This window comes from Sulfitobacter sp. AS92, from assembly GCF_038900015.1.
In the GTDB taxonomy this organism is placed as follows: Bacteria; Pseudomonadota; Alphaproteobacteria; order Rhodobacterales; family Rhodobacteraceae; genus Sulfitobacter.
This window is the reverse complement of record NZ_JBBMQL010000007.1, coordinates 173,015-215,534: the sequence shown is the minus strand read 5'-3', so window position 1 is coordinate 215,534 and position 42,520 is coordinate 173,015. Positions and strand designations below refer to the sequence as shown.

Genomic DNA, 42,520 nt, shown 5'->3' with positions numbered 1-42,520 from the left:
GAAGCAAGACTTCAACTTATCAATCAAAAGCATACACATACAATCAGTTGTACATGACTTGGAACACGCTTTGCGCACCCGCGCAAAGCGCGTGAGGAATTTATTTGGTTTGGTGATCATAGCGCGAGCAAAACACCTGGTCCCATCCCGAACCCAGCCGTTAAGTGCCGTAGCGCCGATGGTACTGCGTCTTAAGACGTGGGAGAGTAGGTCATCGCCAAACCTAATAAGTTCCTCACATCAGTATCTCTCAACGATGACACAAATACAAAACCGCCGCTGCAGAACATGCAGCGGCGGTTTTGCGTTTCAGGCGGTGGCTTTACCTCAAAAATTTCGCATTGCGAAAGTTAAAGGCACAGGGAAAAATCTCAAGAAAAAACTGAATTTTCTGCACGAATGCCCTTGCAGCCAATCTGCGATAAGGTTAAACGGAGGGCATTGGCGCGGGATGGAGCAGCCCGGTAGCTCGTCAGGCTCATAACCTGAAGGTCGTAGGTTCAAATCCTACTCCCGCAACCAAAAACAAAAGCGCCGCACCTGAATGGGTTTGCGGCGCTTTTTGTTTTGCCGGATGCGGTCTCTGCGTCGGCCGCAACTTAGACCTTTTCGCCTCACTTTACTACGATACGCTGGCGCTCAATGCGCCGCTCAGTCCACTGTGAAGGCAAGGCAACTACCGTTTGATTAGACCTTATTGGAAGCAAACTCTTGACTTCCCGACCGTCAAACGGTGTACCTGCGCGAAACCTGAATTAGCCCTAGGAAGGGACCATCATGCACGCCTATCGTAGTCACACCTGTGCCGATCTGAGCCTTGAGAACAAGGGTGATAATGTGCGCCTGTCCGGCTGGGTACACCGGGTGCGGGATCACGGCGGTGTGCTGTTCCTCGACCTGCGCGACCACTATGGCATCACCCAGGTGATCTGCGACCCCGACAGCCCTGCTTTCGCCGAAATGGAGAAGGTTCGCGCAGAATGGTGCGTGCGTATCGATGGCACCGTAAAGGCGCGGGATGAAAGCTTGGTTAACCCCAAGCTGCCCACAGGCGCGATCGAAGTCTACGCGCGTGAAATCGAAGTGCTGGGTTCTGCCGCCGAACTGCCACTGCAGGTTTTTGGCGATCAAGAATACCCCGAAGAAACGCGTCTGCGGTATCGTTACCTCGACCTGCGCCGCGAGAAGATGCAGAAGAACATGACTCTGCGGTCTGATGTGGTGACATCCATCCGCAAACGTATGTGGGATCAGAACTTCCGCGAGTTCCAGACACCGATCATCACGGCATCCTCCCCCGAAGGCGCGCGCGACTTCCTCGTGCCGTCGCGTCTGCATCCAGGCAAGTTTTATGCGCTGCCGCAGGCGCCGCAGCAGTTCAAACAGCTTCTGATGGTCTCGGGGTTCGACAAATACTTCCAGATCGCGCCTTGCTTCCGCGACGAAGACCCGCGCGCTGACCGTTCGCCCACCGATTTCTACCAGCTCGACATGGAGATGTCCTTTGTCACCCAGCAGGACGTCTTTGACACGATCCAGCCGGTGATTGCGGGCATCTTCGAAGAGTTCGGCGGCGGCAAGAAGGTCGATGAGACGTGGGAGCAGATCTCCTACAAGGACGCCGCTCTGTGGTATGGTTCTGACAAGCCTGACTTGCGGAACCCAATTAAAATGCAGGTGGTGTCCGAGCATTTCCGCGATTCCGGGTTCGCGATTTTTGCGAAACTTTTGGAGCAGGATGGCACCGAAATCCGCGCGATCCCCGCGCCCAAAGGTGGCAGCCGCAAGTTCTGTGACCGCATGAACGCCTTTGCGCAAAAAGAAGGTCTGCCCGGCATGGGCTATATCTTCTGGCGCGATCAGGGCAACGGGATGGAAGCGGCCGGACCACTGGCCAAAAATATCGGTCCCGAGCGCACCGAAGCGATCCGTCAGCAATTGGGGCTCGATGTTGGCGACGCGGCCTTCTTCCTTGGCGGCAAGCCGAAGTCGTTTGAAGCAGTCGCGGGGCGTGCCCGCAACGTCATCGGCGAAGAGCTGAACCTCACCGACGAAAACCGTTTTGCCTTTGCGTGGATCGTCGATTTTCCGATCTACGAAAAGGATGAAGAGACCGGCAAGATCGACTTTGAGCACAACCCATTCTCCATGCCGCAAGGCGGGATGGACGCGCTGCTGGATGATCCGCTCAAGGTGCTGGGGTATCAGTATGACCTTGCGTGCAACGGTTACGAGTTGGTGTCGGGTGCTATCCGAAACCACAAGCCTGAGATCATGTTCAAAGCGTTTGAGATCGCTGGCTATGGCGAAGATGAGGTGCGCAAGCGTTTTGGCGGCATGGTTAACGCCTTCCAATACGGCGCGCCGCCCCACGGTGGCTGTGCTGCGGGCATTGACCGGATCGTCATGCTGTTGGCCGAAGAGGCGAACATCCGCGAGGTCATCCTCTTTCCGATGAACCAGCGCGCAGAAGACCTGATGATGAATGCGCCTAGCGAGCCCACAAGCGATCAGCTGATGGAATTGGGCCTGCGGGTTATCCCGCAGGAGTGATCCTGTCTAAATGAAACGCCACCCCCGGGTTACTCGGGGGTGATATTGCCCGGTAGGATGCCCAGCACCAGAACCGGGCAGCCGCCACTGCGACCGGCGGCAATGCGACTGATGAGTTTATGGGTGCCAGTGGTGCTGGCCCCAAACTTCGCGCTCACAGTCTTGTCGGTCTCATTCCCGAACTTATCGAGACAATTGCCGAGAGATTTGAAGAAATCGTTCGACAATTCGCGTGTCACGATCACACCCACATCGATTACACCAGCCTCGAAAAAACTGCGAAAGGCATAGAGATCGCGGTCGTAGGTCTGGTCTTTGCTGTTCCATTCATAGTCAAAGGCCACGCGCGCGCGCCAGAAATCGACCATGTGGTTGTGAATGAAATCCTCGCGGATGATGCGATCGACCTCGGGTGCGTTGTCGCCTTTTCCGGCGGTCAGTTGCACCAGTAGGTCGGCCTTGATCCGCACTTCCTCGTGAAAATTCTCTGCCGCGGCATACTCCGCGAAGCGGGTCGTCGCTGACATGCGGTTGCCACCGGGCGCGCGGATTTCGCTGCGGCTGATGGTGAACTGACGCAGCACGCGGATGATCGCGGCCAGTTCTTCCGGCGCGCGCTGTTGCAGTACGGCGGCGGCGCTGCGGTAACTGGTGACGGAATAGCGGTCGCGCAGATCGGCAGGCAGCAGATCTTCGACGAGCCTCTCATTGTCGAATACTGCATCGTCGATGCGCCGCGCCAGATTACTCAGCCGCGACACTGGAATTGTAGCTGTAGGTCTTCCAATCGGGCTTGTAGTCCGCCTCGGCCTGATTGCCCCAAACGGTCCAACCATCGCGCACACCGCGCCCGAACAGTTCGAGGTAGGGGCCCCAAGAGCAGCTTTCGATCAGATCATATTGCTCATCCGGTTTGCGCGAATGTTCACGTTTGCGGGTTTGCATCATGTTCACTTGGCGACGTCCTGCATCCAATGTACGCACGTTCTTTCCGCGCACGCCAAAAAGCAGAATCTCGGTCACGTTGCGGAAATAAAACCCCACACCACGCCCATCACTGCCGCCATCTTTGCGGATTTTGTGCCAAATGATGTTGGATTTATACTCAAACCCCCACGCCTTAAGCACCTGCAACCCTTCGGGCAGCAGCGCGTTGGGCACCCACATGTAGCAATGCGCGCGGTCTTCAAGGTGGTCGGCAACCGGCAGGGCGCAGATGTCATCCACCGTCATCGTGGGATAACGGGCCAAGCGCTTATGCTCGGGGGCGACCTTGCCGGTGCGGTTGGTGAAGCGCCACGGCGGGTCCGCCATGACGCAGCCAAACCGGTCTTTGCCCAGGAAGTCGCGTAGGTCTTGTGATGGATTATCGCTCATATCCAATATATTGCGTTTCCCTGCGCTTTCTTGCAACCGCAACCTGCCCATAGGGGCTGGATATCCACAAGAACGTTAAGGGAACACATCTAGCAGGCGCGACCGGCTTGGGTCAATCCTCAAGACTGTCTTCGCGCTTTTCTTCGATGAGCTTGGCTTCCTTTTCCTTCCGCATCAGGAACTTGTCGCCAAATTCGTCGTTTTGCTCCTCGCCGATTACCTTCTTGGCGCGGGTGAAAAGCTCGTCTTCTTCCTCGTCCATGTGATGTTCGTAATCATGCTTAAGCTTTTTGAAGCGAGTCAGCCAAGCAGAAGACGACATGTCAGTTTCGCGCAGCTCTTCCATTAGGTCATCAAGTTGCTGGTGCTCATGGACCGAGTGGCGCGCGTGATCTTGGCCCCAAGTTTCCGACATCAGCTTGGAATAGAAGGTCTCTTCCTCTGCCGCAGCATGGGATTTTACATCGTGATAAAAACGATCCCAAGCATCCCGTCGCTCGGCGCTGTCGCCTTCGGTATCGGCAATGGTGTTGAGCAGCGTACGGTGTTCATCGTGATCTTCTTTGATCGCATCATAAATGGAGGGCATGGGGAACTCCTTTGGTGTTACCTGTGGGTAACGCCGCAGGGACGGGCGGGTTCCCGGCTTAAAAGACTGTGCCTGTGGCCGCTTGGCTGGCGACTTGTTGAAACAGCCCACCGGCTTGGGCGTTAAACGCCGCAAAAATGACGATTACCAACCCAAGAACATTTGCGCCCACGACAATCCAGTCGACTGGCGTTTCTACCCCTGCGATGTCTTTGGCTTGGTTCCGGCTCATCTCACCCTCCCGGGGCACGGTTTGGTCTTAGCATGATGCTGAAGGTTGAATGTGGCATGAATGTGTAGCTCGAATGCCGAGACTGGGATCAATGGCGATTAAATTAAGGATATTCATCTTGCGGGCCGCGGGGGGCGGTGCATAACTTTGCCTATGAGCAACAGATCAGCCGAACGCCCTGTTGGGCCCGCTATTAAGAATTGGGCGCAGCCCCCACGGCCCGACGGTGAGGTTTTCGCGGGGCGCTATGTGACGTTGGAGCCGCTCTCAGCGGAGCGCCACGCAGCATTGCTCTACCGTGCCTATGTAGGCGAAGATCATGTTTGGGACTATTTGCCCTATGGGCCATTCTCGTCGGCATCGCAGTATCACCGCTGGGTGCGTGACAGTGAGGGGAAAGCCGATCCCTATTTTCTTGCGGTCAAAGACCTTGCACAGGATCAATGGGTGGGCGTCGCAAGCTTTCTGCGGATCAAGCCCGAGGCGGGCAGTATCGAGGTCGGCCATATCAACTTCAGTCCCGCCCTACAGCGCACCCCAGCGGCGACAGAGGCGATATTTCTGATGATGAAATGGGCCTTTGAAGTAGGCTACCGGCGGTTTGAATGGAAGTGTGATGCGCTGAACCACCCTTCGCGCCGCGCGGCGCAGCGGTTGGGGTTGAGCTATGAGGGGGTCTTTCGGCAGGCCACGATCGTAAAGGGGCGCAACCGCGACACCGCTTGGTTCGCCGCGATTGATGCAGAGTGGCCTGCGTTGAAAGAGGCGTTTGAGGCGTGGCTTGCCCCCAGTAATTTTGACGAGCAGGGACAACAGAAGGAACGGCTTGGTGATCTCACCCGCCTCGTCCGCGTGGCAAATGACCCGACCCTTTAGGTGCCCTGTTTAGGGGGCCAGTCTGCTGGCCCCGTTAAATCGCAATCTTTTCAGAGAGCCGGATCTGAATCATTCCGGCAATGGTTGCGGCCTCTGGACCCGCCGGTTTACCCAATGCGCGTTTATGCGCTAAAGCCCTCGCCGCTTCCTCTAGCCGCAGGTCATTCGCCGAACGGGCAACACCGCAGAGAAATTGCGCGACATAATCGAGCGTGAGTTCATCCGGCTCTCCGCCGAGTACGCCGGCGATATGGGCGATGTCATCTTGAAACCCTATTTGGTCCGGGGTGACATCTTCATCCGGGAGGACGCGCAGCCCCACGGGGCGGCGTTCTTCGGGGAGGGTCTTGAGAATGGCCTGCTGAAAGGATGACAGCGACGTAATCGGTTTCGCGATAAATCCATCGACTCCGGCAGCGCGGGCATCAGGCTCCATATGGCTGTCGCCCGAGATGGCGATGATCGTTTCAACCCGCGGTGTGCTTTGGGTAAGCTCGGCGATCAGGTCCAGCCCGCTGCCGTCCGGCAGGCCAAGGTCTACCAGTGCCACGGAGGGGCGGTAGACCTGCAAATGGCGCCGGGCAGAGCGCAAACTATCCGCACGCCTGATCCGCGCACCGGAACGCAGGCAGAGCAGGCGCATCGCTTCACAGGCAAAGCGGCTATCCTCCACCACAAGAACAGTTAGCCCCAAGAGCGGTCGTTCCGCCGTGGGTGCAAGGGTCGTTTTCGCAAAGGGGTCGGTATCGTCCATGATCGCCTCCAACAGCATCTCCTGCACAATCGTTACGCCGCGTTGGCTAACGACGCGTTAACGTGACGCATTGTTGTTCAGCGGATCGGCGGGCATAAAGCCGGCGAAACACGAGGAGCATTCAGGATGATCGGACGTCTTAACCATGTGGCCATCGCCGTGCCGGATCTCGATGCGGCGGCGGATCAGTATCGCCACGCGCTTGGCGCCAAGGTCGGCGCGCCGCAGGCCGAACCGGATCACGGGGTGACCGTGATCTTTATCGAACTGCCTAACACTAAGATTGAACTGCTGCACCCGCTGGGCGACCACAGCCCGATCAAAGGCTTTTTGGAAAAGAACCCGGCGGGGGGCATCCATCATATCTGCTATGAGGTCGAGGACATCATCGCGGCGCGGGACCATTTGAAATCTACCGGCGCACGGGTCTTGGGCACAGGGGAACCAAAGATCGGCGCCCATGGCAAGCCGGTGTTGTTCCTGCATCCCAAAGACTTCAATGGCGCGCTTGTCGAGCTTGAGGAGGTCTGAACATGGGGATCGTTTCGGGCCTCGTGCTCTTTGCCGTAATCTGGTCGATGACCTTTATGGTTGCCCTGCCGATCCGGGTGCAGACCCAGGGCGACGCGGGCGAAGTTGTTCCCGGCACCCATGCAGGCGCCCCGGCGCAGCATTACCTAGGGCGTAAGGCGCTTTGGACGACATTGGTGGCTGCAATCATCTGGGCGATCTGCGCCACGATTATCCTGTCGGGCTGGATCAGCGTGGCGGATATCGAAGGCTGGCTGCATCCGAATGCGGCACCAACACATGGTACAGGTGGGTAAAGGTCGCCGCCCCTAGGATCGGGATCAGCAGGTTCAGCAGCGGCACCGAGAGCGGCACTGCCATCAGCACCCCGGCCATCCAGATCGTGCCCGCATGGCGGCGGCGCAGGCGTTTCGCCTCGTCCCGCCCATGTCGGCGCAGCGCGGCGAGGGTGAAATATTCCCGCCCCAGCAAAAAGCCATTCAGCCCCCAGAAGATGAACAGGGCCGCTGGGGCGAACAGCAGGTAAAGCACCAGCGCCAGCAGGTTTGCCCCTACCAGCACGCCCATAAAGTTAACCGTATCGCGGATCGCGTCGCCGATGCTGACGCGGTGGGCCGGGGGCAGATGCGGGTAATGTACCTCTTCCACCGCATCGGCCACATCATCCAGAAATATCGACGTAATCGCCGAAGCGACGGGCACCATCAGGAAGACCGAGAGGACCATCAGTAAGATCAGGGCGCTCCAGCTGAGCAGATCGTCGAGCCAGTTTACCTCGCCCAGCACGGGCAGCCATACGTCGTCGGGCGTGACCCAGTCCACCAGATAGGCAAAGCCCGCTGTAGCCGCGATCAGCAGCGCCAGCGACAGCCCGACGCCCAGTAGAACCACCTTGCGAAAGCGCGAATCGCCCAATTGGCTAAGCGCGCGGCTAAATGACCGCAGGATTGCGCTTACAGCCATGTGGTGATCTCGTCGATATTCGGGCGCGGACGCTCGGGCGGGGCGGTGGTTTCAGTGCCGATGTGGATAATACCCGCGATGCGCTCATGCGGGGCGAGGGCAAAGCCTTCCTCCATAAAGCCCCGGTCATGGCTGGGCCAACCGCTCAGCCAATTCGCCCCCCAGCCTGCGGCAAGCGCCGCGTTGAGCAGCGCAAGGCAGACGGCCCCGGCGGAATAGGTCTGTTCTAGCGGGGGGATTTTGGGTGAGGGTTTTTGTACCTCAATCACCGCCACGGCGAGGTTGCCTTGGTCAAACTGGCCGCGCCCCTTGGCGATGTCCTCTGGCGCGAGGCCAAGGGCCGCGCTGCGTTGCTCAGCCACCTCGGCCAATCGCGCCATTGCTGTGCGGTCGATGGCCACGAAGCGCCAAGGCTCCAGCTTGCCATGATCCGGCGTGCGCGCGGCGGCGGTCAGGAGAAGGCGCAGGGCGTCGGCGTCCGGGACCGGCAAGCCGAGGGTCTTGGCGGGGCGCGAGCGGCGGTTTTGCAGAAAGGCGAGGGCGGAAGGGTCAGCTACGGGCATTTGGGTCTCTTACAGGTCCAGTTGCCGCGCCATATCGTCAATCGACTGGCGCAGGAAGGCGTCAAAGGCGGGCGAGGGTTGGCGGGCGTGCAGGGCGCGGGCCATTGGATCGGGGGCATCGATCTTGCTGCTCGCCAAAGTGGCGATCGTGGCATGGCCGCAGAAGGGGACATAGGCTTCGGAATAGCCGCCTTCGTGCACGAGGACCAGTTTGCCATCGCAGACCTTCTCAGCGGTGTCACGGATGCGCTTGGTCATCTCGGCAAAAGTCGCGGCGGTGGCCTGCATGCGCGCCAGCGGATCGACGATTGCCGCGTCATAGCCGCAGGCAACGATGATCATGTCGGGGGCGAATGCCTCAATCGCGGGGATCACCACGCGGTCCATCGCGTGTAGATAGGCGGTATGGCCCGAGCCCGCATGCATCGGTAGGTTGATGTTGTAGCCTTCTCCCGGCCCGCGCCCGCGATCCGCGAGGCCGCCCGTGTCGATCGGGTAGTTCCCCTCTTGATGCAGAGAGATCGTCAGCACGTCGTCGCGGTCGTAATAGATCGCCTCTGTCCCATTGCCGTGGTGGACATCCCAATCCAGCACGACGACACGTTTGGCCAGTCCCTTGGCCTGCGCCGCCTCAATGGCGATGGCGATATTGGCCAAGAGGCAAAAACCGTTGGGCAGATCGGGCAAGCAGTGATGCCCCGGCGGGCGGCTGAGCGCATAGGCATTGTCGAGATCGCCGCGCGCCACGGCATCCACCGCTTCTATGGCCAGCCCGGCCGACAGCGTCGCGAGTTCATAGCCGCCACGGGCAAAGGGGACCGCATGGCCCAATTCCCCGCCACCGGCATCCGAGAGGCGCTTGAATTCATCAAGGTAGGTTTCGGGATGCACCCGTGCCAGCGCTTCACGGCTGGCCGGGGCGGCGCTGCGGGTGTCGAGTTCGGCGAAAAGCCCCGTCACCTCCATGAGGTTTTTCATCCGGCGCTTGGTCTCGGGATTTTCCGGCAGGCCGCCAGCGGCTAAGGGCTGCACCAGCCCGCCCACCGGCATGGTGAAAGCGTAGTTGCCACCTGCATGCCAGAAGCAGCGTTCATCCCAGAAAAAGCCCGTCGTCATCATGTTTCTCCCTTTTAAAGCGAACCTGTCGCAGTGAGGGGGAATTGTCCATCGTGGCGGGGATGAACGCTGGTGGTCCGTCAAGTTGTGGAGGTGGGATTCGGTATTTTTAAAAGGATGAAGGAGGGCTGTTAGTTTGCCTCGGCCAGCAGGGCGGCGACATCAAGCGGACTGTTGACCATTTTTAAGCTGCCTTGTTCATCGACCGGCCAATCGGTTTGTGGCCGGTCGCGGTAAAGTTCGACCCCGTTGCTGTCTGGGTCACGCAGGTAGACCGCTTCGCTGACGCCGTGATCGGCGGCGCCATCGAGTTTGATGCCTGCATCAAGTACTCGGCGCAGGGCGCGCGCCAATTGCTGTCGGTCGGGGTAGAGAAATGCGCTGTGATAAAGGCCCGTATGGCCCGGTGGCGGCTGTGTGGCGCCAGCGCTTTCCCAGGTGTTCAGACCAATGTGGTGGTGATAGCCGCCCGCGCCCAGAAAGGCTGCTTGATCGCCGTAGCGCTGGGTCACGGCAAAGCCCAAAAGATCGCTGTAGAAGTGAATGGCGCGGTCAAGGTCGGCGACCTTGAGATGCACATGGCCGATGGTGGGGTGGTTCATCGCTTTGTCCTTTCGCTTTGCGCCAAAATGGCCGCGAAAAGGGGCAGCGGCAATTGCACAGAAAAGCAGAGGGGCTGTGCGGCTTTGCGCGCAGCCCCGGACGTTCAGCCGACCATGCCGACGATCTCATAGGTGCGCTTGAGGATCGGGGCGGTGATCTCACGCGCCTGTTCCGCGCCGCGGGCGAGGATGCGGTCGATCTCGCTCGTGTCGGCCATTAGGCGCTGCATCTCGGCGGTGATCGGGCCCAGTTTGGAGACGGCCAGATCCGCCAGCGCGGGTTTGAAGGTGCCGAATTGCTGGCCACCGACGTCGGCCAAGACTTGATCGATAGATTGATCGCTGAGGGCGGCGTAGATGTTGACGAGGTTGCGCGCTTCGGGGCGATCTTTCAGGCCCTCGGCCTCGGACGGCAGGGCGTCGGGATCGGTTTTCGCCTTGCGAAATTTCTTGGCGATCGTGTCTGCGTCATCGGTCAGGTTGATGCGGCTGGCAGGGGAGGGATCGGACTTCGACATTTTCTTGGACCCGTCGCGCAGAGACATAACGCGGGTGGCCGCGCCTTCGATGACCGGCTCGGTCAGGGGGAAGAAATCAACGCCATAGTCGTGGTTAAACTTCGCCGCGATGTCGCGGGTGAGTTCGAGGTGCTGTTTCTGGTCTTCGCCCACCGGCACATGGGTGGCGTGGTAGATCAGGATATCGGCGGCCATCAGGGCAGGGTAGGCGAAAAGTCCGAGCGACGCGGCCTCGGCATTCTTGCCGGCCTTGTCCTTCCACTGGGTCATACGGCCCATCCAGCCCATGCGCGCGACGCAGTTGAAGACCCATGCAAGCTGCGCGTGTTCGGGCACTTGGCTTTGGTTGATCAGGATGGATTTCTCGGGGTCGATGCCCGAGGCGATGAAGCCGGCGCAAAGCTCACGGGTGCTTTTCTTGAGGTCTTCGGGTTTCTGCGGGACGGTGATCGCGTGCAGATCGACCATGCAGTAGATCGACTGAACACCCTGATCTTGTGCATCGGCAAAGCGTTTGAGCGCGCCAAGATAGTTGCCCAGATGTAGATCGCCCGAGGGCTGAATGCCGGAAAACACGCGCGGGGTGAACTGGTTCTCGGACATGGAACGTACCTCTGGGCTGGAAAGTCTTGCGCGGCAGGCTTACTTCTGGCCGCGAACCCCGTCAAGGAGCGCCCATGCAAGACCCTGATTTCCAACCCCCCGTGAACCCGCTGCCGCCTGCGGTTGTTGTGCTGTTTTTAGCCATCGCCGGGGTTGAGGTGGTGTTGTCTTTGGCCGAGGCCGGGCTGGTTGGCGGCCCCGGTGCCGTGGGTTGGCGGCTAGGGCTGGTGCGCGACTATGGCTTTTCCGGGCTGATCTTTGACGCGATGATCGGCGCGGGGCAGTTCCCGGTTGAGCATATCTGGCGCTTTGTAACTTATCCGTTCATCCATCTGGGCTTTACCCATGCGATCTTTGCCGTGGTGCTGCTGCTGGCCTTGGGTAAGTTGGTGGCCGAGGCGATGGGGCAGCTAGCCTTTGTGGTGATCTTTGTCTTGTCGGGCATTGGCGGCGCGCTGGTTTATGGGGCGTTGTTGAACGACCCGGTCTGGCTGGCTGGGTCTTATCCCAGTGTCTATGGGCTGATTGGCGGCTATAGTTTTGTAATGTGGCGGCGGCTGCTTGGCTCGGGCGGGCCGCAGTATCAGGCGTTCACATTGATCGCTCTGCTGATGGGGCTACAGCTGTTCTGGGGCATCTTCTTTGAGACCGGATTTTTGTGGGTCGCAGAACTGGCCGGGTTCTTTTGTGGTTTTGGCCTGAGCTTTTTGGTCGCGCCCGGTGAATGGGCGCGACTGAGGGCGCGGTTGCAGCAGCGTTAACCGCGCCGCATTGCGCCTTTGAACTCGGACAGGCGGAAGGCGCCGATCAATTGGCCGATGCCGAAGTAGCTGATCGCGGCAATTGCAAGAAGCATCACCAGTGCCAGCCCGCGCCACCATGGCAGGCCCAGCATCGGTTGCAGAGCCGCGTTGCCCAGCCAGAGGGCCACGCCCATCGCCGCAGAGGCGATAAGGATGCGCCAGATGCGTTTATGGAAGCGCGCGTCGAACTTGGCCGCACCGCCAAATCGGCGCGCACCGATGGCAAGGCAGGCAAACATCGTCCAACCGGCCAGCGTGGTCGCAACGGCCGGGGCGATCCATCCAATGAAGGGCGCAAGACCAACGGCGAGGGCTGCATTCACCACCATGGCGACCACGGCGTAGTAGAAGGGGCGGCGGGTGTCTTCGCGCGCGAAATAGACCGGTTGCAGAATCTTTTGCAACACGAAGGACGGCAGGCCGAGACCGTAGATCATCACCGCCGTTGCAATCGCTGCGGTGTCATCAACGCCCGAGGCGCCGCGCTCAAACAACACAGTGACCAGCGCGAAGGGGATGACCATCAGGGCCACTGCCGAGGGAATGGTCAAGGCCAGTGAGATTTCAGCCGCACGGCTGAGCGCGGTCTGCGCGCCGTCGTTGTCCCCGGCGCGCAGGCGGCGCGACAGGTCGGGCAGCAGCACGATCCCCACGGCGATGCCCACGACGCCCAAGGGCAGTTGATAGAGGCGGTCAGCGGCAAAGAGCCATGAGACGGCCTTGTCATATTGGCTGGCGACCAGCTGCCCGACCACGAGATTGATCTGCATGACGCCAGAGGCAAGCGCAGCGGGCAGGGCGATGACGATCATCGCCCGCATATCTGGCGTCCAGCGTGGGCGCGTAGGCCGCAGCGGATAGCCCGCCTTAGCCGCGGCGCGCCATGTCAGCGCCAGTTGCGCGACACCGGCCAGCGGGATCGACCAGATCAGCCAAAGCGCCACGTCGCCCCCTGTGAGGGCGGCAAAGGTCATAGCGGCGATGACGAAGATATTCAGCAGCACCGGCGCGGCCGCGGCCACGGCAAAGCGCCCGGTGGCGTTGAGGATGCCCGAGAACAGCGCCGAAAGCGACATGCATAGGATATAGGGAAAGGCGATGCGGCCAAAGGCGACCGTCATGTCAAACCGGGGGTCTCCGACAAAACCTTCGGCGGTCAACCAGACCAGACCGGGCATAAAGATCATGCCCAAGGCGGTCAGCGCGAGCACCACCAGCGACAGCCCGTTGAAGGCATCGCGGGCAAATTTCCCGGCCCCTTCCTCGCCCTCTAGCTTTTTCGCGAACATCGGCACGAAAGCGGCGTTGAACGCGCCCTCGGCAAAAAACCGGCGGAACATATTGGGTAGGCGGAAGGCGGCAACAAAAGCGTCCATCACCGGGCCGGGGCCAATGAGCGACAAAAGCAGCACTTCACGCAGGAAGCCAAGCACACGGCTTAGCAGGGTCCAGACCCCAACGGTAAAGAAGCCGGACATAAGACGAATAGGTTTCATTGGGGGAGCCTTAGGTTGCGCTGGGTGATCCCTAGCGCGGCGGCTCATCCGGTGCAATGCGGGGTAATTGGCCCTGATGGGTCGCTTACCCCGCTTTGGCGGTACAACGCTTATCCGCCGGTCGGGTAGATAAAGCCGTTAACAGGATAGGTGCTGCCAAAGGCGCCGGGCTGGCTTTCGACCCGTACGGCGGACCAGTCGTTGCTGTCCGACACGTCGATGACGGCCATTTTCAGCGAGACTTGGTTGCGCTTCCAATTGGCGTGGTCCACCTTGATTTCGCGCGGCGAAACGACATCAGAGACGACGGCGATATGCCCCATGGGCAGGGAGCTGGTTCCGCTAAAGGCCATAACCGCGCCAACCACCGGTTCATCTCCGCGCGGATAAAGCCCCTTGGCCTTGTCCCACCACGTTTCCGCGTTGCCGCGAATCTGGATGCCGCTGACATTGCGGGCAAAGGGCACGCACCAAACGCGTTGGCCCTTGGCGCGCATGTCCTGGGCGGTTTGCACGGCCATGAAGTGGCGCTGGGGGTTCAAGCCACCAAAATCAAAGCTTTCGGGCACGTCAGGCGCTTTGGCGCAGGCTGCTGTCAATAGAAGTGTGGCGCAAAGAGCCATGAGGCTCCGGTTCGGCAGTGCTGCACGTGTAACGCTCATATGTCCCTCAACTACGAAATCCCGCGCTGCTGCCGGGTTGCATGGGATTTTGAGGATCCGACATGAAAAGCAAAGCGCGGAGATTCCGGGTGGCGAGAATCTGCCGGTAAGGCTGGCTCCGTGGAACCTAGCCCTCGGCCCGCTGTACCCCGGCGACAATCGCTTCGCGCAGACGTTTTTCCAAGGTCCGCTGTTTGGCTTCGGTATAATATTTCAGCCCGAACATGTCTTTGACGTAGAAGGTGTCGACCACCTGTTCGCCAAAGGTCGCGATTACGGCGTTGGCAATATAGACGTTTGAGCCAGCCAAGGTGCGGGTCAGATCATAAAGAAGGCCGGGCCGGTCGCGGGTATCGACTTCGATGATCGTATAAATCTCCGAGCCTTCGTTGTCGAAAGTGATATGGGTCGGCACCTTGAACGCACGTTCACGCTTTTTGACTTTGTCGCGGGATTTCAACGCATCGCGGGCGACGATCTCTCCCCGCAGGGTTTTTTCGATCGTGTCGCGCAGGCGGGGTAGGCGCGAGGCTTCATAGGCGTTGCCTTCGCTGTCTTGGATCCAAAAGGCATCGGTCACGAAACCGTCTTTGGTGGTATAGCTGCGTGCGTCGACGATATTGGCCCCGACCAGCGCCAATGCCCCTGCGAGCCGTGCAAAGATGCCCGGGTGATCCGCCATGACAAAGCTGGCGCGCGTGGCGCCACGGTCTTCGTCGGGGTGTAGATCAATGCGGATATCGTCATTACCGATGTCGCGCAGCAGTTCTGCAAAGGCGACATGAGCGGTGACGTGCAGACCCTGCCAATAGGGCGGGTAGTGGCGGGCTGTCTCTTGTTGCAAAAGCTTGCGCGGCCAGTCGGAGAGCGCGGCCCGCAAGGCTTTCTTGGCCTCTGCCCCCCGGTTCTCACGGTTGAGGTCTTCAAGCCCGGTTTCAAGTGCCCGTTCGGTCTGGCGGTAGAGTGCCCGGATCAGCACTGCTTTCCAGTTGTTCCACGTGTTCGGCCCGACGCCGCGAATGTCGCAGACCGTCAGCACATAAAGCAGGTCGAGCCGTTTGACCGTCTGCACCGCCTTGGCAAAGTCGCGCACCGTACGCGGATCGGCGATGTCACGTTTCTGGGCCATGTCGGACATCAGCAGGTGATAGCGCACCAGCCATTCCACGGTGTCGACCTCATCGCGTTTCAACCCCAGCCGTGGGCCGATGCGCCGCGCGAGTTTGGCCCCGATGATTGAGTGATCCTCAGGCCGCCCTTTGCCGATGTCATGCAGCAGCAGTGCGACGTAAAGCACCTTGCGATTGACCCCGCGTTTCAGGATCGACGAGGCGACGGGCAGTTCCTCTTCCAACTCGCCCTTTTCGATCCGAGCGAGGTTGGCAATGCATTGGATGATATGTTCGTCCACGGTGTAGGAGTGGTACATGTTGAACTGCATCATCGCCACGATGGGCTCAAACTCAGGGATGAAGGCGCCCAAGACGCCCAATTCATTCATCCGTCGCAGGGCGCGTTCGGGATTGCCGTGTTTGAGCAGCAGATCAAGGAAGATGCGCCGTGCTTCGGGGGTGCGGCGCATGTCGTCGTCGATCAGCGCAAGATTGGCTTTGATCAATCGCATGGCGTCGGGGTGGATCAACATCCCCGTGCGCAGCGCCTCTTCGAATATGCGCAGCAAGTTCAGCTTATCTTGCAAAAACTCTCGGTCGTCTTTCACGGCGATGCGGTTGTGTACCACCTGAAACCCTTCGCGCATCTTGGGACGGCGGCGAAAGATGCGCTCCAGCAGCGGTTCGGCCTTCATATGTGAGGCTTCCAAACCGCTGACGAAGATGCGGGTCAGATCGCCCACCGCCGTGGCATGGCGGAAATAGGCCTGCATGAAGATCTCGACGCCCCGGCGTCCGCCGATGTCCTGATAGCCCATCGTCTGTGCCACCTGCACCTGCATGTCAAAGGTTAGCTGTTCCGTCGCGCGACCGGCGAGCAGGTGAAGGTGCCCGCGCACCGACCAGAGAAACGCTTCGGCCTCGCGGAAGGTGTCATATTCATCGGCACGGAAAACACCCAGATCAACCAGATCGGCGACCCGGTCGACGTCGTGAATGAACTTGGCAATCCAGAACAGCGACTGCAGATCGCGCAGACCACCTTTGCCCTCTTTGACATTGGGCTCGACCACATAGCGCTCCCCTTGCTTCAGGTGGCGGTTGTCGCGCTCCTCCAGTTTGGCTTCGATAAAGTCTTTCCCCGCCCCGGAGAAGAGATCGCTTTTCAGCCGCTGTGAAAGCTCTTGGGCAAGGGTGATGTCGCCATCGATAAAACGGTTCTCTAAAAGTGCGGTCTGAATTGTATAGTCATCGGCGCCAAGGCGCAGACAGTCCTCAATCGTGCGCGTGGCATGGCCCACCTTCAGCTTCAGGTCCCACAGGATATAGAGCATCGATTCAATGACGCTCTCTGACCAAGCGGTTGCCTTGTAGGGAATTAAGAACAGTAGATCGACGTCCGAATGCGGCGCCATCTCGCCCCGACCATAGCCTCCCACGCCGATCATAGCGAGCCGTTCACCGTCGGTCGGGTTCGGGTTGGGATGCAGCACTTGCGTTGCGATCTGCAAAACGCAGCGCAGCAATTGGTCGGTGAGATAGGTATAGGAGGAGGTCATCGCCCGCGCGTCAAAAGGCGATTCAGCAAAACCCGCAGCAATGGCCTTGCGACCGGCTTGCTGCGCGTCTTGGATCAAGGGCACGATCTCAGCCCGCAAAGCGGCGCCTTCCAGCGTGCTGTCGAGTTGGGAAAGCGCTTGCCAGATGGCGGCATCGTCAAAGATTTGCTCGGGCGCGCAGATCAGGCGCGGGTGTCGACGAGCGCCTGATGTTGTTGTCGGTTTCGCTAAGTCCAACTCAGAAACCAGCCCCGCCAAAACCACGTGGCGCCGGGTCCAAGACGACGACGCGGCTGTTGCGGATGGTGGCCACGGACAGTGCGCGTTCATTGGTCCCGTCGCGGCGCAGGCGGAAGATGCCGCTGGCCCCTTGGAAGCCCGCCCCTTGGGTCAGCGCCGCGCCGGTGAGCGCATTGGACTTGCCGCCCTTTACCAACGACCCAATCGCCGCGATCCCGTCAAACGCCAGCCCGGCCAGCGGGTGTGGCTCGCTGCCATATGCGGCTTTGTAGCGGTTGGAGAAAGCGCCGGTTGCTGTTGTATCAGGAAGGGCAAACCAACCGCCCTGCACGCCGGGAAGGGCCAGTGTTTGCTGCGGAATATCCCATCGGGTCAGACCCAGATATTGTGTGGTTGCAGACTGAATGCCCGCCTCGGGAAGAAGCTCTGCAAAAAGCGGCAGGGCACTGGCCGAAGAGGTGGTGAGGAACAGCGCATTCGCACCGCTGCCTTCAATTGCTGCTTTGACCCGCGGCACAGCTGCCACAACCGACTCTTGGCTTAGCGCATAGTCGACGGTGCCCGCCAGTGTCGCGCCATTGGCGCTGATCGCTTGCACGATCGCATCGCGGCCCAGCTGGCCGGCAAGGTCTTGGCCATGCAGCACAACCACTTTGTCTTTGCCATTGCGTTTGGCAAAGCTCACCAAACGGTTTGCGGTGTTGGCAAAGGTCGGGCCAAGCACGAAGACGTTGCCGCCTGCAATAGTCGGGTTATTCGAGAAAGAGATTACATTAACGCCTGAGGAGGCCACGGCCACGCCAGCGGCGTTGGCCGCCTCACCGTAGACCGGTCCGAGGATGATCTTAGCCCCTTCATTCACTGCCTGCGCGGCAACGGAGGCTGCTTTGCTGGCATTGCCAGCGGTGCCATAAACCCGCAGGTCAATCTGGACGCCACCCAGATCACGCATGGCAAGACGCGCTGCATTCTCAAGGTTTTTGGCCAGCAACTCATCACTAGCAGAGCCGCCACGCGGCACCAAAAGCGCCACAGGAACAGGCGCAGAGGTGTCAATGCTCGGGCCGCCAGAATTGGCGCCGCCGATGGCAACGGGCTGACACGCCGCCAGAATGACCGCGAAGAGTGGCAGCAAAAGCAGCTGCATCTTCTTGCGGAAGGCTCGGAAACAGGCAATCATTTGTATTCACTCCCCGGTGGTGGCAAGACGACGAAGGTCGCCGGAACATGGCCGCGATCATAGTCACTGCGAAAGGCGGGTCCAGCGTTGAAATTCATCAAGACAGATCTAGCCCCGGGACTTTACTTTGTGGGTGTCCCAATCGGAACGGCGCGCGACATTACGCTGCGCGCGCTTGACACACTTGCCGCGGCAGATGTGCTCGCGGCAGAAGATACCCGCAGCCTGCGTCGGCTTATGGAGATCCACGGTGTCCCGCTTGCCGGGCGAAAGGTGATCGCCCTGCACGACCACAGCGGCACATCCGTGCAAGAGCGGCTTATCGCGGCAATCCGAGAGGGTAAATCGGTCGCCTACGCGTCTGAGGCGGGGATGCCACTGATCGCCGACCCGGGCTTTGAACTGAGCCGTGCGGCCGCCGCAGCCGGGGTGATGCTGACCTGCGCTCCGGGCCCGTCCGCCGTGTTGACTGCGCTGGCGCTGGGCGGTTTGCCCACAGACGCTTTTTTCTTTGCGGGTTTCCTGCCCAATAGCAAATCCGCGCGTATTGCCGCGTTGGAAAAATTGCGCGATGTGCCGGGAACGCTGGTATTTTACGAATCGCCAAAACGGCTGGGGGCAATGCTTCGGGATGCTGCGACCGCGCTGGGCGCAGAGCGACAGGCGGCAATGTGCCGGGAATTGACCAAGAAGTTTGAAGAAGTTCAGCGCGATACGCTCGAAAACCTCGCAGAGGTCTATCAGGCGCAAGCGCCAAAGGGCGAAGTGGTCGTGCTAATCGATCGGGGACGTTCAGATTCTATTAAACAAGTTGACCTAGAAACTGATTTGCAACGGGCGCTTAAGGAACTGTCGATGCGCGACGCTGTCGATTTGGTGGCGCAGGCTCATGGTCTGCCCCGTCGACAGGTCTATCAGGCAGCACTGGCGCTCGGCAAAGAGTAGGCATTTGTCGGAGCAGTAAATATGGCGCAGGGTGATACAGTTACGGCACGATCTGCGGCTAAACGCCAGCGGGGGCGCATGGCCTACCATGCCGGGATCGCCGCCGAGAATAGGATCGCGCAAGATTACGAAAGACGCGGATTTGCTATCGCGCGCCGCCGCTGGCGTGGCCGCGCTGGAGAGATCGATCTCATTCTTCGTGATGGGGCTGCCCTGATTTTTGTCGAAGTAAAGCAAAGCCGGAGCTTCGCGCGTGCAGCAGAAAGCCTCTCATCGCGACAGATGCAGCGTATTTACCGATCTGCCGAAGAATTTCTTGCTGGCGAACCCGCAGGCAGCCTGACCGAAGTGCGGTTTGATGTGGCACTTGTCGACGGGCAGGGCGCGACGGAAATCATCGAAAACGCCTTTGGCCATGGCTGACCCATTGCGCATAGGCCCCTGCTGCGCCATCTAGGAAACGATCCCTCAAGCCTGCACCGTCGGTCTGGGTCGGGTCACGACCAAGGTAAGCAGCAGGGAGACTCCGATGAAGATCGCCTTTCAAATGGACCCGATCGGGGACGTGAATATCAATGCCGACAGCAGCTTTCGACTGGCTGAAGAGGCGCAGGCGCGCGGGCATGAACTGTTTTTCTACACGCCCGACCACTTAGCTTACCAAGAGGGGCGGATCACGGCACGGGGGTATGACTTCACCGTAAAGCGCGTGCAGGGGGATCACGCCCAGTTCGGGGAGGAACGAGAGGTCGATTTGGCAGATTTCGACGTGGTGTGGTTGCGCCAAGACCCGCCGTTCGACATGCATTACATCACTTCTACACATTTGCTGGATCGGTTGAAAGAAACCACCTTGGTGGTCAACGATCCCTTCTGGGTGCGCAATTATCCTGAAAAACTCATGGTTCTCGATTTTCCAGATTTGACGCCGCCCACGACGATTGCGCGCGACCTCTCTACGATCAAGGCGTTCAAGGCCAAACATGGCGATGTTATTCTTAAACCGCTTTACGGCAATGGCGGCGCTGGCGTGTTCCGGCTTGATGCCAATGACCGCAATCTCACCTCACTGCATGAGTTGTTCACAGGGTTCTCGCGAGAGCCGTTGATCGTTCAAAAATTCTTGCCTGCCGTGTCAAAGGGCGACAAGAGGGTTATCCTTGTGGATGGTGAAGCCGTGGGCGCAATCAACCGCGTTCCGGCAGAAGGTGAGACACGGTCGAATATGCATGTCGGTGGGCGGCCCGAAAAGGTCGGTCTGACCGAGCGCGATCTTGAAATCTGCGCGGCCATTGGCCCATTGTTGAAAGAGAAAGGTCAGATTTTCGTCGGCATTGACGTGATCGGTGACTATCTGACCGAAATCAACGTGACCTCGCCTACCGGCATACAGGAATTGGAACGGTTTGACGGCGTGAACATCGCTGGCAAAATCTGGGAGGCAATCGAGGCCCGCCGCGGGTGAGCCTGCGTCAGCACCTGTTGAACCGCTGCCTCCGCCTGACTGAAAAACCGCTTTTGGCGTGGGGAAACCCGCAGCTTTTGAGGGCTACGATGGAGATGCAAGCTCGGCTCTTTTTTAGAGGGCCGCGCGGTGTGCGCTCAGACTGGTGTGATTTGCCGGGGGCGGGGGCTGCGCTTTGGCTTACGCCCAAGCACCTTTGTAAAACCCGCGTTATCCTTTACATCCATGGCGGTGGTTTTGCCTTTGGCAGTCCAGAGACCCACCGCGCTATGGTCGCGCGGTTGGCCCTATTGACCGGTGCGCGGGCGGTTCTGCCGCGCTATGACCGGGTGCCGGAGGCGGCGTTCCCTAAGCCGGCGCAAGACGTTCGGGCCGCTTGGGACGCGCTGCGACAGACGGGCATTTTAGCACAGGATATCGTGATAGGCGGCGATAGCGCCGGAGGCGCCTTAGTCTTTGACCTATTGGCGCAGCTATGTCGTGAAGGGGCGGCATTGCCTGCAGGTGTGTTTGGGTTGTCGCCGCTGTTGGATATGACCTTTTCCGGTAGCAGTTTCGCTGAAAATACGAAATGCGATGTGCTCTTGCCCGCGGCACGCGCGGCTGAGATGGCGGACCTGTATCTTCAAGGTCAGAGCGCCAGACATCCGCGCGCAAGCCCAATTTTCGCTGATTTTGAAGGTGCCCCGCCAATCTGGCTTACTGTGAGCGACAGCGAAATCCTGCGTGATGATAGCCGCCGTTTCGCCGCGCGGTTGCGCGATGCGGGCGTGGCCGTCACTTTTGAAGAAGCCCATGACCTGCCGCATGTTTGGCCGCTTTTCCAGAACCATCTGCCCGAAGCGCGGGCGACTCTTAGCGCCCTTGCTAACTGGATCAACGCCCTGCCGCCGGGTCAGGCAGGCGAAAGCTGATCGCTTCGGCCATTTGCGGGCGGCGCACTTCGGCTGCGCCCTCCAAATCGGCGATGGTGCGCGCCACGCGCATCACCCGGTGATAGCCACGCGCAGAAAGACGAAAGCGTTCTGCCGCACGGATCAGTAGGTCGCGCGCCTCTGCGTCCGGGCTGACGACAGTTTCAAGCAGCTCACCCGCCGCATCGGCATTGGCCGACATCCCGTCATGCCCTGCATAGCGTGTCAGCTGTAATGTTCGGGCAGCGGCGACCCTTGCGGCCACCTCGACAGAACCTTCGCTGCTGGGTGGCAGGTTGAGATCGGTATAGCTAACCGGAGGCACATCAACGCGCAGATCGAAACGGTCCATTAGCGGGCCAGAGATGCGACCTATGTAGTCTTCTCCGCAGGCCGGAACGCGGGCGCAAGCGCGGGCTGGATCAGGTAGATAGCCGCATTTGCAAGGGTTCGCCGCAGCGACCAGCATAAACCGGCAGGGGTATTTCACATGGGCATTCGCGCGCGCGATCATCACCTCGCCGGTCTCAATCGGCTGGCGCAGGGTTTCGAGAACTGTGCGGTTGAACTCAGGAAATTCATCCATGAAAAGCACGCCATTATGCGCAAGGGATGCTTCTCCTGGCCGCGCTTGGCGCCCGCCGCCGATGATCGCGGCCATGGAAGCCGTGTGATGCGGCTCGCGAAAGGGGCGGCTGCGGGAAATGCCGCCTTCGTCGAGCAGTCCAGCGAGGGAGTGGATCATCGAGGTCTCAAGCGCCTCGGTCGCAGTGAGCGGGGGAAGGATGCCGGGCAGCCGGGCGGCCAGCATGGATTTGCCTGAGCCGGGCGTGCCGACCAACATCAGGTGATGCCTGCCCGCTGCCGCGATTTCCAAGGCGCGTTTGGCGCGTTCTTGGCCTTTGACTTCGCGCAGATCGCGGCCCGCTGCGTTGAGAGGCACCTCACCCGGCTCTGCGGGATTAATCGGTACTTGGCCTGTATAGTGGCGCACCACATCGCCTAAGGTGGCGGCGGCAATGACCTGCGTTTTGCCGACCCAAGCGGCTTCTGCCCCCGAGCCCGCGGGGCAAAGAAGGCTGCGGTCGTGGGTGGCGGCGGCCATGGCGGCGGGCAGGGCGCCGACCACCGGCATGAGTGTTCCGTCGAGTGAAAGCTCCCCCAAGGCCACGACATTTTGCGTGATGTCCTCCGGCAGGATGTCGAGCGCCGACAGAAGTGCCAGTGCGATGGGCAGATCGAAATGGCTGCCTTCTTTTGGCAGGTCCGCCGGGGAAAGGTTTACGGTGATGCGTTTCGACGGCAGCGCAATGGCCATGGCGCTAAGGGCCGTCCGCACCCGGTCGCGTGCTTCGGACACTGCCTTGTCCGCCAGTCCGACGATGGAAAAGCCGGGCAAGCCCGCCGTGACCGCGCATTGCACCTCGACAATACGCGCCTCGACCCCCTGAAATGCGACCGTATAGGCCCGCGACACCATCGCCCATTCTCCCGCCTTGCTATGGTTAATCGGTAGGCAAGGCGGGTTTAGGAATGGTTAACGTTGCCCTAGTTGGCTGGCCAGTCGCGCTTGGGCAGGCCCAGCTCATAGGGGAAAGGAGCATAGATCGTCTCAAGCCCTGCGGCGCGCCATGCCTTGAAGGCCGGATCATTGATGGTGGCCTCGCAATATGCCCGCGCCTCGGTTGAAACAGGCAAGTCATAGCCAATGATTCGTGCAGCGACCGGCGCATAGAAAACATCGGCGAGGGAATAGGCCCCAAAAAGCCACGGCCCCGCACTGCGCGGCTGGCTGCGGGCATGACGCCACAACTCTTCGATGCGTTCTAAATCTTTTCGGGTTTCGGCATCTGGATCGAACCCGTCCCACACATGTTGCAACTGCATTGGACAGGCGCCGCGCAGCGCGCCGAAGCCGGAAGCCATCGCGGCGCATAACCAGCGAGCGGTTGCGCGGGCGGCAGGATCGGTGGGCCAGAGCCCGGCCTCGGGGTGCCGTTCGGCCAATGTTTCTGCCATGGCGAGGCTTTCGCCCACGACAGTTCCATCGGGCAGGCGTAGGGCAGGTACCAGCCGCGCCGGGGCGAGATGCGCAAGATCTTCGGCCATGGTGCCGTTGTAGAGCCCCACGAGATGTGCGCGGTAAGGAAGATCAAACTTCTCAAGCATTAACCAGCCCCGGAGGGACCAGCTGGAGAAGGTACGATCGCCGATATAAAGATCATATGTCATAGGCGAAATTAGGCAGAAGACGGCAGCCAAGCAAAGCCCTTTATGCGGCAGAGGGTGCTAGGGCGTGCGATTAATTTCGTTGATCCGCCAAGTGCCGCTTTCATGCGCCAAATGTGTAACCGATAGATTGTCGATCTTATGGGCCATCGCCTCCAGCGGGCCGCCGCCTTGGGCCTGTTGGACTTGTGTCAGGATCACCCCGAAATGCGCCACGGCGATTACATGCGCTTGCGGGTGCGCTTCGTTGATCCGCGCCACAACCCTATCAACCCGCGCTTTGGTCTGGTTCCAGCTCTCGCCGCCGGGCGCCACCACATCGCCGGGCGTTTCCCAATAGGCACGGCTGAGATCTGGATCGCGCGCGGCAACGTCGGAAAAATGCATCCCGTCCCATGCGCCGAAATGCAATTCGCGCAGATCGGGATCATGGGGCAGGCGGCGGCGGGTTGGCAGGGCCAGAGCATCAGCAGTATGCACCGCGCGGATCAGATCAGAGGAGATCAGAAGCGCGTCATCAGGCAGATGTAGGTTCAGCCGTGCCAAACGTGGTGCATCGGAAAGGTCGGCGGGCACATCGCGCCAGCCGACGAAGTTCTTTTCGTGTGTTGGGCCGTGGCGCACCCAGTGCCATGTGGTCATGGCATTTCGCCTTTCAGCAGTTGGGGCAGGCCGACAACAACCTGCACCACGGTTTCCGCCTCGGCGGCCAGAGCGATGTTCAGCCGTCCCTGCGCCTCGCGGAATTGGCGCGCCATAGCGTTGTCGGGCACGATGCCCTGACCGACTTCGTTTGACACAATAATCCACTGCGCCGCACAGCCGCGCAGGGCGTCCAAAAGCGCCGCCTGCGCCCCGGCCAAATCGCTACCTTCCATCAAATGATTGCTCAGCCACATGGTCGCGCAATCGATCAGCACGATTTCGCCAGCGGGCAATTTTGACAAAGGCGCAGACAAATCTAGCGGGCATTCGACGGTGCGCCACCCAGCATCGCGTCTCGCTTGATGTTTGTTCACACGTTCTTGAACTTCATCGTCCCAAATCCGCCCGGTAGCAAGGTAAGTCTTTGGCATCCCACTGGAATTTACGAGCGCTTCCGCCCATTCCGACTTGCCTGAGGCTGCCCCGCCTAGGGCAAAGGTATTTCTTGGCAACATCTTCTCACCAAATATTTGAACCAATTGGCATAGCTCTGCGTATCTCTCTCAACGGCGCATAACAAGCCGAGCCACGCTTCAAGGGGGATATCCTAGATGTCATTGCAGACCGCACGCGAATTTTCACTCACCCGCACCGCTATGAAGGCAGAGTTGCTCGACGCCGATACCGAATTGAAACTGGCCTATGCGTGGCGTGATCAACGAGACGAGGCAGCGCTGCACCGTTTGATCACCGCCTACATGCGTTTGGCGATTTCCATGGCCGGCAAGTTCAAGCGCTACGGCGCACCGATGAACGATCTGATCCAAGAGGCCGGTTTGGGCCTCATGAAAGCCGCCGATAAGTTTGACCCCGATCGCGGGGTGCGGTTCTCGACCTATGCGGTTTGGTGGATCAAAGCGAGCATTCAGGACCATGTAATGCGTAACTGGTCGATGGTGCGTACCGGGTCCACGTCTTCGCAGAAATCCCTGTTTTTCAACATGCGTCGGGTACAGGCCCGTCTGGAGCGCGAAGCCTCTGCAGTGGGTGAGACACTCGATAAGCACCAGCTGCGCCAGATGATCTCGACCGAGATTGGTGTGCCATTGCATGACGTTGAAATGATGGAAGGCCGTCTTTCCGGCTCTGATTATTCGCTTAACGCCACACAGTCTGCCGAAGACGAGGGCCGTGAGTGGATCGAAGCGCTGGCCGATGAAAGCGCCCAAGCTGCCGAGCGGGTGGAGGAGCAGCATGATACTGCTCAACTGCGCAATTGGCTGCTGACGGCGATGCAGGGGCTTTCGGATCGTGAGCAGTTCATCGTTCGCGAACGCAAATTGCGTGATCCATCGCGCACATTGGAAAGCCTTGGCGATGAGCTGAGCCTTAGCAAAGAGCGGGTTCGCCAGCTTGAGGCCGCAGCCTTCGGCAAGATGCGCAAGTCGCTTGAGATGCAATCGCGTGAGGTCTTTGCTTTCTTGGCCTAACCAATAGCACCAATACCCGCTGGGGCTGGCAGATTTCTGCGGCCCGGATTAAGGTCTCCCGAATGCAATCGGGGGGCCTTTATGCTGTCGGGCAAACATATTCTGCTGATTATCGGGGGCGGTATCGCCGCCTATAAGTCCCTCGATCTGATCCGCCGCCTGCGAGAGCGCGGCGCGCGCGTGACCCCGGTGCTCACCCGCGCGGGCGAGGAATTTGTAACCCCACTTTCCGTATCCGCGCTGACCGGCGTGAAGGTGTTCCGCGATCTCTTTGATCTCGGCGATGAAGCTGAGATGGGCCATATCCAACTGAGCCGCGCTGCCGATTTGCTGGTGGTGGCCCCGGCCACTGCCGATCTGATGGCGAAGATGGCGCAGGGGGCGGCGAATGATCTGGCCTCCACGCTTCTTCTTGCCACCGACACGCCCGTTCTGCTTGCGCCCGCGATGAATGTACGCATGTGGCAGCACCCCGCGACACAGCGCAACATCGCCACGCTGCGCGGCGATGGCATTGCGATGGTCGGCCCCAACGACGGCGACATGGCCTGCGGTGAATTCGGACCGGGGCGCATGGCAGAGCCGCTTGAGATTGTTGCCGCTGCAGAGGCGCAGCTTGGCGAGGGGCCGCTTAAGGGCAAACGCATTCTGGTGACCTCTGGTCCGACCCATGAACCGATTGACCCGGTGCGCTACATCGCCAACCGCTCTTCCGGCGCGCAGGGCACAGCAATTGCACGGGCGCTGGCGGCGATGGGGGCCGAGGTGGTCTTTGTTACCGGTCCCGCCGACGTGCCTCCGCCGTACGGGGTCGAAGTGGTGGCAGTCCAGACCGCCAAGGAAATGCTGGCGGCGGTCGAGCAAGCGTTGCCTGCCGACGCCGGTGTCTTTGCAGCGGCAGTGGCCGACTGGCATGTTGAAGGGGCCGGGGACCGCAAGCTGAAGAAATCTAAAGACGGTTTGCCGACGCTCTCTTTCGCCGAAAATCCCGATATCCTCAAAACCATCAGCCAGCGCAGCGAGGGCCGTCCTAGACTTGTGGTCGGCTTCGCCGCTGAGACCAACGACGTGCTGGCCCATGCCACAGCCAAACGCGCGCGCAAGGGCTGCGACTGGATCGTGGCCAATGATGTCTCTCCCGTCACTGGAATCATGGGCGGCAGCGAGAATGCAGTGACCCTGATCACCGAAGACGCCACCGAAGAATGGCCGCGCATGAGCAAAGACGCCGTGGCCACCCGGCTTGCGACCCGCATCGCCGCCGCGCTGGCCTGAGGAGGCACTATGACCACAATCAAACTCCGCTGGGCCGAGAGCACGGACCAAACCTTGCCGCTGCCCGCCTATGAAAGTGCTGGTGCTGCGGGGGCCGACCTGCGCGCCAACCTGCCCGAGGGCGCAGTCACGCTAGCGCCCGGTGCGCGGGCGCTGATCTCCACCGGCCTGCATATGGCGATCCCGCATGGGTTTGAGGTACAGGTTCGCCCCCGCTCTGGGCTGGCGCTGAAACATGGGCTCACGCTGATCAACAGCCCTGGGACCATCGACAGCGATTATCGCGGCGTGGTTGGGGTCATCCTCGGTAATACGGGCCAAGAGGCGTTTACGGTAGAACACGGCATGCGCATCGCACAGATGGTCGTGGCGCCCGTGGTGCAGGCGGGGTTTAATCTGGTCGATAGCCTCGATGACACGGCGCGCGGGGCGAGCGGTTTTGGCTCCACGGGGGCGACCTGATGCTGGCGGTTTTGATTATTGCCGCAGCGCTCTGGTTCGGCGGTGGGTTTCTCGGCCTGCCGCGCGGGCTGCGCGCGGGGCTGATTGCGGTGATGTATCTGGCGCTGGTGGGGCTGCATCTTGTCTTTCCGGATGATCACCCGCTGCGCCTTGCCACCGGCGGCAGCGCTGCCCCTTGGTTGCTTCTGGGGGGCTTTGTGATGCTGGTCGTGCTTTACCGGCAGGGGCTGAAAACTCTACGCGTGCGGGCCACACCGCCCGACGAGACCACGGCATCGGGCAGTTTCTCGGACAGTGAACTCAACCGCTACGCCCGCCACATCGTGCTGCGCGAAGTTGGCGGGGCCGGTCAAAAGGCGCTTAAAAATGCCAAGGTACTGGTTGTCGGCGCGGGCGGGCTTGGTGCACCTGCGCTGCAATATCTTGCGGCGGCGGGGGTTGGCACCATCGGGGTGATCGATGATGACGAAGTGGAAAACGCCAACCTGCAACGGCAGGTGATCCACAAGGACGCGGCCATCGGCACGCCCAAGGTCTTCTCAGCCCAGGCTGAGATGCTGGCCCAAAACCCCCATATCACTGTGCGCCCCTACCACCGCCGTTTGACTGACGACATCGCCGCCGACCTGGTCGCTGACTATGATCTCGTGCTCGACGGCACTGACAATTTCGACGCCCGCTACCGCGTCAACGCCGCTTGTGTCGCGGCAGGCGTGCCATTGATCTCAGGCGCACTGAGCCAATGGGAAGGACAGCTTAGTGTCTTTGATCCGGAACGCGGCGCGCCCTGTTATCGCTGCATCTTCCCCGAAGCGCCGGCGGCGGGCCTTGCGCCGTCGTGCGCCGAGGCAGGTGTCATCGGTCCGCTGCCGGGTGTGATCGGCACGATGATGGCGCTAGAGGCGGTCAAGCTGATCACCGGGGCAGGCAGCGTGCTGCGCGGTCAGATGATGATCTATGACGGGCTTTATGGTGAGAACCGCCAGATCAAGATTACCCGGCGCGGGGGCTGCGAAACCTGCGGCGGGTGATTGCAAGTCTTCCTGCCCGGCCCCATCTTGGGGCAAAGGAGACTTTCATGACAAATCCGCTGCTCGCCGAGTGGGACACGCCATTTGGCATCGCCCCCTTCGACCGTATTTCCGACGACGATTTCGCCCCCGCCCTGCAGGAGGCGCTGGCCGCCCACCGCGCCGAGATCGACGCCATTGCCAGCACCTCCGACGCGCCCACCTTCGCCAATACGGTTGAGGCGCTAGAGGCCTCGGGCCAAGCGCTCGACAAGGTGCTGAGTGTGTTCTTCACCGTCGCAGGTGCCGATAGCAACCCGGCGCGCGAGGCTTTGCAGCGCGACTTCTCGCCCGAACTGGCAGCGCATCAATCTGCCATCTCCGGCAATGAGGCGCTGTTCGCGCGGATCGCGGCGGTCTGGGAGGCGCGAGACAAGCTGGACCTGACCGGAGAACAGGCGCGGGTCTTGATGCTGTCCCACCGTGGTTTCGTTCGCGCCGGTGCGGCACTGGCGGGCGATGCGGCCAAGCGGATGAAAGAGATCAAGGCGCGACTTGCGGTATTGGGCACGCAGTTCACCCAGAACCTGCTGGCCGATGAGCGCGCATGGTTCATGCCGCTGGAGGAGGGCGACCTCACCGGCCTGCCGGACTTTGTGATCGACACAGCCCGCGCGGCGGGGGAGGAAAAGGGCGCAGATGGCCCGGTGGTCACGCTCTCCCGCTCGCTAATTGTGCCTTTCCTACAGTTCTCTGACCGGCGTGATCTGCGCGAGAAGGCGTTTCGCGCTTGGGAGGCGCGCGGGGCCAACGGTGGTGAGACCGACAACCGCGCCATTGCGGCTGAGACCTTGGCGCTGCGCGAAGAACGCGCGGCCTTGCTCGGCTACGACAATTTTGCGGCCTATAAGCTGGAAACGGAAATGGCCAAGACCCCAGCGGCAGTGCGCGATCTGCTGATGTCGGTCTGGAAGCCCGCCAAGGCGCAGGCAGACGCCGATGCGCAGGTCTTGACCGCGCTGATGCAAGACGACGGTGTGAACGGGCCGCTGGAGCCGTGGGACTGGCGCTACTACGCCGAGAAACGCCGCACAGCGGAGCATGATCTCGATGAGGCGGCGCTAAAACCCTATTTCCAGCTCGACCGGATGATCGACGCATCCTTCGACTGTGCCAACCGGCTTTTTGGTCTTGAGTTTGCACCGCTCGACGTGCCGCTCTACCACCCCGATTGCCGGGCGTGGGAGGTGACGCGCGAGGGCAAGCATGTGGCGGTTTTCATTGGAGATTATTTCGCGCGCGGCTCGAAACGCTCTGGCGCGTGGTGTTCGGCGATGCGGGCTCAGGCGAAGTTCCCGCAGGTGCAGGCACCGGTGGTCATTAACGTCTGCAACTTCGCCAAAGGCGATCCGGCGCTGCTGTCATATGACGACGCGCGGACGTTGTTCCACGAGTTCGGCCACGCGCTGCACCAGATGTTGTCGGACGTGACCTATGAAAGCGTCAGCGGCACCTCTGTCGCGCGCGACTTTGTTGAACTGCCAAGCCAGCTTTACGAGCATTGGCTAGACCAGCCTGAAGTGCTGGAAAAATTCGCCACCCACGCCCGCACGGGCGAGGCGATGCCGCGTGAGATGCTGGAGAAGGTGTTGGCCGCCGCGACATTCGACATGGGGTTCCAGACGGTGGAATATATCGCCTCGGCGCTGGTCGATCTGGAGTTTCACGACGGTGCGGCCCCGGCTGATCCGATGGCGCGACAGGCTGAGGTGCTCAGCAGCATCGGCATGCCTCAGGCGATCCGGATGCGCCACGCCACGCCGCAGTTCGCGCATGTGTTCGCCGGAGACGGCTATTCCAGCGCCTACTACAGCTACATGTGGTCTGAAGTGATGGACGCCGACGCTTTCGCCGCTTTCGAGGAAGCGGGTGGCGCTTTCGATACCGAGCGGGCTGAGGCGTTGGAAGCCCACATTCTCTCAACCGGCGGCAGCCGCGATCCAGCGGAACTTTACACGGCGTTCCGGGGGCGTTTGCCGGGGGTCGAAGCGCTGCTCAAAGGGCGTGGGTTGGCCGCCTAGGCCGATAGCCGAGGCCGGGGGTCAGTACCCCCGGTTGCGATCCACGACATGCAGCAGAGGCTCACCAGCCTCGCTGCGGCGGATGTTCTCGGCAATCACCTCCGAGGCCGTATCATTGCGCGTCGCGGCAGCAATATGCGGGGTCACGGTAACATGCGGATGCGCCCAATAGGGGTGGTCTTCGGGGAGCGGCTCTACCCGGAAGACATCAAGCGTCGCATGGGCGATCTGGCCGCTATCAAGCGCTGCAAGCAAGGCGTCATCGTCAATCAGCGGCCCGCGACCGGGGTTGATGATGAAAGCCCCCCTGGGCATCTGCGCCAGTGTCTCTGCATTCAGTACGTTTTGGGTGGCGGGGGTGTCGGGCATCAGCAGCACGGCGATCTCGGCGCTCTTTAGTGCCTCGGTCAAACCATCATCACCATGCAGGCAACGCACGCCTTCGACGGACTTTGCGCTTCGCGACCAGCCGCTGACGTTAAAGCCAAGCCCAACCAGCGCCTTGGCCACCGCCTGTCCAAGGGCGCCAAGCCCGAGGATCGCCACGCTGCGTTCGCGGGCGAGCGGTTGATCGCGCGGCACCCACTTGGCATCTTGGCGCGTGATGTCGATATCCAGCCCCAGATGATAGCGCAACACATGGCCCGTGACCCATTCCACCATGCCATGTGTCAGGCCGAAATCGACCATCCGGGTCAGGGGGATCTTGAGCGTCTCATTGCCGGTGATGTTCTCCACCCCGGCCCAGAGGTTTAGCACCGCTTTGGCGCGGGTGTAGGGCGTGAAATCCTGTAGGTCGCTATTCGGCGCATAGACAATGTAGTCAACATCTTCTGGTGGAAACTCGGTTGCGAGTTTGAATTCCCGCCCCGCCAGCGCGTTTGTGAGCGCCTTGTTCAGCGGCTTTTCATAGCCAGTCCAACGTTCGGCTTTGGCAGCGAAAAGAATATTGATCGTCATAAATTACCTCGGTCTATGAACATGCGCCGATTGAACAAAGCCGAAGGCCAAAAGCAGCACCAGCATGGCCGAGCCGCCGTAGCTCACCATTGGCAGCGGCACACCCACCACCGGGGCCAGCCCCATGACCATCGACATGTTCACAGCGAAAAAGAGAAAGAAGTTTAGCGCAATACCCAAAGTCAGCAGGCTGGAAAACCGATCCTTGTTCTTCACTGCCGACACCACACAGAACAGGATAATCAGCGCATAGAGGCACAAGAGCGACAGGCCGCCAACAAAGCCGAATTCTTCGGCCAGCGTGGTGAAGATGAAGTCGGTGTGTTTCTCAGGCAAGAAGTTCAACCGCGACTGGGTGCCCTGCATATAGCCGCGCCCCGACCATCCACCCGAGCCGAGCGCGATCTTGGATTGCGTGATGTGATAGCCTGCGCCCAAGGGATCCTGACTGGGATCAAGGAAAGTATCAATGCGTCGGTACTGATAATCCTTGAGCAACTGCCACGGCGTGCCGCGCGATTGGAAAACCGCAGTAACCAGCCCGATGGCAGCGGCGATGACGGCAGCAAAATAGGCCCAGTGGACCCCGGCAAGGAACATCAGCCCGCCCCCCGCCGTAAGCAGCAGGATCGAGGTGCCCAGATCGGGCTGCTTCAACACCAACGCAGTGGGAACCACGATGATCAGGATCGGCAACAGCACCCAGAACGGGCGCGAGACCTTTTTGACCGGCAGCCAGTCGTAATAGGCGGCCAGAAACACCACCAGCGTGATCTTCATCAACTCCGACGGTTGCAGCCGCATGAAGCCGATGTCGATCCAGCGCTGCGCGCCCATGCCGACAGAGCCGAATAATTCCACCGCGACCAACAGCACCAGCGTCGCCCCATAGGCCACGCCCGAGAGGTTGCGCCAGAGCCAGATCGGCACCATCGCCACGGTGAACATGATTGCCATGCCAATGCCAAACCGCTTCATCTGCGGCTCAGCCCAAGGATTGAAGGAACCGCCCGCGACTGAGTAGAGCATCAAAAAACCAACGCCCGCGACACTGGCCAACAGGATCGCCAGAGGCCAGTTCATAAACAGTATTTTGCGCAGGCCGGTGGGGACTGATTTGACCGTATGTTCGAGATAGCTCATGCCTGATCGTCCCCCTCCGCGCTGGCGGCGGTTTCGGGGGCGGTATTACGCAGTTCTTCTTGTTGGGTGGCAATGCGGCCCCGGTCAGACTTGGGGTAGGCTTCCAGCGGCGGTTCGCCCCCGGCCATCGCCTGCAACATCACATCGCGGGCAATCGGTGCCGCCGCGGTCGAGCCGCCTCCGCCGTGTTCCACCAATACGCAGGCCGCGTACTTCGGCTTGTCGAAAGGGGCAAAACACACAAAAAGCGCATGGTCGCGCCGTTCCCACGGCAGATCCGCGTTGCTGGTCACCCCACGCGCGCGCTCGGCAGCGGTGATGTTACGGACCTGACTGGTGCCGGTCTTGCCGGCCATGCGCATCGTCTCGTCAATGATGCGGCTGCGATAGCCGGTGCCGCGTCGATCGTTGACAACGTCGTACATCGCCTTGCGCAACTGGCGCAGGTTGTTCTCGTTCAGGCCCATCGGCTCGCCCGCACCGCTGGGCTGCTCCACACCGTCGATGGATTTGATCAACCGTGGTGTCACCACCCGCCCGGTGGCGATCCGGGCGCTCATCACTGCCAGTTGCAGCGGGGAGGACAGGGTGAAACCCTGCCCGATAGAGGCGTTGACCGTGTCGCCGACAACCCAATCCTCGCCCCGGGCCGAGCGTTTCCACTGTTTGGTCGGTGCAAGCCCGCCCGCGACTGAGGAAAGTGCCAGTTCGTGTTTGATCCCAAGGCCAAAGCGGTTCGACATGGCGGTGATCTTTTCGATGCCCACCTTCACGGCGAGGTCGTAATAATAGACGTCGCAAGATTGTTTGAGAGAATCTTGAAGGTTAACCCATCCGTGGCCCGCGCGTTTCCAGCAGTGGAACCGCCGCCCCGCGACTTCCAGATGGCCAGGGCAATATACCGTCTCTTCGGGGCCGACGATGCCCTCTTCGATAGCGGCGAGTGCGACGATCATCTTGAAGGTTGAGCCGGGCGGGTAGGTGCCCTGTACCGGCTTGTTCACCAAGGGTCGGTATTTGGAATTCAACAGCGGATTATAATCCGCCGAGGAGATGCCGCCGATAAAGAGGTTCGGGTCATAACTGGGCGAAGAGGCCAATGCGGCCAGATCGCCATTCTCGCAGTCAATAATGACCACGGCGGCGCTTTCGTCTCCCAGACGGGCCTGCACATAGCGTTGCAGATTGGCGTCGACGGTCAATTGCAGATCCGCCCCGGCCTGACCTTCGCGCCGCTCAAGTTCGCGCATCACCCGACCGGTGGCGTTCACCTCGACGTGTTTGGTGCCAGCAGAGCCGCGCAGCAGGCTTTCGGCGCGGGCCTCAACGTTGATTTTGCCAATTTGGAAACGGGGAATGCGCAGCACCTGATCTGGGTCTTCTAGGGCATCTAGGTCGGCTTGGCTTACCCGGCCCACGCGGCCCACCACATGCGCAAAATCCGCGCCGCGCGGGTAGACGCGGGTTAGACCCACTTCGGGTGTCACGCCGGGCAGGGCAGGGGCGTTGACGCTGACCTTGCTCACGACCTCCCAACTGACGTCATCGACGATGGTGACGGGCAAGAACGGGGCAGAGCGGGCCATCTCGGCCATGGCGCGCGCGCGGGTTTCCTCGTCGATCTCAATGACCTGCGCCAAACGCTCCATCACCGCGTCGATGTCGCCCGCATCTTCGCGCACCATGACGATCCGGTAAGAGGGCACGTTGTCGGCCAGCTGCACGCCGTTGCGGTCGAAAATTTCGCCACGGGAGGGCGGGATCAACCGGATGTTGATCCGGTTCTCTTCGGCCAGCAGGCGAAATTGATCGGCTTGATCAACTTGCAAATAGCGCATCCGCGCGGCCAGACCGCCCATGAACAACAGCTGCGCCCCGCCCAGAAGCGCGGCGCGGCGGGTCAGGCGCATGTGGTTGGCATCGTTGTCGGCGCGGCTACGTCTCATCTTATCGATCCCCGATCATACCCGTTTACCAAGCGCATCCAGATCGCCCGGCGCGGTCTTGCGCACCCCCATAATACCATGGGTCACGGCCACAATCAGCGGATAAGCGAGCGTGGTCAGTGCCAATTCCGTGAGGTTCAGCGACATCGAGGGCGTGGGCACCAGCGCAAAGCTCAGCAGAATGCGGTTGGCAAAGATCACCATGGTCAGGATCACGGACACGGTAAGCCATTCGGCAGCAAAGCTTGCATCGCGCAGGTGCCGCCCTCGGGATTTAAGGTTCTCCACCCCGAGCAGCGCCAGCACTGCCCAAAGTCCGGGAGGGCGTTGCAGCAACAAGTCTGAAAGCAAAAAGATCAACGCCAGGAAAATGGCGGGCACATATTCCGGCCGCCGCAACCCCCACGCGCAGGCGAAGCCCAGCAGCAGATCGGGGCCTGCCCAGCTGCGCGGGGTCGTCTCAAGTGGTAGAAGGTGGAAAAACAGGATCACCAGCGCCAGCGCCACAAAGCTCAGGCGCATGACCCACAACCGGCTGCGCGACAGATCGGTCATTGGTTCACCCCAACCGGGGCTGCCGGTTCGGCCAAGGGGCCATCCGAAGTGATGACATGCGCGGTGTCTGGTACTTTTTCATTGCCGTGGTTGCGTAACACGCGGAGGAACTCCAACCGCTCGTAATCCGCTGCCAAGCGTACCCGAAGGCGCCCACCCGGATCGGCGGCGACTTGGCCGATAAGGATGCCCGCAGGGAAAACTCCGCCATCGCCTGAGCTGATGACACGGTCACCGGGGCGAACCAACTCGCGGTTTTCGATGAAATCGAGCGGCGGCGCGGCGCTGTTGTCGCCTGCGACCATCGCGCGTTGGCCCGAGGGTTGGATTGTTGCCGGAATGCGGCTGGAAGCGTCGGTCAGCAGGATCACGCGCGCCGTGTTTTTGCCCACACCTGCAATGCGCCCCACCAGCCCGATGCCGTCCATCGTCGCCCAACCCTCGACCAGCCCATCGCGCGCGCCGACGTTCAAGAGCACCGATTGGCGATAGGGCGAGCCGCTGTCGGCCAGCACCGTGCCAGTGATGAAGGTAAGGCGCGGATCGAGCCGGACGTTGTTGAGGTCCAGCAGTCGAGCGTTCTCTTGCTCTAGCTGCAAGGCCGCTTCTTTCCATGCCTGCATCTGGCGCAGTTCCGAGCGCAGCTCGCGGTTCTGTTCGCTGAGGCGTTGGTAGCTTTGGAAATCGCGCAGCAGGTTGATGGTGCCGGTCACCGGGGCCATGGCCCAGTCGAGGTTGGGCACGAAATGGTCGGTCACCTGCGCGCGGAAACGCTCGACGCGGGGGCTGTCAATGCGCCATAGCAAGAAGACCCCGGTCAGCGCCAGCACCAGCACAGCCAGCAACAACCGGCGCAAAGGGCCGGTGAAATCACTGGAACTGGAGCGGTCTTTGGGCATCTGTGCTGAAACTCCCGCCCGGTCAGGCGGGGCGTTGTCGCCGCGTGCCGGGTCTGGCTAACTTGCCAGTGTTAACTGTCGTAGTCGATCGCGTGGCGCAGCTGTTTCTCGTACTCCAGCGCCTTGCCAGTGCCGAGCGCCACGCAATTGAGCGGCTCATCCGCGACCGAGATCGCAAGGCCGGTCTGCTCACGCAGCGCCAGATCAAGATCGCCCAGCAGCGCACCGCCGCCTGTCAGCATCACGCCACGGTCGACGATGTCAGCGGCAAGATCGGGCGGGGTGGTTTCCAGCGCGGTCATGACGGCTTCGCAAATCTGCTGCACCGGTTCGGCCAGCGCTTCGGCGATCTGCGCTTGGGTCACTTCGATTTCCTTGGGCACGCCATTCAACAGGTCACGGCCCCGGATCTGCATCGAGGTGCCGCGCCCGTCATCGGGCATGCGCGCCGTACCGATAGAGGTTTTCACCCGCTCGGCTGTCGTCTCCCCGATCAGCAGGTTTTGCTGGCGGCGCAGGTAGCTGATGATGCCCTCATCCATACGGTCACCGCCGACGCGGACAGAGCGTGCATAGACGATGTCACCCAGAGAAAGCACCGCGACTTCTGTGGTACCGCCGCCGATGTCGACGACCATGTTGCCCGTCGGATCAGTAATCGGCATGCCTGCACCGATGGCGGCTGCGATGGGTTCTGCAATCAGCCCGGCGCGGCGTGCACCAGCGGAAAGCACCGACTGGCGGATTGCGCGTTTTTCCACTGGGGTCGCGCCATGCGGAACGCAGACGATGATCTTGGGCTTAGAGAAGGTCGAGCGCTTGTGCACCTTGCGGATGAAGTGCTTGATCATTTCTTCGGCGGTGTCGAAGTCGGCAATGACCCCTTCGCGCATCGGGCGGATCGCCTCGATGCTGCCCGGCGTCCGGCCCAGCATCAGCTTGGCGTCTTCGCCCACGGCCAGCACTTTCTTAACGCCGTCTTTAACGTGATAGGCTACCACCGAAGGCTCGCTTAACACGATGCCCTTGCCCTTGACGTATACCAGCGTGTTCGCGGTGCCGAGGTCGATCGCCATATCGGAGGAGAACAGGCCGCGGAATTGATCGAGGATGGACATAACAGTAGCGGAGCCTTGCAAATATTCGGACAGGCCCGCCTGCATGGGACCACGCGCGGGCTACTGGCTCTTATAGGGCGCACAGGGGCAGGGCGAAAGGGGCAAGACCGCAAAGGTGGCGCGATATTGCCGCCGCGCTATCATAGAGCGGTATATTTAAGGCGGAGGTCAACGATACCATGCAAAAGATCCAGACACTTGGGGTGCATCACATCACCCTCACCGGGGCGGATCGGCAAAGCTCGATCGACTTCTGGGAAGGCGTTTTGGGGATGCCTTTCATCTTTGACCAGCCCAATTTGGATGACCCGGATGAGGGGCATCTCTATTTTGATCCCGGCGACGGGCGGCTGATCACGATCTTTACCAATGAGACCCGCAAGCGGGTGCACAACCGCACGCCGATGGATCCGGGCTGCGTGCATCATTTGGCGTTCGAGGTGGACCGCGCGATGTTTGACCAAATCCCCGAGCGGTTAGAGGCACGGGGTATCGGGCATTCGGGGGTGAAAGACCGGGGCTTCATGCATTCGATCTATTTTAAGGATCCGCTGGGGCAGTTGATTGAACTGGCCTGCTACACTTTCATCCCGCCGCGCGGGTCAAGCCATGCTGAGGTGATGCTGGAGGCGCATAAGCTGCGCGTTGCGGCGGGGGATGATCATATCCAGCGGCAGCATTTGGCGGATGCGGTGGTCAAGATTGTGGAGCGGGGGCAGGCGTCGCTGAGCGAAGATCGCGGGGCGAAGAACCCTTATTGAGGGTGAGTGTGCCACCCTGGACCGGAATCAAGCCGCAGGCGCCGGGCATCGCCTGCCCGCCCGGACGGGGAGGCGATTTGTTGACGCTGGGTATGCCACTTTGAGGGTACGCCATGGCTGATCAATAAAGTGGTATGAACTAAGGTTTGGTTCGCCACCCCGCGGGCAGGCGATGCCCTACTTCCATACTGCACACGTAAAAAGGGGCGGGGTCTTACCCCCGCCCCGCCGTTCAGCTCACATCTTTGTAGTTAATCTCACGCTTGTCCGTGCCGCCCTTCTCGCGCCGCACCAAAAGACGGTTCAGCGCGTGAATATAGGCCCGCACGCTCGCCACCACGGTATCGGTATCGGCAGATTGCCCGGTCACGATACGGCCCTCTTCCTCCATCCGCACGGAAACCGTTGCTTGTGCGTCGGTGCCTTCGGTCACGGCATGCACCTGATACAGCTGCAAGCGCGCGGTATGCGGCACCAGCGCTTTGATGCAATTGAACGCAGCATCAACGGGGCCATCGCCCGTTTGATTGGTGAACTGCTCAGCACCGTCCACTTCAAGTACCATGTCAGCAGTCTGCGGGCCATCGGTGCCGCAAACCACTTTAAGGGACTTGAGGCGAATGCGGTCTTCCTCGGGGTCGGTCGCGGTGCGCATCAGCGCGATCAGATCGTCCTCGTAGATTTCCTTTTTGCGGTCGGCCAATTCCTTGAACCGCACAAAGACATCCTTGAGCTGGTTGTCGCCCAACTCAAACCCGAGGTCTTCCAGCTTGGACCGCAGCGCCGCGCGGCCCGAGTGTTTGCCCATGACGATATTGGTCTCGGTCAGACCCACATCCTCAGGGCGCATGATCTCAAACGTCTCGGCGTTCTTGAGCATGCCATCTTGGTGGATGCCTGACTCATGCGCGAAGGCGTTTTTGCCGACGATCGCTTTGTTGAACTGCACCGCAAAGCCCGAAACGGCGGCAACCCGGCGCGAGATGTTCATGATCTTGGTGCTGTCGATACGCGTTTGATACGGCATGATGTCATTGCGCACCTTCAGCGCCATGACGACCTCTTCGAGGGCGGTATTGCCTGCGCGTTCGCCCAAACCGTTGATGGTGCATTCCACCTGCCGTGCACCGGCCTCGACAGCGGCAAGGCTGTTGGCCGTCGCCATACCCAGATCGTTGTGGCAGTGCGTGGCAAAGATGATCTCATCCGCGCCCGGCACGTTTTCGAGCAGTTTGGTGATCAGATCGGCGCTTTCGCGCGGGGCGGTGTAGCCCACGGTGTCGGGGATGTTGATCGTGGTGGCCCCGGCTTTGATAGCGATCTCGACGACGCGGTAGAGGTAATCAAGTTCCGTCCGTGTGGCATCCATTGGCGACCATTGCACATTGTCACACAGATTGCGCGCATGGGTCACGGTTTCATGGATGCGGTCGGCCATCTCGTCTTGGGTCAGGTTCGGAATAGCGCGGTGCAGGGGCGAGGTGCCGATGAAGGTGTGAATGCGCGGCTTACGGGCATGTTTCACGGCCTCCCAGCAGCGGTCGATGTCGCCCAATTGGGCGCGGGCAAGGCCGCAGATCACGGCGTTCTGGCTTTGGCGGGCAATCTCGCTCACCGCGTTAAAGTCGCCTTCCGAAGCGATGGGGAAGCCTGCTTCGATGATGTCGACGCCCATCTCATCCAAAAGCTGCGCGATCTCCAGCTTCTCAGCGTGGGTCATCGTCGCCCCGGGGGATTGTTCGCCATCCCGCAAGGTTGTGTCAAAGATCAGCACACGGTCCTGTTTCGTCATATCTGTCATCCTGGGTTCTTTCTTTGCTGGTATCCTTGGCGCGCGACACATCCCTCTGAGCGGGCGCGCCGAAGGGCACGCTCAGAGGCGAATTAGGTGCAGCAAGTTGGCACGCAGCAGGCCCGCGCAGCGGCGCGGCAGGGTCGGGATATGGACGGCCTGTGTCATAGGAGTAGTTATACGCAGCCGTTTTCAAATGGAAAGGGGGTGTTGCGGGTTTTGTTTGCCCCTGCGTCAGCGCCGCCTATCTTCTCTGAAGCGGAGGGCGTCATGGAAATGCATCGACCACAAAACCAAACGCAGTGGGGACAGGGATGAGCGCGCGGGTGCTTGTCATCGGTGCAAGTGGTGGCATCGGTGCAGCACTGGCGGCGGCCGGTCGGTCGCGGGGCGATGCGGTGACCACGCTGTCGCGCTCGGCTGATGGGTTTGACGTGACGGATGAAGCTTCGGTTCGCACCGGATTGGAGAGGCTTGCCGGCCCGTTCGATGCGGTGATTGTCGCCACTGGCGCTTTAGAGATCGACGGCGCAACTCCAGAGAAAACGATCAAAGCGGTTACCCAAAAGGCCATGATGAACCAGTTTGCCTTAAACGCTGTCGGCCCCGCATTGGTCTTGCGCCACGCGGAGAAGCTCCTCCCGCGCGACAAGCGTGCAGTCTTTGCCGTATTGTCGGCGCGGGTCGGCTCTATCGGGGATAACCGTTTGGGCGGCTGGATCAGCTACCGCAGCGCCAAGGCGGCGGTGAACCAGATCGTGCATACCGCTGCTATTGAGCTTAGGCGCAGCCATCCGCAGAGCATCTGCGTGGCTCTGCATCCCGGCACTGTGGAAACCGCTTTCACCAAGAAATATGTTGGCCGCCATTCAGCCGTTCCGGCCTCAGAAGCTGCGGACAATCTGCTGACTGTGATAGACGGGCTGACCCCTGCGGATAGTGGCGGGTTCTTCGACTGGGGCGGAAAGGCGGTGGCATGGTGACCCGTCTGGTTTTGATTTTGGGGGATCAACTCTCCCTGAACCTGTCGTCGCTGCGCGCGGCCAACAAAGCGCGTGATGTGGTGGTCATGGCCGAAGTGGCGCAAGAGGCGGAATATGTGCGCCATCATCCCAAGAAAATCGCGCTGGTCTTTGCGGCCATGCGCAAGTTTGCGCGTGCGTTGGAGGAGGACGGCTGGGCCCTGCGCTACACCCGGTTGGACGATCCTGAGAACGCGGGCTCACTCGTCGGCGAGTTGCTGCGCCGGGCAGAAGAGACGGGCGCGAGCGAGGTGGTCGTCACAGAGCCGGGGGAGTGGCGCCTGATTAACACGCTGACCGATGCGCCGATCCCGACGCATCTCTTGCCGGATGACCGCTTTATCGCCAGCCGCAAACGGTTTGAGGACTGGGCCGAGGGGCGCAAGGCGCTGCGGATGGAGTATTTCTATCGCGAGATGCGCCGCGAAACCGGACTGCTGATGGAGGGCGATGATCCCGCGGGCGGTAAGTGGAATTTTGACCATGACAATCGCAAGCCGCCCAAGGAGGGGTTAGAGTTTCCCGCGCCGCTCAGCTTTGCACCGGATGCCGAGACCCAAGCGGTGCTGGACCTTGTGGGCACGCGCTACGGCGATAACTTCGGCGATTTGGAACCGTTTGATTTTGCTACAACGCGCGAGGAAGCGTTGCAGGTCTTGGCATATTTCATCGCCCAGGCCCTGCCGCGTTTTGGCGATTACCAAGACGCGATGATGCAGGATCAGCCCTATCTCTTTCACGCGCTGATCTCTCCTTACCTTAACCTCGGACTGCTGGGGCCGATGGAGGTGTGCCGCGCTGCTGAAAAAGCATGGCAGGAAGGTGCGGTCCCAATCAACGCCGCCGAAGGGTTTATCCGGCAAATCCTCGGCTGGCGGGAATACGTCCGGGGCATCTATTTCCTTGAGGGGCCGGAGTATACCGCGCGCAACGTGCTACAACACGACCGCGATTTGCCTGCCTTTTACTGGGGTGCTGAAACGCAAATGAACTGCGTGCGCCAGACTGTCGCTCAGACCCGCAAATACGCCTATGCGCATCACATCCAACGGCTGATGGTGACGGGCAATTTTGCCCTGCTGGCCGGAATCGACCCGCATCAGGTCCATGAATGGTATCTTGAGGTCTATGCCGATGCCTATGAATGGGTCGAAGCGCCCAATACCGTTGGCATGAGCCAGTTCGCCGATGGCGGGGTCATTGCTTCAAAACCCTATGTATCGTCCGGCGCTTACATCAACCGCATGTCGGACTATTGCAAAGGGTGCAGCTATAGCGTCAGCGCCAAGACGGGGAGGAAGGCTTGCCCGTTTAACCTGCTCTACTGGCACTTCCTGGATCGTCACCGCGAGCGGTTTCAGGGGAATGCGCGCATGAGAAACATATACGCGACATGGGACCGGATGGATGCGGATCGCCGAGAGGCGGTCTTGCGTGATGCCGGGAACTGGTTGCAGCGGTTGGAAGCGGGCGAGATCG

42 protein-coding genes, 1 tRNA gene and 1 rRNA gene (1 of these 44 only partly in view) are annotated in these 42,520 nt (G+C 60.6%); 19 read left to right on the top strand and 25 right to left on the bottom strand.

Annotated features, from left to right (window positions below):
* Positions 1 to 108 precede the first annotated feature (108 nt).
* From rrf to aspS, 3 genes are all read left to right on the top strand, one after another.
* Positions 109 to 223, top strand: a 5S ribosomal RNA gene (gene rrf, locus WNY61_RS13925).
* Between the two features lie 222 nt (positions 224 to 445).
* Positions 446 to 522, top strand: a tRNA-Met gene (locus WNY61_RS13920).
* Positions 523 to 777: 255 nt separating this feature from the next.
* A complete protein-coding gene (gene aspS, locus WNY61_RS13915; RefSeq protein WP_342852015.1) occupies positions 778 to 2,553 on the top strand; it encodes an aspartate--tRNA ligase in 1,776 nt (591 codons plus the stop codon).
* Positions 2,554 to 2,582: 29 nt separating this feature from the next.
* On the opposite strand, the gene WNY61_RS13910 is transcribed toward aspS, so the two are convergent.
* The 4 genes from WNY61_RS13910 to WNY61_RS13895 form a co-directional block, all read right to left on the bottom strand.
* Positions 2,583 to 3,314: a BglII/BstYI family type II restriction endonuclease gene (locus tag WNY61_RS13910; protein WP_342852014.1), complete on the bottom strand. Its 732-nt coding sequence runs from the start codon at positions 3,312 to 3,314 to the stop codon at positions 2,583 to 2,585.
* On the bottom strand, positions 3,298 to 3,930 hold the full coding sequence (locus WNY61_RS13905) for an MT-A70 family methyltransferase (protein WP_007118014.1): 633 nt from the start codon (positions 3,928 to 3,930) through the stop codon (positions 3,298 to 3,300). Before WNY61_RS13905 ends, WNY61_RS13910 begins: the two co-directional genes overlap by 17 nt.
* A gap of 112 nt (positions 3,931 to 4,042) precedes the next feature.
* Positions 4,043 to 4,519 (bottom strand): hemerythrin domain-containing protein, encoded by a 477-nt coding sequence (locus WNY61_RS13900; protein ID WP_342852013.1) that lies wholly within the window; start codon positions 4,517 to 4,519, stop codon positions 4,043 to 4,045.
* A 58-nt stretch (positions 4,520 to 4,577) separates the two neighbouring features.
* Positions 4,578 to 4,751, bottom strand: a complete 174-nt coding sequence (locus WNY61_RS13895; RefSeq protein WP_342852012.1) for a hypothetical protein — start codon at positions 4,749 to 4,751, stop codon at positions 4,578 to 4,580.
* Positions 4,752 to 4,904: 153 nt separating this feature from the next.
* On the opposite strand from WNY61_RS13895, the gene WNY61_RS13890 reads away from it, so the two are divergent.
* Positions 4,905 to 5,627: a GNAT family protein gene (locus WNY61_RS13890; RefSeq protein ID WP_342852011.1), complete on the top strand. Its 723-nt coding sequence runs from the start codon at positions 4,905 to 4,907 to the stop codon at positions 5,625 to 5,627.
* A 34-nt stretch (positions 5,628 to 5,661) separates the two neighbouring features.
* On the opposite strand, the gene WNY61_RS13885 is transcribed toward WNY61_RS13890, so the two are convergent.
* Positions 5,662 to 6,381: a response regulator gene (locus WNY61_RS13885; protein ID WP_342852010.1), complete on the bottom strand. Its 720-nt coding sequence runs from the start codon at positions 6,379 to 6,381 to the stop codon at positions 5,662 to 5,664.
* 126 nt (positions 6,382 to 6,507) lie between these two features.
* Here WNY61_RS13885 and mce point away from each other — a divergent pair, with 126 nt between their 5' ends.
* Positions 6,508 to 6,912 (top strand): methylmalonyl-CoA epimerase, encoded by a 405-nt coding sequence (gene mce / locus WNY61_RS13880; protein ID WP_342852009.1) that lies wholly within the window; start codon positions 6,508 to 6,510, stop codon positions 6,910 to 6,912.
* A gap of 2 nt (positions 6,913 to 6,914) precedes the next feature.
* A complete protein-coding gene (locus tag WNY61_RS13875) occupies positions 6,915 to 7,208 on the top strand; it encodes a DUF1467 family protein (RefSeq protein WP_342852008.1) in 294 nt (97 codons plus the stop codon).
* Here WNY61_RS13875 and WNY61_RS13870 read toward each other — a convergent pair.
* The 5 genes from WNY61_RS13870 to trpS form a co-directional block, all read right to left on the bottom strand.
* The gene (locus WNY61_RS13870; protein ID WP_342852007.1) at positions 7,141 to 7,875 is read right to left on the bottom strand and encodes an EI24 domain-containing protein; all 735 of its coding nucleotides are present in this window, start codon (positions 7,873 to 7,875) and stop codon (positions 7,141 to 7,143) included. The two genes, WNY61_RS13875 and WNY61_RS13870, sit on opposite strands and share 68 nt — an antisense overlap.
* Positions 7,866 to 8,438, bottom strand: a complete 573-nt coding sequence (locus tag WNY61_RS13865) for a nitroreductase family protein (protein ID WP_342852006.1) — start codon at positions 8,436 to 8,438, stop codon at positions 7,866 to 7,868. The genes WNY61_RS13870 and WNY61_RS13865 overlap by 10 nt, the downstream gene beginning before the upstream one ends.
* A 9-nt stretch (positions 8,439 to 8,447) precedes the next feature.
* Positions 8,448 to 9,554: a class II histone deacetylase gene (locus WNY61_RS13860; RefSeq protein WP_342852005.1), complete on the bottom strand. Its 1,107-nt coding sequence runs from the start codon at positions 9,552 to 9,554 to the stop codon at positions 8,448 to 8,450.
* Between the two features lie 131 nt (positions 9,555 to 9,685).
* Positions 9,686 to 10,156 carry a VOC family protein gene (locus WNY61_RS13855; protein WP_342852004.1) on the bottom strand — a complete coding sequence of 157 codons (471 nt, stop codon included), beginning with the start codon at positions 10,154 to 10,156 and terminating at the stop codon, positions 9,686 to 9,688.
* 104 nt (positions 10,157 to 10,260) lie between these two features.
* Complete coding sequence (trpS, locus tag WNY61_RS13850) at positions 10,261 to 11,277, bottom strand: tryptophan--tRNA ligase (RefSeq protein ID WP_342852003.1); 1,017 nt, start codon at positions 11,275 to 11,277, stop codon at positions 10,261 to 10,263.
* A 74-nt stretch (positions 11,278 to 11,351) separates the two neighbouring features.
* Between trpS and WNY61_RS13845 the strand changes: the two genes are divergently transcribed.
* Positions 11,352 to 12,038: a rhomboid family intramembrane serine protease gene (locus WNY61_RS13845; protein ID WP_342852002.1), complete on the top strand. Its 687-nt coding sequence runs from the start codon at positions 11,352 to 11,354 to the stop codon at positions 12,036 to 12,038.
* Here WNY61_RS13845 and murJ read toward each other — a convergent pair.
* The 4 genes from murJ to WNY61_RS13825 all read right to left on the bottom strand — a co-directional run bounded on the left by murJ (position 12,035) and on the right by WNY61_RS13825 (position 18,329).
* A complete protein-coding gene (murJ, locus tag WNY61_RS13840) occupies positions 12,035 to 13,576 on the bottom strand; it encodes a murein biosynthesis integral membrane protein MurJ (RefSeq protein ID WP_342852001.1) in 1,542 nt (513 codons plus the stop codon). The genes WNY61_RS13845 and murJ overlap by 4 nt on opposite strands.
* 110 nt (positions 13,577 to 13,686) lie before the next feature.
* Complete coding sequence (locus tag WNY61_RS13835) at positions 13,687 to 14,238, bottom strand: CHAP domain-containing protein (RefSeq protein ID WP_342852000.1); 552 nt, start codon at positions 14,236 to 14,238, stop codon at positions 13,687 to 13,689.
* A 127-nt stretch (positions 14,239 to 14,365) separates the two neighbouring features.
* The gene (locus tag WNY61_RS13830; RefSeq protein WP_342851999.1) at positions 14,366 to 17,239 is read right to left on the bottom strand and encodes a [protein-PII] uridylyltransferase; all 2,874 of its coding nucleotides are present in this window, start codon (positions 17,237 to 17,239) and stop codon (positions 14,366 to 14,368) included.
* On the bottom strand, positions 17,148 to 18,329 hold the full coding sequence (locus WNY61_RS13825) for a penicillin-binding protein activator (protein WP_342851998.1): 1,182 nt from the start codon (positions 18,327 to 18,329) through the stop codon (positions 17,148 to 17,150). Before WNY61_RS13825 ends, WNY61_RS13830 begins: the two co-directional genes overlap by 92 nt.
* Before the next feature lie 87 nt (positions 18,330 to 18,416).
* Between WNY61_RS13825 and rsmI the strand changes: the two genes are divergently transcribed.
* The 4 genes from rsmI to WNY61_RS13805 all read left to right on the top strand — a co-directional run bounded on the left by rsmI (position 18,417) and on the right by WNY61_RS13805 (position 21,653).
* Complete coding sequence (rsmI, locus tag WNY61_RS13820; RefSeq protein WP_342851997.1) at positions 18,417 to 19,274, top strand: 16S rRNA (cytidine(1402)-2'-O)-methyltransferase; 858 nt, start codon at positions 18,417 to 18,419, stop codon at positions 19,272 to 19,274.
* Positions 19,275 to 19,352: 78 nt separating this feature from the next.
* Complete coding sequence (locus tag WNY61_RS13815) at positions 19,353 to 19,697, top strand: YraN family protein (protein ID WP_243254282.1); 345 nt, start codon at positions 19,353 to 19,355, stop codon at positions 19,695 to 19,697.
* Between the two features lie 106 nt (positions 19,698 to 19,803).
* Complete coding sequence (gene gshB / locus WNY61_RS13810; RefSeq protein WP_007117995.1) at positions 19,804 to 20,739, top strand: glutathione synthase; 936 nt, start codon at positions 19,804 to 19,806, stop codon at positions 20,737 to 20,739.
* 131 nt (positions 20,740 to 20,870) lie between these two features.
* The gene (locus WNY61_RS13805; RefSeq protein ID WP_342851996.1) at positions 20,871 to 21,653 is read left to right on the top strand and encodes an alpha/beta hydrolase; all 783 of its coding nucleotides are present in this window, start codon (positions 20,871 to 20,873) and stop codon (positions 21,651 to 21,653) included.
* On the opposite strand, the gene WNY61_RS13800 is transcribed toward WNY61_RS13805, so the two are convergent.
* The 4 genes from WNY61_RS13800 to cobU all read right to left on the bottom strand — a co-directional run bounded on the left by WNY61_RS13800 (position 21,616) and on the right by cobU (position 25,042).
* Positions 21,616 to 23,133 carry a YifB family Mg chelatase-like AAA ATPase gene (locus tag WNY61_RS13800; protein WP_342851995.1) on the bottom strand — a complete coding sequence of 506 codons (1,518 nt, stop codon included), beginning with the start codon at positions 23,131 to 23,133 and terminating at the stop codon, positions 21,616 to 21,618. The two genes, WNY61_RS13805 and WNY61_RS13800, sit on opposite strands and share 38 nt — an antisense overlap.
* 68 nt (positions 23,134 to 23,201) lie before the next feature.
* Positions 23,202 to 23,885 carry a glutathione S-transferase gene (locus WNY61_RS13795; RefSeq protein WP_342851994.1) on the bottom strand — a complete coding sequence of 228 codons (684 nt, stop codon included), beginning with the start codon at positions 23,883 to 23,885 and terminating at the stop codon, positions 23,202 to 23,204.
* 57 nt (positions 23,886 to 23,942) lie between these two features.
* Positions 23,943 to 24,524, bottom strand: a complete 582-nt coding sequence (locus tag WNY61_RS13790) for a histidine phosphatase family protein (protein WP_342851993.1) — start codon at positions 24,522 to 24,524, stop codon at positions 23,943 to 23,945.
* Complete coding sequence (cobU, locus tag WNY61_RS13785; RefSeq protein ID WP_342851992.1) at positions 24,521 to 25,042, bottom strand: bifunctional adenosylcobinamide kinase/adenosylcobinamide-phosphate guanylyltransferase; 522 nt, start codon at positions 25,040 to 25,042, stop codon at positions 24,521 to 24,523. The genes WNY61_RS13790 and cobU overlap by 4 nt, the downstream gene beginning before the upstream one ends.
* Before the next feature lie 96 nt (positions 25,043 to 25,138).
* On the opposite strand from cobU, the gene WNY61_RS13780 reads away from it, so the two are divergent.
* The 5 genes from WNY61_RS13780 to WNY61_RS13760 all read left to right on the top strand — a co-directional run bounded on the left by WNY61_RS13780 (position 25,139) and on the right by WNY61_RS13760 (position 30,845).
* Entirely contained in the window at positions 25,139 to 26,017 is an 879-nt protein-coding gene (locus WNY61_RS13780) for an RNA polymerase factor sigma-32 (protein ID WP_007117989.1), read from the top strand.
* A gap of 81 nt (positions 26,018 to 26,098) precedes the next feature.
* Entirely contained in the window at positions 26,099 to 27,292 is a 1,194-nt protein-coding gene (coaBC, locus tag WNY61_RS13775) for a bifunctional phosphopantothenoylcysteine decarboxylase/phosphopantothenate--cysteine ligase CoaBC (protein WP_342851991.1), read from the top strand.
* A gap of 9 nt (positions 27,293 to 27,301) precedes the next feature.
* Positions 27,302 to 27,754 (top strand): dUTP diphosphatase, encoded by a 453-nt coding sequence (dut, locus tag WNY61_RS13770; protein ID WP_342851990.1) that lies wholly within the window; start codon positions 27,302 to 27,304, stop codon positions 27,752 to 27,754.
* On the top strand, positions 27,754 to 28,785 hold the full coding sequence (gene moeB, locus WNY61_RS13765) for a molybdopterin-synthase adenylyltransferase MoeB (RefSeq protein WP_342851989.1): 1,032 nt from the start codon (positions 27,754 to 27,756) through the stop codon (positions 28,783 to 28,785). The genes dut and moeB overlap by 1 nt, the downstream gene beginning before the upstream one ends.
* Before the next feature lie 47 nt (positions 28,786 to 28,832).
* Complete coding sequence (locus WNY61_RS13760) at positions 28,833 to 30,845, top strand: M3 family metallopeptidase (RefSeq protein ID WP_342851988.1); 2,013 nt, start codon at positions 28,833 to 28,835, stop codon at positions 30,843 to 30,845.
* Positions 30,846 to 30,866: 21 nt separating this feature from the next.
* Here the strand turns inward: WNY61_RS13760 and WNY61_RS13755 are convergent, their stop codons facing one another.
* The 6 genes from WNY61_RS13755 to WNY61_RS13730 form a co-directional block, all read right to left on the bottom strand.
* Positions 30,867 to 31,805 (bottom strand): glyoxylate/hydroxypyruvate reductase A, encoded by a 939-nt coding sequence (locus WNY61_RS13755; RefSeq protein ID WP_342851987.1) that lies wholly within the window; start codon positions 31,803 to 31,805, stop codon positions 30,867 to 30,869.
* A gap of 3 nt (positions 31,806 to 31,808) precedes the next feature.
* Complete coding sequence (rodA, locus tag WNY61_RS13750; protein WP_007117983.1) at positions 31,809 to 32,948, bottom strand: rod shape-determining protein RodA; 1,140 nt, start codon at positions 32,946 to 32,948, stop codon at positions 31,809 to 31,811.
* Positions 32,945 to 34,894: a penicillin-binding protein 2 gene (mrdA, locus tag WNY61_RS13745; protein ID WP_342851986.1), complete on the bottom strand. Its 1,950-nt coding sequence runs from the start codon at positions 34,892 to 34,894 to the stop codon at positions 32,945 to 32,947. The genes rodA and mrdA overlap by 4 nt, the downstream gene beginning before the upstream one ends.
* 15 nt (positions 34,895 to 34,909) lie before the next feature.
* The gene (locus tag WNY61_RS13740; RefSeq protein ID WP_342851985.1) at positions 34,910 to 35,449 is read right to left on the bottom strand and encodes a rod shape-determining protein MreD; all 540 of its coding nucleotides are present in this window, start codon (positions 35,447 to 35,449) and stop codon (positions 34,910 to 34,912) included.
* Complete coding sequence (mreC, locus tag WNY61_RS13735) at positions 35,446 to 36,348, bottom strand: rod shape-determining protein MreC (RefSeq protein WP_342851984.1); 903 nt, start codon at positions 36,346 to 36,348, stop codon at positions 35,446 to 35,448. The genes WNY61_RS13740 and mreC overlap by 4 nt, the downstream gene beginning before the upstream one ends.
* 71 nt (positions 36,349 to 36,419) lie before the next feature.
* Positions 36,420 to 37,466, bottom strand: a complete 1,047-nt coding sequence (locus tag WNY61_RS13730; protein WP_040700660.1) for a rod shape-determining protein — start codon at positions 37,464 to 37,466, stop codon at positions 36,420 to 36,422.
* Positions 37,467 to 37,645: 179 nt separating this feature from the next.
* Here WNY61_RS13730 and WNY61_RS13725 point away from each other — a divergent pair, with 179 nt between their 5' ends.
* Positions 37,646 to 38,227 (top strand): VOC family protein, encoded by a 582-nt coding sequence (locus WNY61_RS13725; protein WP_342851983.1) that lies wholly within the window; start codon positions 37,646 to 37,648, stop codon positions 38,225 to 38,227.
* Between the two features lie 232 nt (positions 38,228 to 38,459).
* On the opposite strand, the gene WNY61_RS13720 is transcribed toward WNY61_RS13725, so the two are convergent.
* Positions 38,460 to 40,028 (bottom strand): 2-isopropylmalate synthase, encoded by a 1,569-nt coding sequence (locus tag WNY61_RS13720; protein ID WP_342851982.1) that lies wholly within the window; start codon positions 40,026 to 40,028, stop codon positions 38,460 to 38,462.
* A gap of 305 nt (positions 40,029 to 40,333) precedes the next feature.
* On the opposite strand from WNY61_RS13720, the gene WNY61_RS13715 reads away from it, so the two are divergent.
* Both WNY61_RS13715 and WNY61_RS13710 read left to right on the top strand, forming a co-directional pair.
* Complete coding sequence (locus WNY61_RS13715) at positions 40,334 to 41,002, top strand: SDR family NAD(P)-dependent oxidoreductase (protein ID WP_342851981.1); 669 nt, start codon at positions 40,334 to 40,336, stop codon at positions 41,000 to 41,002.
* Positions 40,996 to 42,520: the 5' portion of a cryptochrome/photolyase family protein gene (locus tag WNY61_RS13710; protein WP_342851980.1), read on the top strand. It continues 5 nt past the right edge of the window; the window shows 1,525 of its 1,530 coding nt (coding positions 1–1,525); it begins with the start codon at positions 40,996 to 40,998; its stop codon lies beyond the right edge, outside the window. The genes WNY61_RS13715 and WNY61_RS13710 overlap by 7 nt, the downstream gene beginning before the upstream one ends.

What these genes read in the sequence shown, in the direction of transcription:
- trpS (WP_342852003.1), bottom strand. Translation starts at nt 11,277, where the DNA reads ATGTCCGAGAACCAGTTCACCCCGCGCGTGTTTTCCGGCATTCAGCCC.
- aspS (WP_342852015.1), top strand. Translation starts at nt 778, where the DNA reads ATGCACGCCTATCGTAGTCACACCTGTGCCGATCTGAGCCTTGAGAAC.
- coaBC (WP_342851991.1), top strand. Translation starts at nt 26,099, where the DNA reads ATGCTGTCGGGCAAACATATTCTGCTGATTATCGGGGGCGGTATCGCC.
- WNY61_RS13845 (WP_342852002.1), top strand. Translation starts at nt 11,352, where the DNA reads ATGCAAGACCCTGATTTCCAACCCCCCGTGAACCCGCTGCCGCCTGCG.
- murJ (WP_342852001.1), bottom strand. Translation starts at nt 13,576, where the DNA reads ATGAAACCTATTCGTCTTATGTCCGGCTTCTTTACCGTTGGGGTCTGG.
- mrdA (WP_342851986.1), bottom strand. Translation starts at nt 34,894, where the DNA reads ATGAGACGTAGCCGCGCCGACAACGATGCCAACCACATGCGCCTGACC.
- WNY61_RS13870 (WP_342852007.1), bottom strand. Translation starts at nt 7,875, where the DNA reads ATGGCTGTAAGCGCAATCCTGCGGTCATTTAGCCGCGCGCTTAGCCAA.
- WNY61_RS13815 (WP_243254282.1), top strand. Translation starts at nt 19,353, where the DNA reads ATGGCCTACCATGCCGGGATCGCCGCCGAGAATAGGATCGCGCAAGAT.
- WNY61_RS13890 (WP_342852011.1), top strand. Translation starts at nt 4,905, where the DNA reads ATGAGCAACAGATCAGCCGAACGCCCTGTTGGGCCCGCTATTAAGAAT.
- moeB (WP_342851989.1), top strand. Translation starts at nt 27,754, where the DNA reads ATGCTGGCGGTTTTGATTATTGCCGCAGCGCTCTGGTTCGGCGGTGGG.
- WNY61_RS13825 (WP_342851998.1), bottom strand. Translation starts at nt 18,329, where the DNA reads ATGATTGCCTGTTTCCGAGCCTTCCGCAAGAAGATGCAGCTGCTTTTG.
- mce (WP_342852009.1), top strand. Translation starts at nt 6,508, where the DNA reads ATGATCGGACGTCTTAACCATGTGGCCATCGCCGTGCCGGATCTCGAT.
- WNY61_RS13895 (WP_342852012.1), bottom strand. Translation starts at nt 4,751, where the DNA reads ATGAGCCGGAACCAAGCCAAAGACATCGCAGGGGTAGAAACGCCAGTC.
- WNY61_RS13800 (WP_342851995.1), bottom strand. Translation starts at nt 23,133, where the DNA reads ATGGTGTCGCGGGCCTATACGGTCGCATTTCAGGGGGTCGAGGCGCGT.
- dut (WP_342851990.1), top strand. Translation starts at nt 27,302, where the DNA reads ATGACCACAATCAAACTCCGCTGGGCCGAGAGCACGGACCAAACCTTG.
- gshB (WP_007117995.1), top strand. Translation starts at nt 19,804, where the DNA reads ATGAAGATCGCCTTTCAAATGGACCCGATCGGGGACGTGAATATCAAT.
- WNY61_RS13875 (WP_342852008.1), top strand. Translation starts at nt 6,915, where the DNA reads ATGGGGATCGTTTCGGGCCTCGTGCTCTTTGCCGTAATCTGGTCGATG.
- WNY61_RS13790 (WP_342851993.1), bottom strand. Translation starts at nt 24,524, where the DNA reads ATGACCACATGGCACTGGGTGCGCCACGGCCCAACACACGAAAAGAAC.
- WNY61_RS13720 (WP_342851982.1), bottom strand. Translation starts at nt 40,028, where the DNA reads ATGACAGATATGACGAAACAGGACCGTGTGCTGATCTTTGACACAACC.
- WNY61_RS13835 (WP_342852000.1), bottom strand. Translation starts at nt 14,238, where the DNA reads ATGAGCGTTACACGTGCAGCACTGCCGAACCGGAGCCTCATGGCTCTT.
- WNY61_RS13730 (WP_040700660.1), bottom strand. Translation starts at nt 37,466, where the DNA reads ATGTCCATCCTCGATCAATTCCGCGGCCTGTTCTCCTCCGATATGGCG.
- WNY61_RS13885 (WP_342852010.1), bottom strand. Translation starts at nt 6,381, where the DNA reads ATGGACGATACCGACCCCTTTGCGAAAACGACCCTTGCACCCACGGCG.
- WNY61_RS13900 (WP_342852013.1), bottom strand. Translation starts at nt 4,519, where the DNA reads ATGCCCTCCATTTATGATGCGATCAAAGAAGATCACGATGAACACCGT.
- cobU (WP_342851992.1), bottom strand. Translation starts at nt 25,042, where the DNA reads ATGTTGCCAAGAAATACCTTTGCCCTAGGCGGGGCAGCCTCAGGCAAG.
- WNY61_RS13740 (WP_342851985.1), bottom strand. Translation starts at nt 35,449, where the DNA reads ATGACCGATCTGTCGCGCAGCCGGTTGTGGGTCATGCGCCTGAGCTTT.
- WNY61_RS13725 (WP_342851983.1), top strand. Translation starts at nt 37,646, where the DNA reads ATGCAAAAGATCCAGACACTTGGGGTGCATCACATCACCCTCACCGGG.
- WNY61_RS13860 (WP_342852005.1), bottom strand. Translation starts at nt 9,554, where the DNA reads ATGACGACGGGCTTTTTCTGGGATGAACGCTGCTTCTGGCATGCAGGT.
- WNY61_RS13865 (WP_342852006.1), bottom strand. Translation starts at nt 8,438, where the DNA reads ATGCCCGTAGCTGACCCTTCCGCCCTCGCCTTTCTGCAAAACCGCCGC.
- WNY61_RS13830 (WP_342851999.1), bottom strand. Translation starts at nt 17,239, where the DNA reads ATGAACGCGCACTGTCCGTGGCCACCATCCGCAACAGCCGCGTCGTCG.
- WNY61_RS13780 (WP_007117989.1), top strand. Translation starts at nt 25,139, where the DNA reads ATGTCATTGCAGACCGCACGCGAATTTTCACTCACCCGCACCGCTATG.
- rodA (WP_007117983.1), bottom strand. Translation starts at nt 32,948, where the DNA reads ATGAGCTATCTCGAACATACGGTCAAATCAGTCCCCACCGGCCTGCGC.
- mreC (WP_342851984.1), bottom strand. Translation starts at nt 36,348, where the DNA reads ATGCCCAAAGACCGCTCCAGTTCCAGTGATTTCACCGGCCCTTTGCGC.
- WNY61_RS13905 (WP_007118014.1), bottom strand. Translation starts at nt 3,930, where the DNA reads ATGAGCGATAATCCATCACAAGACCTACGCGACTTCCTGGGCAAAGAC.
- WNY61_RS13760 (WP_342851988.1), top strand. Translation starts at nt 28,833, where the DNA reads ATGACAAATCCGCTGCTCGCCGAGTGGGACACGCCATTTGGCATCGCC.
- WNY61_RS13755 (WP_342851987.1), bottom strand. Translation starts at nt 31,805, where the DNA reads ATGACGATCAATATTCTTTTCGCTGCCAAAGCCGAACGTTGGACTGGC.
- WNY61_RS13715 (WP_342851981.1), top strand. Translation starts at nt 40,334, where the DNA reads ATGAGCGCGCGGGTGCTTGTCATCGGTGCAAGTGGTGGCATCGGTGCA.
- WNY61_RS13855 (WP_342852004.1), bottom strand. Translation starts at nt 10,156, where the DNA reads ATGAACCACCCCACCATCGGCCATGTGCATCTCAAGGTCGCCGACCTT.
- WNY61_RS13795 (WP_342851994.1), bottom strand. Translation starts at nt 23,885, where the DNA reads ATGACATATGATCTTTATATCGGCGATCGTACCTTCTCCAGCTGGTCC.